Origin of the sequence: Streptomyces sp. NPDC088252, from assembly GCF_044740965.1 — a bacterium.
In the GTDB taxonomy this organism is placed as follows: domain Bacteria; phylum Actinomycetota; class Actinomycetes; order Streptomycetales; family Streptomycetaceae; genus Streptomyces.
The window spans coordinates 619,170-675,622 of sequence record NZ_JBIURS010000001.1; the positions used below are offsets into that span (position 1 = coordinate 619,170).

At 71.0% G+C, this 56,453-nt stretch carries 50 protein-coding genes, 3 tRNA genes and 2 pseudogenes; 26 read left to right on the forward strand and 29 right to left on the reverse strand.

What is annotated here, in order from left to right; all coding sequences use genetic code 11:
- The first annotated feature begins 526 nt into the window (after positions 1-526).
- Both ACIOHC_RS02675 and ACIOHC_RS02680 read left to right on the forward strand, forming a co-directional pair.
- Positions 527-1,501 (forward strand): helix-turn-helix domain-containing protein, encoded by a 975-nt coding sequence (locus ACIOHC_RS02675; RefSeq protein ID WP_351075628.1) that lies wholly within the window; start codon positions 527-529, stop codon positions 1,499-1,501.
- A 102-nt stretch (positions 1,502-1,603) separates the two neighbouring features.
- Positions 1,604-2,017, forward strand: a complete 414-nt coding sequence (locus ACIOHC_RS02680) for a VOC family protein (protein WP_365688247.1) — start codon at positions 1,604-1,606, stop codon at positions 2,015-2,017.
- 23 nt (positions 2,018-2,040) lie between these two features.
- Here ACIOHC_RS02680 and ACIOHC_RS02685 read toward each other — a convergent pair whose 3' ends face one another.
- Positions 2,041-2,970 carry an oxidoreductase gene (locus tag ACIOHC_RS02685; protein WP_351075633.1) on the reverse strand — a complete coding sequence of 310 codons (930 nt, stop codon included), beginning with the start codon at positions 2,968-2,970 and terminating at the stop codon, positions 2,041-2,043.
- 172 nt (positions 2,971-3,142) lie between these two features.
- Between ACIOHC_RS02685 and ACIOHC_RS02690 the strand changes: the two genes are divergently transcribed.
- Positions 3,143-3,931: a TSUP family transporter gene (locus ACIOHC_RS02690; RefSeq protein WP_351075635.1), complete on the forward strand. Its 789-nt coding sequence runs from the start codon at positions 3,143-3,145 to the stop codon at positions 3,929-3,931.
- A gap of 24 nt (positions 3,932-3,955) precedes the next feature.
- Here the strand turns inward: ACIOHC_RS02690 and ACIOHC_RS02695 are convergent, their stop codons facing one another.
- The 3 genes from ACIOHC_RS02695 to ACIOHC_RS02705 form a co-directional block, all read right to left on the reverse strand.
- Positions 3,956-4,579 carry a class F sortase gene (locus ACIOHC_RS02695; protein WP_351075638.1) on the reverse strand — a complete coding sequence of 208 codons (624 nt, stop codon included), beginning with the start codon at positions 4,577-4,579 and terminating at the stop codon, positions 3,956-3,958.
- Positions 4,580-4,696: 117 nt separating this feature from the next.
- Entirely contained in the window at positions 4,697-5,386 is a 690-nt protein-coding gene (locus ACIOHC_RS02700; RefSeq protein WP_365688248.1) for a hypothetical protein, read from the reverse strand.
- Between the two features lie 438 nt (positions 5,387-5,824).
- Positions 5,825-6,625, reverse strand: coding sequence for an aminotransferase class IV family protein (locus tag ACIOHC_RS02705; RefSeq protein ID WP_401841075.1), 801 nt, complete (start codon positions 6,623-6,625; stop codon positions 5,825-5,827).
- Positions 6,626-6,713: 88 nt separating this feature from the next.
- Here ACIOHC_RS02705 and ACIOHC_RS02710 point away from each other — a divergent pair, with 88 nt between their 5' ends.
- Both ACIOHC_RS02710 and cutA read left to right on the forward strand, forming a co-directional pair.
- A complete protein-coding gene (locus tag ACIOHC_RS02710; protein WP_351075646.1) occupies positions 6,714-7,340 on the forward strand; it encodes an NAD(P)H-dependent oxidoreductase in 627 nt (208 codons plus the stop codon).
- Positions 7,341-7,427: 87 nt separating this feature from the next.
- A complete protein-coding gene (cutA, locus tag ACIOHC_RS02715; protein ID WP_351075648.1) occupies positions 7,428-7,766 on the forward strand; it encodes a divalent-cation tolerance protein CutA in 339 nt (112 codons plus the stop codon).
- Between the two features lie 194 nt (positions 7,767-7,960).
- Here cutA and ACIOHC_RS02720 read toward each other — a convergent pair whose 3' ends face one another.
- Positions 7,961-8,674 (reverse strand): ElyC/SanA/YdcF family protein, encoded by a 714-nt coding sequence (locus ACIOHC_RS02720; protein WP_351075650.1) that lies wholly within the window; start codon positions 8,672-8,674, stop codon positions 7,961-7,963.
- 329 nt (positions 8,675-9,003) lie between these two features.
- On the opposite strand from ACIOHC_RS02720, the gene ACIOHC_RS02725 reads away from it, so the two are divergent.
- From ACIOHC_RS02725 to ACIOHC_RS02740, 4 genes are all read left to right on the forward strand, one after another.
- Complete coding sequence (locus ACIOHC_RS02725) at positions 9,004-10,386, forward strand: deoxyguanosinetriphosphate triphosphohydrolase (protein WP_401841225.1); 1,383 nt, start codon at positions 9,004-9,006, stop codon at positions 10,384-10,386.
- A gap of 255 nt (positions 10,387-10,641) precedes the next feature.
- Complete coding sequence (locus ACIOHC_RS02730) at positions 10,642-11,901, forward strand: FAD-dependent oxidoreductase (protein WP_351075652.1); 1,260 nt, start codon at positions 10,642-10,644, stop codon at positions 11,899-11,901.
- Positions 11,902-12,084: 183 nt separating this feature from the next.
- Complete coding sequence (dnaG, locus tag ACIOHC_RS02735) at positions 12,085-13,980, forward strand: DNA primase (protein WP_351075655.1); 1,896 nt, start codon at positions 12,085-12,087, stop codon at positions 13,978-13,980.
- A 289-nt stretch (positions 13,981-14,269) separates the two neighbouring features.
- Complete coding sequence (locus tag ACIOHC_RS02740; protein WP_351075658.1) at positions 14,270-15,364, forward strand: RNA polymerase sigma factor; 1,095 nt, start codon at positions 14,270-14,272, stop codon at positions 15,362-15,364.
- A gap of 204 nt (positions 15,365-15,568) precedes the next feature.
- On the opposite strand, the gene ACIOHC_RS02745 is transcribed toward ACIOHC_RS02740, so the two are convergent.
- The 4 genes from ACIOHC_RS02745 to ACIOHC_RS02760 form a co-directional block, all read right to left on the reverse strand.
- Positions 15,569-17,500, reverse strand: coding sequence for an ABC transporter ATP-binding protein (locus tag ACIOHC_RS02745; RefSeq protein WP_351075660.1), 1,932 nt, complete (start codon positions 17,498-17,500; stop codon positions 15,569-15,571).
- Entirely contained in the window at positions 17,500-19,233 is a 1,734-nt protein-coding gene (locus ACIOHC_RS02750; protein WP_351075662.1) for an ABC transporter ATP-binding protein, read from the reverse strand. The genes ACIOHC_RS02745 and ACIOHC_RS02750 overlap by 1 nt, the downstream gene beginning before the upstream one ends.
- Positions 19,234-19,402: 169 nt before the next feature.
- Positions 19,403-20,848: an FGGY family carbohydrate kinase gene (locus tag ACIOHC_RS02755; protein ID WP_351075664.1), complete on the reverse strand. Its 1,446-nt coding sequence runs from the start codon at positions 20,846-20,848 to the stop codon at positions 19,403-19,405.
- A gap of 127 nt (positions 20,849-20,975) precedes the next feature.
- Positions 20,976-21,275, reverse strand: coding sequence for a YtxH domain-containing protein (locus ACIOHC_RS02760; protein WP_351075666.1), 300 nt, complete (start codon positions 21,273-21,275; stop codon positions 20,976-20,978).
- A 193-nt stretch (positions 21,276-21,468) separates the two neighbouring features.
- Between ACIOHC_RS02760 and ACIOHC_RS02765 the strand changes: the two genes are divergently transcribed.
- The 6 genes from ACIOHC_RS02765 (at position 21,469) to ACIOHC_RS02790 (ending at position 25,974) form a co-directional block, all read left to right on the forward strand.
- Positions 21,469-21,541: transfer RNA gene (locus ACIOHC_RS02765), tRNA-Asn, on the forward strand.
- A gap of 5 nt (positions 21,542-21,546) precedes the next feature.
- Positions 21,547-21,619 (forward strand) — tRNA-Asn (locus ACIOHC_RS02770).
- A gap of 233 nt (positions 21,620-21,852) precedes the next feature.
- Positions 21,853-21,926 (forward strand) — tRNA-Ile (locus tag ACIOHC_RS02775).
- 458 nt (positions 21,927-22,384) lie between these two features.
- Positions 22,385-22,582, forward strand: a complete 198-nt coding sequence (locus ACIOHC_RS02780; RefSeq protein WP_351075668.1) for a hypothetical protein — start codon at positions 22,385-22,387, stop codon at positions 22,580-22,582.
- A gap of 127 nt (positions 22,583-22,709) precedes the next feature.
- Complete coding sequence (locus tag ACIOHC_RS02785; protein ID WP_389635565.1) at positions 22,710-24,593, forward strand: ABC transporter ATP-binding protein; 1,884 nt, start codon at positions 22,710-22,712, stop codon at positions 24,591-24,593.
- A gap of 106 nt (positions 24,594-24,699) precedes the next feature.
- A complete protein-coding gene (locus ACIOHC_RS02790) occupies positions 24,700-25,974 on the forward strand; it encodes an MFS transporter (protein ID WP_351075673.1) in 1,275 nt (424 codons plus the stop codon).
- Positions 25,975-25,977: 3 nt separating this feature from the next.
- On the opposite strand, the gene ACIOHC_RS02795 is transcribed toward ACIOHC_RS02790, so the two are convergent.
- The 3 genes and pseudogenes from ACIOHC_RS02795 to ACIOHC_RS02805 form a co-directional block, all read right to left on the reverse strand.
- Positions 25,978-27,339 carry a carboxyl transferase domain-containing protein gene (locus tag ACIOHC_RS02795; protein WP_351075676.1) on the reverse strand — a complete coding sequence of 454 codons (1,362 nt, stop codon included), beginning with the start codon at positions 27,337-27,339 and terminating at the stop codon, positions 25,978-25,980.
- Positions 27,332-28,798, reverse strand: coding sequence for an acyl-CoA synthetase (locus tag ACIOHC_RS02800; RefSeq protein WP_389635960.1), 1,467 nt, complete (start codon positions 28,796-28,798; stop codon positions 27,332-27,334). Before ACIOHC_RS02800 ends, ACIOHC_RS02795 begins: the two co-directional genes overlap by 8 nt.
- Positions 28,799-28,979: 181 nt before the next feature.
- A pseudogene (locus tag ACIOHC_RS02805) lies at positions 28,980-29,398 on the reverse strand (MFS transporter); the annotation flags it as partial.
- Between the two features lie 7 nt (positions 29,399-29,405).
- Between ACIOHC_RS02805 and ACIOHC_RS02810 the strand changes: the two are divergent.
- On the forward strand, positions 29,406-29,837 hold the full coding sequence (locus tag ACIOHC_RS02810; protein WP_351075681.1) for an Lrp/AsnC family transcriptional regulator: 432 nt from the start codon (positions 29,406-29,408) through the stop codon (positions 29,835-29,837).
- Here ACIOHC_RS02810 and ACIOHC_RS02815 read toward each other — a convergent pair.
- The 3 genes from ACIOHC_RS02815 to ACIOHC_RS02825 all read right to left on the reverse strand — a co-directional run bounded on the left by ACIOHC_RS02815 (position 29,815) and on the right by ACIOHC_RS02825 (position 33,199).
- Positions 29,815-31,425 (reverse strand): GAF domain-containing protein, encoded by a 1,611-nt coding sequence (locus tag ACIOHC_RS02815; RefSeq protein WP_365688258.1) that lies wholly within the window; start codon positions 31,423-31,425, stop codon positions 29,815-29,817. The genes ACIOHC_RS02810 and ACIOHC_RS02815 overlap by 23 nt on opposite strands.
- A 21-nt stretch (positions 31,426-31,446) precedes the next feature.
- Positions 31,447-32,484, reverse strand: coding sequence for a rod shape-determining protein (locus tag ACIOHC_RS02820; RefSeq protein WP_401841084.1), 1,038 nt, complete (start codon positions 32,482-32,484; stop codon positions 31,447-31,449).
- A 148-nt stretch (positions 32,485-32,632) separates the two neighbouring features.
- Entirely contained in the window at positions 32,633-33,199 is a 567-nt protein-coding gene (locus tag ACIOHC_RS02825; protein WP_351075689.1) for a hypothetical protein, read from the reverse strand.
- Between the two features lie 78 nt (positions 33,200-33,277).
- Between ACIOHC_RS02825 and ACIOHC_RS02830 the strand changes: the two genes are divergently transcribed.
- On the forward strand, positions 33,278-34,114 hold the full coding sequence (locus tag ACIOHC_RS02830; protein WP_401841087.1) for a hypothetical protein: 837 nt from the start codon (positions 33,278-33,280) through the stop codon (positions 34,112-34,114).
- Between the two features lie 69 nt (positions 34,115-34,183).
- On the opposite strand, the gene ACIOHC_RS02835 is transcribed toward ACIOHC_RS02830, so the two are convergent.
- Positions 34,184-34,627 (reverse strand): MarR family transcriptional regulator, encoded by a 444-nt coding sequence (locus tag ACIOHC_RS02835; RefSeq protein ID WP_365688263.1) that lies wholly within the window; start codon positions 34,625-34,627, stop codon positions 34,184-34,186.
- Between the two features lie 148 nt (positions 34,628-34,775).
- Here ACIOHC_RS02835 and ACIOHC_RS02840 point away from each other — a divergent pair, with 148 nt between their 5' ends.
- The 4 genes and pseudogenes from ACIOHC_RS02840 (at position 34,776) to ACIOHC_RS02855 (ending at position 37,831) form a co-directional block, all read left to right on the forward strand.
- Entirely contained in the window at positions 34,776-35,795 is a 1,020-nt protein-coding gene (locus ACIOHC_RS02840; protein ID WP_351075692.1) for an NADP-dependent oxidoreductase, read from the forward strand.
- A gap of 90 nt (positions 35,796-35,885) precedes the next feature.
- Entirely contained in the window at positions 35,886-36,314 is a 429-nt protein-coding gene (locus tag ACIOHC_RS02845) for an organic hydroperoxide resistance protein (protein WP_351075695.1), read from the forward strand.
- A gap of 107 nt (positions 36,315-36,421) precedes the next feature.
- Positions 36,422-37,207, forward strand: coding sequence for an EI24 domain-containing protein (locus tag ACIOHC_RS02850; protein ID WP_351075699.1), 786 nt, complete (start codon positions 36,422-36,424; stop codon positions 37,205-37,207).
- Positions 37,208-37,221: 14 nt separating this feature from the next.
- Positions 37,222-37,831, forward strand: a pseudogene (locus tag ACIOHC_RS02855) (LysE family transporter).
- A 21-nt stretch (positions 37,832-37,852) separates the two neighbouring features.
- On the opposite strand, the gene ACIOHC_RS02860 reads toward ACIOHC_RS02855, so the two are convergent.
- Positions 37,853-39,805 carry a flavin monoamine oxidase family protein gene (locus tag ACIOHC_RS02860; RefSeq protein ID WP_401841091.1) on the reverse strand — a complete coding sequence of 651 codons (1,953 nt, stop codon included), beginning with the start codon at positions 39,803-39,805 and terminating at the stop codon, positions 37,853-37,855.
- Positions 39,806-39,924: 119 nt separating this feature from the next.
- The gene (locus ACIOHC_RS02865; RefSeq protein ID WP_351075705.1) at positions 39,925-40,521 is read right to left on the reverse strand and encodes a TetR/AcrR family transcriptional regulator; all 597 of its coding nucleotides are present in this window, start codon (positions 40,519-40,521) and stop codon (positions 39,925-39,927) included.
- A gap of 153 nt (positions 40,522-40,674) precedes the next feature.
- Here ACIOHC_RS02865 and ACIOHC_RS02870 point away from each other — a divergent pair, with 153 nt between their 5' ends.
- A complete protein-coding gene (locus tag ACIOHC_RS02870; protein WP_351075708.1) occupies positions 40,675-43,146 on the forward strand; it encodes a glycoside hydrolase family 3 C-terminal domain-containing protein in 2,472 nt (823 codons plus the stop codon).
- Positions 43,147-43,214: 68 nt separating this feature from the next.
- Here ACIOHC_RS02870 and ACIOHC_RS02875 read toward each other — a convergent pair whose 3' ends face one another.
- On the reverse strand, positions 43,215-44,207 hold the full coding sequence (locus tag ACIOHC_RS02875; protein WP_401841094.1) for an aldose epimerase family protein: 993 nt from the start codon (positions 44,205-44,207) through the stop codon (positions 43,215-43,217).
- Between the two features lie 11 nt (positions 44,208-44,218).
- A complete protein-coding gene (locus ACIOHC_RS02880) occupies positions 44,219-45,136 on the reverse strand; it encodes an SGNH/GDSL hydrolase family protein (RefSeq protein WP_351075714.1) in 918 nt (305 codons plus the stop codon).
- Positions 45,137-45,487: 351 nt separating this feature from the next.
- Between ACIOHC_RS02880 and ACIOHC_RS02885 the strand changes: the two genes are divergently transcribed.
- Entirely contained in the window at positions 45,488-45,982 is a 495-nt protein-coding gene (locus ACIOHC_RS02885; protein WP_351075717.1) for a DUF3145 domain-containing protein, read from the forward strand.
- A 139-nt stretch (positions 45,983-46,121) separates the two neighbouring features.
- Here the strand turns inward: ACIOHC_RS02885 and fabF are convergent, their stop codons facing one another.
- From fabF to ACIOHC_RS02910, 5 genes are all read right to left on the reverse strand, one after another.
- Positions 46,122-47,384: a beta-ketoacyl-ACP synthase II gene (gene fabF / locus ACIOHC_RS02890; protein ID WP_401841097.1), complete on the reverse strand. Its 1,263-nt coding sequence runs from the start codon at positions 47,382-47,384 to the stop codon at positions 46,122-46,124.
- 76 nt (positions 47,385-47,460) lie between these two features.
- Positions 47,461-47,709, reverse strand: coding sequence for an acyl carrier protein (locus ACIOHC_RS02895; RefSeq protein WP_351075721.1), 249 nt, complete (start codon positions 47,707-47,709; stop codon positions 47,461-47,463).
- Between the two features lie 65 nt (positions 47,710-47,774).
- Complete coding sequence (locus tag ACIOHC_RS02900; protein WP_401841099.1) at positions 47,775-48,806, reverse strand: ketoacyl-ACP synthase III; 1,032 nt, start codon at positions 48,804-48,806, stop codon at positions 47,775-47,777.
- 13 nt (positions 48,807-48,819) lie between these two features.
- Complete coding sequence (locus tag ACIOHC_RS02905) at positions 48,820-49,734, reverse strand: ACP S-malonyltransferase (protein WP_401841101.1); 915 nt, start codon at positions 49,732-49,734, stop codon at positions 48,820-48,822.
- Between the two features lie 89 nt (positions 49,735-49,823).
- The gene (locus ACIOHC_RS02910; RefSeq protein ID WP_351075729.1) at positions 49,824-51,023 is read right to left on the reverse strand and encodes a helix-turn-helix domain-containing protein; all 1,200 of its coding nucleotides are present in this window, start codon (positions 51,021-51,023) and stop codon (positions 49,824-49,826) included.
- A 145-nt stretch (positions 51,024-51,168) separates the two neighbouring features.
- Between ACIOHC_RS02910 and ACIOHC_RS02915 the strand changes: the two genes are divergently transcribed.
- Positions 51,169-51,825 carry a pirin family protein gene (locus ACIOHC_RS02915; protein ID WP_351075731.1) on the forward strand — a complete coding sequence of 219 codons (657 nt, stop codon included), beginning with the start codon at positions 51,169-51,171 and terminating at the stop codon, positions 51,823-51,825.
- Between the two features lie 107 nt (positions 51,826-51,932).
- Positions 51,933-52,577 carry a dihydrofolate reductase family protein gene (locus tag ACIOHC_RS02920; protein WP_351075734.1) on the forward strand — a complete coding sequence of 215 codons (645 nt, stop codon included), beginning with the start codon at positions 51,933-51,935 and terminating at the stop codon, positions 52,575-52,577.
- Positions 52,578-52,714: 137 nt separating this feature from the next.
- Here the strand turns inward: ACIOHC_RS02920 and ACIOHC_RS02925 are convergent, their stop codons facing one another.
- Positions 52,715-53,305: a GNAT family N-acetyltransferase gene (locus ACIOHC_RS02925; RefSeq protein ID WP_351075737.1), complete on the reverse strand. Its 591-nt coding sequence runs from the start codon at positions 53,303-53,305 to the stop codon at positions 52,715-52,717.
- 128 nt (positions 53,306-53,433) lie between these two features.
- Here ACIOHC_RS02925 and ACIOHC_RS02930 point away from each other — a divergent pair, with 128 nt between their 5' ends.
- Positions 53,434-53,943 (forward strand): signal peptidase II, encoded by a 510-nt coding sequence (locus ACIOHC_RS02930; protein ID WP_351075740.1) that lies wholly within the window; start codon positions 53,434-53,436, stop codon positions 53,941-53,943.
- A 150-nt stretch (positions 53,944-54,093) separates the two neighbouring features.
- Here the strand turns inward: ACIOHC_RS02930 and lgt are convergent, their stop codons facing one another.
- The 3 genes from lgt to ACIOHC_RS02945 are packed head-to-tail and all read right to left on the reverse strand — an operon-like array spanning position 54,094 to position 56,200.
- Positions 54,094-54,999, reverse strand: coding sequence for a prolipoprotein diacylglyceryl transferase (lgt, locus tag ACIOHC_RS02935; RefSeq protein WP_401841106.1), 906 nt, complete (start codon positions 54,997-54,999; stop codon positions 54,094-54,096).
- A complete protein-coding gene (locus tag ACIOHC_RS02940) occupies positions 54,996-55,679 on the reverse strand; it encodes a hypothetical protein (RefSeq protein WP_401841108.1) in 684 nt (227 codons plus the stop codon). Before ACIOHC_RS02940 ends, lgt begins: the two co-directional genes overlap by 4 nt.
- Entirely contained in the window at positions 55,676-56,200 is a 525-nt protein-coding gene (locus tag ACIOHC_RS02945) for a TetR/AcrR family transcriptional regulator (RefSeq protein ID WP_401841228.1), read from the reverse strand. Before ACIOHC_RS02945 ends, ACIOHC_RS02940 begins: the two co-directional genes overlap by 4 nt.
- Positions 56,201-56,453 lie beyond the last annotated feature (253 nt).

The following is a 56,453-nucleotide window of genomic DNA, read 5'->3' on the forward strand; positions in this document are numbered from 1 at the left end:
GCACGCCACGCGCGGGCCCGGGGGCCGGGGCCCCGGGGGCCCCCGGTCGCCCACCTCCACCACCCCCCCGCCGGGGGGGGCCCCCCCCCCCCGGGGGGGGGGCCCCCCCGGGGGGGGGGCCCCCCCGCCTCGTTTTGTTCTGGGGAAAAGCGTTGTTCGGCGTTGTGCCTTTTCTTCGCCCTCCCGTGCAGTTCAATACGCAAAGTTCGTTCAATACGCAAAGACATGGGTCGGTATCGGACCGGGGTGCGGTCCATGGATCCCCATCCACGGACCGCACCCGGCTTACCCCCGCCGGGCACGGAGCCGCACCGTCGCCGACCGCCGCCGAACGAGCAAAACCCCCCACGGCCTTCACTCGCTCTTCCGGTGGCTCCGGATTCGCACCCGGCGTCGTACAGCTTTTCGGGTGATGGCACCCGCGGGCGAGGCGTTTCACCTCTGGCCGAAACCCCGTGGTGACGTGCTGTTATGGGTCGCATACCCTGGGGTGGGGGTAATTGCAGGTGCAACAGGTGGGGGTTCGGTGCTGCGTATCCACATGTCCGGGGTGGACCTTTCCAAGGTGCGGATGGCCACCCGGCCGGATGCGCTGTGGGAAACCATTCTGAGTTTCCACCGGCTGAGGGACCGGCGCGGTTCCAAGGTGTTCGGGGAATGGCGTAAGGAAACCCGGCCCCGGTTGGATGGTGAAGTACACCCGTTGGCCGCCGTGATTCCACCGCGCGGCTATTTCCCTGACTTTCTGACGCCTTCTCAGGAAACCGCCGAGCCGTACGGCATCGACGCCGGAATGGCGGCGCTGCGCGACACCCCGCCCCGGCGGATCCGCGCCGAACTCGCCCTCCTGAGTGCCGAACGGCGCGAGGCGGGCCGCGTCCCCCACCGGCGCGTCGGGTCGCTCGACCGGCTCATCGGCGCCCTGCGCAGCTACCACCGTGCCGCGATCGAACCGTACTGGCCACACATCCAGGCCAGCGTCGAGGCCGACCGTGCCGTGCGCGGTCGCGCACTCCTGGACGGCGGGGCGGAAGAACTGCTCGCCTCCCTCCCGCCCACGATCCGCTGGCGGGCCCCCGTGCTGGAGGCCGACTACCCCGTCGACCGCGAACTCCACCTCGACGGCCGGGGGCTGCTGCTCCAGCCGTCCTTCTTCTGCCGGGTCACCCCGGTCGTCCTCCGCGACCCGCGGCTCCCACCGGTCCTGGTCTACCCGGTCACCCACTCGCGCGCCCCGGTCTTCGCGGAACCGGGGCCCTGGCTCGGCCGGCTCCTCGGCCATACCCGCTCCACGGTCCTGAGCGCCATCGGCAACGGCTGCACGACCAGCGAACTCGCCCGCCGCGCCGGAGTCTCCCTCGCCTCGGCGAGCCAGCACGCCTGCGTGCTGCGCGAGGCCGGCCTGATCCACACGCTGCGGCACGGCAGCTCGGTCCTGCATACGCTGACCCCGCTGGGCGGATCGCTGCTCCGGGGCGGCGCGCCGCTCGCCATGTCCTGAATCCGGGGGCGGAAAATTTCTTCGTCGGCACCGATGAGTTCCGTGCCGCCCCGTCGTCCACCTGTCGTAAATCGTTCGAACACCAGAGAGAACGGAACGGCCATGCCTCAGATGATCTTCGTGAACCTGCCGGTCAAGAACCTCGAGACGACCAAGGCCTTCTTCGGCAAGCTCGGCTTCTCGTGCAACCCGCAGTTCAGCGACGAGAACACCGCGTGTCTCGTCATCAGCGACACCATCTTCGCCATGCTCCTCACCGAACCCCGCTTCAAGGAGTTCACCAAGAAGGAGATCGCCGACTCCTCGAAGTCCACCGAGGTGATCCTCGCGCTGAGCGCGGAGAGCCGCGAGAAGGTGGACGAGCTGGTCGACACCGCCCTGGCCTCCGGAGGATCGCCCGCCAACGAGGCGATCGACTTCGGTCACATGTACGGCCGTTCCTTCCAGGACCCGGACCACCACATCTGGGAGGTCATGTGGATGGACCCCGCGGCCGTCGAGGGACAGCAGGCCTGAGGTCGACGGCGGGTGGCCCGGTCTCAGGACTCGAGGCCCGGATACGTCACCCCCGTGAGCTGCTCGGACGCCACCCAGAGCCGCTCGCTCGCCACATCGTCGAGCGTCCAGCCCGCTCGCCACGACGGGGCGGGCGCACCGCGCCAGCCCAGCAGCCTCGGCCCGGTGAACGAGTCGGGGCGCACGCCGGGCGCGGTGGCCGCGTACAGGGTGGGCAGCGCTCCGGACGACGCAGGCTGGGCGATGATCCGGTTGCCGAGCTCGAACACCCGTTCCGCCGCCTTGCGCCTCTCCATCCGGACGCCCGCCGTCTGCAGATTGGTCGCCGCGTATCCGGGGTGCGCCGCAGCGGCCACCACCCCGGAACCGGCCGCCGAAAGCCGCCGTGCCAGCTCGTGGACGAAGAGCAGATTGGCGGTCTTCGAACGGCCGTAGGCGATCCAGCGGCGGTAGTTCCGCTCGCTGTTGAGGTCCCCGATATCGATGTCGGACAGGGCGTGCATCCCGCTGGAGACGCTCACCACACGCGCCCCCGGGGTGTCGAGGAGCTTCGGCAGCAGCAGCCCGGTGAGGGCGAAGTGCCCGAGATGGTTGACGCCGAACTGCCTCTCGAAGCCGTCGGCCGTCCTCCCGTACGGCAGCGCCATCACGCCCGCGTTGTTGATCAGCAGATCGATCCGGCCGGGCGCGCGGACCGCGGCGAACTCGCGTACGGAATCCAGATCGGCCAGATCGAGCGGTACGAACTCCACGTCGGCGCCGGTCACGGCCGTCCGGATCCGGGACTCGGCCTCCTTGCCGCGCGTCTCGTCACGGCAGGCGAGCAGCACGCGCGCGCCGCACCGGGCCAGCTCCCGTGCCGTGATCAGCCCGATCCCGCTGTTGGCTCCGGTGACCACGGCGGTACGGCCGCTCTGGTCGGGGATGTCGCTCGCGTTCCAGCCCTGGCTCATGGACCCCAGCGTACGACCGGGGCGCGCGGGGAGAACGGGCCGGTCGGGTCCCGAACGCGGGCCCCGTTGCGACGAGGGGGGAGGCCCGGCAACCTCAGAGTTGGCTCAACTTTCCCGCGATCCGGCCAAAGCGGTTGGACGGGGCACCTACCTCGTCCTTAGGGTCGCGATCATGCCCGACATAGCACTCACCACACTGGTTGTCCTCTGCCTCGCCGCAGCCGCGGCGGGCTGGATCGACGCGGTGGTCGGCGGCGGCGGACTGCTCCTGCTGCCCGCTCTGCTGCTGGGCCTGCCGCACGTCCCGGCCGCGCACGTCCTCGGCACGAACAAGGCGGTCGCGATCGTCGGTACGTCGGGCGCCGCCGTGACGTACGTGCGCAAGGCGCCGGTGAAGGTCGGGACGGCCCTGCGGATCGGGCTCGCGGCGCTGGCCGGATCGATGACCGGCGCGTTCTTCGCGGCCGGGATCAGCAGCGCGGTGCTGCGCCCCGTGATCATGGTGGTGCTGCTGGCGGTCGCGGCGTTCGTGATGCTGAGGCCCTCGTTCGGCACGGCGACGGACGAGGGGGGCCGGCGCGAGGTCACCCGGGCCCGCACCGTGACCGCGATCGTGCTGGTCGGCGGCGGCATCGGGCTCTACGACGGGCTGTTCGGCCCCGGTACCGGCACGTTTCTGGTGCTCGCGCTGACCGCGGTGCTCCATCTCGACCTGGTGACGGCGTCCGCCACCGCCAAGATCGTCAACGTGTGCACCAATGGTGGGGCGCTGGCGATGTTCGCCTACCAGGGCAGTGTGCTCTGGCAACTGGCCGCGCTGATGGCGGTGTTCAACCTGGCCGGCGGACTGATCGGGGCGCGGATGGCGCTCAGGAAGGGCAGCGGGTTCGTCCGCGGGGTCCTGCTGGTCGTGGTGTTCTCGCTGGTCGCGAAGCTGGCCTTCGACCAGTGGACGGCATGAGCGACCGGCCCCGGAAGGCAGGGGTCACCGCACCTCGGTGAGGTGCGCGTACGCCACCACATTGCCCTCGTAACCCGTCGTCTTCGAGAAACCGCCGCCGCAGGTGATCAGTCGCAGCGAGGCGTAGGGCGAGGCTCCGTACACGCGTTCGTCGGGGAAGTTCCGGCTCTGGTAGACCTCGATCGCGTCGAGTGAGAAGACGGCGGTACGCCCGTCCTGCCGGACCACCTCGACCCTGCTGCCCTTCTGCAGGGCGCCCAGGTCGTAGAAGACCGATCGCCCCCGCGCGTTGTCGACATGACCGGCGACGATCGCGCTGCCCTTGGAGCCGGGCGGAGTGCCGCCCCCGTACCAGCCGACGACATTGCGGTTTCCGGCCGGCGGTACGTCGAGACTGCCGTCGGCACCGAGCCCCAGCCGCATCATCGGGGCGTCCACCCGGATGCTCGGGATGCGCAGGCGCACGGGCACCGACGGCCCCAGCGGTTCGGCGACCGGGGACCCAGGCTGCGGCCCCGGGCCGCCGGCGAAGGCCTGCGCGGAGGTCGGCTGGGGCGGGATCGGCCGGGCGTCGGCGCCGTGGCGGATCAGCCAGACACCGGCCAGGGCCGCGATGACCAGCAGCCAGCTCTCGGCCTTCTGGGACACGGTCGTCCTCCGGGTGACGGGGTGGAAACGGTACGGGTTCGGGAACGGTCCCGTCCCGGTGGCCGCGCGGCCACCGGGACGGATTCCAGGCGGTACGGAGGCGTGAATCCGTCCCCGTCAGCCGGCTTCCTGCGTGCCGCTCGCCCGGCGACGCAGGAGCCAGGCTCCGCCGACGACGGTCGCGGCGAGTACGCCGGCGCCCGCCGTGATCTGGGAGGTGTCGGGCCGGACACTGCCGCCGACACCTGTTCTGACGCGCCCGCTGGGGGCGTTGGGCACGGACGAATCGCCCTGTCCGGACGAGCTGTCGCGTCCGGAGGAATCCCGTCCCGCGCTGGCGCGTCCGGAGTTGTCGCGTCCGGAGTCGTCCCGTCCTGATGACGAGTCGTTGCGCCCGGACGAACTGTCGTTTCCTGACGACGAGTTGTTGCGTCCCGACGAACTGTCGTGCCGGCCCGAGCCCCCGTCCTCGGACTGGTTGCGATCCCCGCTCCCACGCTCGTTCGAGCCCTCCCTGGAGGGGGTTCTGAGCCCGGAGAAGGCGTTGAGTCCGCCGGCGGAGTCGAGGAGCGAGGGGACGTTGAGGCCGAAGGGGGAGTTGAGCCCGGATCCGGACGAGTTGTTCGCTCCGTCCCCGTCGCGGCCGTGCCCCTCCTGGTCGCCGTTGGCCCGCGGCGCGCCCGCCGCGCTGATCCGCGGGGTGCCGGTATCGGCGGCGTACGCGGGCGGCCCCGCGGAGAAGAGGCCGAGCGTGGCTATGGTGACCGCGGAAGCGGCGATACCGGTCACTGGGCGAGCAGGACGCATGGGGGTTCCTCCGGCAACTGCGCGAGTAGGTGTGTCCTGACTCCGAGCTAACGGGCGGCCCGCCCTCCACGCCTGTTGACACCAAGTCAGCTTTCACCCGAACGGCCCGGCGCGGCATCCTTGCCAAGCGGTATGTGTGCAGGTCACGGCGGTGATCGAAGTGCGGATGACCGGTCCTTTACCGACCGGTGCCGATCGGGTGACGCCCTCCGGGAGGAAAGTGGCGCACATCACACGCATGACTTTGCGAGTGTCGGGCACACGTCTGACACCCCCCACGGGACGGTGCACCGGGCCGCTCCCGGCCGCCGCCCTCACCGGACCCACCCCCCCCTGGGTCCGGTGAGGGCGTTCCGCGTCGGGAGTCCGGGGCGCTGCGTCCGGGCCGACGCGACTGCGGACCGGCCGACGGCGGGCGGATGTGTGAGCCGGCAGGTGTCAGATCGTGTCCCACGGCGTGCCGTCGTAGGCCTGCCCGATCCGCTTCATCAGCTCCTCGTCCACCGTGAGCGCGATGTCGTCGATCCGGCGGACCGGCGCGATGCCCTGCGAGTTGGTGAGGAACGCCGACCGGAAGGCCCCGATCCCGTCCAGTGCCACCCGGCGACGTACGGACTCCACCCCCACACCGGGCAGCTCCTGTTCCAGCAGTGCCATGGTGATGCCGCGCAGGCAGGGAGCTTCCGGCCAGACGACCGAAGTGCCGTCCCAGAAGCCGATGTTGGTGATCGCCCCCTCCGTCACCGCACCGTCCGGCGCGGTCAGCAGGGCCTCGTCGAAACCGGCTCGGGCGGCGAGCGCCGCGTAGTACGTCTGGCCGAACTCGCCGGGACGCTTGATGTGCGGCACGGTCCGGGCGTAGGGGACGGACATCAGGTCGTGCGGTTCGGCGGACTTCCGGGCCGGCCCGCGCACCGTGACCATGACGGTGGTCTCCGCGTCGCCCGGCGGCAGGTAGCCGTACACCCGGGTCGAGGCGTCCCGTACCCCCGCACCGTCCAGTGCGTGCCGGATCAGCTCGCGCACGCGCTCCCCGTCCAGGGCGCGCTCGAACAGCTCCCGGTTGGCGGAGTCCAGCCGGGCCAGATGCAGGGCGAGGCCGCGCACCTTTCCGTCCCTGACCTGCATGGCCGTGAAATGGCCGTAGTTGAGGAAGGCGGGAATCCGCAGATCCGCCTCGGTGGCCGGGTGCCCGTTGAACTCCGCGTACGGGAAGGGTGCGGGAGGGGGAGTCGTCATGCGGTCCACGGTATGCCGCGGGGCGCGACGGCGGACGTCGATGGACGCGGCTTGACCTCAACCATGGTTGACATACGAGCCTCTCCGCATGGACCTCACCACAGCACCCTCATCCGTTGCGGCCTCCACCGCCTCCACCGCGCCCCTGAAGGTCGCGGTCATTCTCGCCAGCAATCGTGAAGGACGGTTCGCCCCCGTCGTCTCCGACTGGTTCCTCTCGCACGCCACCCGTCGGCCCGGCATCGAGACCGACCTGATCGACGTCGCGGAGCTCGACCTCCCGATCGCCCTCTCCTACCGTCCCGACGCCGACGCGCGGGCGCGACTGGCCGCCGTGTCCTCCAGGCTGGCGGCGGCCGACGCCTACGTCGTCATCACCCCCGAGTACAACCACTCGTACCCGGCCCCGCTGAAGAACCTCATCGACTGGCACCACGCCGAGTGGCAGGCCAAGCCCGTGGCCTTCGTCTCGTACGGCGGAGTCTCCGGCGGTCTGCGCGCGGTCGAGCACCTGAGGCAGGTCTTCGCGGAACTGCACGGCGTCGGCATCCGCGAAACCGTGTCGTTCCACAACGCGGGCGCCCTGTTCGACGAGGAGGGCAGGCCCAAGGACCCCTCGGGCTGCGACGCGGCGGCCCGGACGCTGCTCGACCAGCTCGACTGGTGGGGGCGCGCGCTGTGTGACGCCAAGGCCGTCCGTCCGTACGGCGTCTGACCGCCGGACACTGCGCCGCGCCGTTGTCCCCCCGACAATCGACGAGGGGTGCGAGGACACCCGTAACCGACAAAGAGGAGCCCGAAGGTGACGACGCCGGCATGGCTGACCGTACTGACCACGACGGACAGCGAGGAGAAGGCCCATGCGCTGGCGCAGGGCGCGGTGGAGGCGCGGCTCGCCGCCTGTGTACAGATCTCCGCGCCCGTCACCTCGGTCTACCGCTGGCAGAACGCCATCGAGACCACCGAGGAGTGGCAGCTGCTGCTCAAGACGACGGCGGAGCGGTACGACGAACTGGAGGCCCATCTCCTGGCGGCGCACGACTACGGGACACCGGAGGTCGTCGCGGTCCCGGTGGTACGGGGCAGCGCCCGCTACCTCGACTGGGTCTCCTCCGAGACCACCTCGGACGCCCCTCTCTAGCGTGCTGCGGCCGGAAAGGTGTGCCGGGAAGCTCGCGGCGTCCGGTGCGGTGCGTCGCAAGGCGGAGGAACGCCCTCGTGCTGGACGCGCACTCGGGTATGCGACAACGCGGCGAGGTGCCGTGACGGGCCTCGCGAGCCGGTGAACGTTTCCGGTCACAGCACGAGAGTGGACGGTCGCGCCGGGCCGTCCCCCTACCGCTCGTCCGCGGCCAGGGCCTCCCCGATGCCGGGCTCCTTCGGGCCCAGGAAGTGCGGGTCGCGCTTGAACGTGGATTCCAGCACCGCCTTCCCCGCCGCGAACATCTCCCGTGTTCCGCCGTAGTACCAGGTCGCATCGTGTACGGCGTCGACGCCGACGCCGTACGCGTCGATCCCGGCGCTCCGGCACAGCGCGATCGCACGCCGGATGTGGAACCCCTGGCTCACCAGTACGGCGCGGTCGACCCCGAAGATCTTCTTGGCGCGGACGCACGAGTCCCAGGTGTCGAACCCGGCGAAGTCGCTCACGATGCGCCTGTCCGGCACGCCGTGCGCCTTCAGATACGTACGCATGGCGTCGGGCTCGTCGTACTCCTTCCGGCTGTTGTCACCGGTCACGAGCACGACCTTCACCTTTCCGTCCCGGTACAGCTCGGCGGCGGTGTTCAGCCGGTTCGCCAGATACGGCGACGGCTTGCCGTGCCAGAGCCCGGCTCCGAACACCACGGCGACCTGCTGCGCGGGCGCGTCCGCGGTCGTTCTGACCCGGGCGTCGGCGACGGAGTACAACCAGGTCGCGGGCGTCAGCGCCGCCACACAGGCGACCATCACCCCCTGTACGAGGCGCCGCTGCCCGCGCCGCGTCCGCGGCCACCGCGGCCGGAGCCGCCCGAGCCGCGCCGCCCGTCCCGGCTGCTTCTCCTCCATGGGTGCCCCCCTGCTCGTGCCGTGTGGTCCCACATGATCGGACGACCGACGAGGAGAAAGGGTTCTCCATCTCCCGGTTTCATTTATTTCGTTACGGCCTGATCCACTTGCCATCGCGCACCAGGCCGTTACCGTTTCCGATCCGAGCCGCGGACACGCCGGGGATCGACCGGCTCCTCGGCGGCGCGGCCCGGTCCCCACCCCGGGGCCGGTCCGCCGGATGATGACCGAAGCCGCGACGGCCGAGTGGTTCCCGCCGGGCCGCCCGGCGCGCATCCGCCTGAGCCGCGCAGTCAGCCAGGACGTTTAATGTCGAACCCATGGACGGCATGGACGGCACGCAGGACGCACAAGGCGCAGACGACACACAGTGCACACAGGACATGGACTGCGCGCATGGCACACAGTGCGCGCACGGCACACAGGACCACGGTTCGGCCCCCTACCGCGCGGCCGACGCCGAACGCTGGGACACCGAGCCGGACAAGCGGCCCGGCCGTACCGCGTTCCAGCGCGACCGCGCCCGTGTGCTGCACTCCGCCGCACTGCGTCGGCTCGCGGGCAAGACCCAGGTCGTCACCCCCGGTACCCGCAGCCACGCCTGGGACGCCAGCCCGCGGACCCGGCTCACCCACTCCCTGGAATGCGCCCAGGTCGGCCGCGAACTCGGGGCGGCGCTCGGCTGCGACCCCGATCTGGTCGAGACGGCCTGCCTGGCCCACGACCTCGGCCACCCGCCGTTCGGGCACAACGGGGAGCAGGCGCTCAACGACTTCGCGTCGGACTGCGGGGGCTTCGAGGGCAACGCGCAGTCGCTGCGCCTGCTGACCCGGCTCGAACCGAAGCGTTTCGTCCCCGACACCCGGACCGGTGAGCTGGTCAGCGTCGGACTCAATCTGACCCGTGCCGCCCTGGACGCCGCCACCAAGTACCCGTGGCCGCGCGGCGGTCACCCCTTCGACGCGGGCTCCCCGAAATTCGGGGTGTACGAGGACGACCTGCCCGTCTTCGAGTGGGCCCGCAGGGGTGCCCCGAAGGACCGCAAGTGCTTCGAGGCCCAGGTCATGGACTGGTCCGACGACGTCGCGTACTCGGTGCACGACTTCGAGGACGGGCTGCACGCCGGGCACATCGATCCCAACTGCCTCTACTCCGAGCCCGAGCGGAACGCGATCTGGGCGGTCGCCATCGGACGCTACGTCCCGGCGGACACCGATCCCGAGGAGCTGGCCGACGCCCTCGACCGGCTCATCGGCCAGGAGTGGTGGCCGGACAACTACGACGGTTCGGCGGTCGCCCAGGCCCGGCTGAAGGACGCGACGAGCCAGCTGATCGGGCGGTTCTGCCTGGCGGCCGAGAGCGCCACCCGGCAGGCTCACGGGACGGGCCGGCTCGGCCGGTACGCGGCCGAGCTCGTCGTGCCCCGCGAGGCACGCAACGAGTGCGCCGTGCTCAAGGCGGTCGCCGACCGCTACGTCATGCAGCGCGCCGAACAGGAGGCCATCCGCGCCGATCAGCGGATCGTCATCGCGGAACTGGCCGCCGCGCTGACCGCACGCGCCCCGGAGGGACTGGAACCGCAGTTCCGGGCGCTGTTCGACGCCGCCGACGACGACCGGGCCCGCAAGCGGGTCCTCGTCGACCAGATCGCCGCCCTGACCGACGCCTCGGCACGCTCCCTGCACGCCTCGCTCACCGGAGCCCGCCGCTGACCGGCCGAAGCCCCGCCCCGGCGGACGGCCCGGCCCCCTCGGCACCGTCGGGCGTCCCCGCGCTCGGGGGCACCCGGCGCGGGAGGCCCGTTTCCACCGCCGCGCGGCTTCGTCCACGACCCCGTCCGCGAGCCGCGCGGACTTGCCTGTGACCACTGGGTGTGACCTGATCGGTGTACACCCTCTTTCGCCATCACGCTGCGTGCGGGACGCTCGCAGTCGGGCCCCGCGCAGCAAGCACCGAGGAGGCAACAAGTGGTCGACGCACATCGGACGTTCGTCATCGTCGGCGGAGGACTGGCAGGAGCCAAGGCGGCCGAGACGCTCCGGACGGAGGGTTTCAGCGGCCGGGTGATCCTCCTCGGCGATGAACGCGATCATCCGTACGAACGGCCGCCGCTCTCCAAGGGCTATCTGTGCGGCAAGGAGGAGCGGGACAGCGTCTTCGTCCACGAGACCGCCTGGTACGCGGGCGCCGACATCGAGCTCCACCTGGGCCAGCCCGTCACCGCCCTCGACCGGCATGCCCGCTCCGTACAGCTCGGCGACGGCACCGTGGTCCACTACGACAAACTGCTGCTCGCCACCGGGGCCGAGCCGCGCCGCCTGCCCATTCCGGGTACGGACCTGGCCGGTGTCCACCATCTGCGCCGACTGGCCCACGCCGACCGGCTGCGCAACGTACTGACCACCCTCGGCCGCGACAACGGCCATCTCGTGATCGCCGGGGCGGGCTGGATCGGCCTGGAGGTCGCGGCGGCGGCGCGCGGGTACGGCGCCGAGGTCACCGTCGTCGATCCGGAGACGACCCCGTTGCATCATGTCCTCGGCCCCGAGCTCGGCCAGATCTTCACCGATCTGCACACCGACCACGGGGTGCGCTTCCACTTCGGCGTCCGCCTCACCGAGATCATCGGCCAGGACGGCCTGGTCCTCGCGGTCCGCACCGACGACGGCGAGGAGCACCCCGCCCACGACGTGCTCGCGGCGATCGGTGCCGCCCCCCGTACCGCACTGGCCGAAGCCGCGGGGCTCGCCATGGCCGCGCGCAAGGACGGCGGAGGCATCGCCGTCGACGCCTCCCTGCGCACCTCCGACCCGCACATCTTCGCGGCCGGTGACGTCGCCAATGTGGCCCATCCACTGCTTGGCATCCGGCTGCGCGTGGACCACTGGGCGAACGCGCTGCACAGCGGCCCGGCGGCGGCCCTCGCCATGCTCGGCAAGGAGGTCGGCTACGACCGGGTGCCGTACTTCTTCTCCGACCAGTACGACCTCGGTCTCGAATACTCGGGCTGGGCGCCTCCGGGCAGCTACGACCAGGTGGTCATCCGCGGCGACGCGGGAAAGCGCGAGTTCATCGCCTTCTGGCTGAAGGACCGCCGAGTGCTGGCCGGGATGAACGTCAACGTGTGGGACGTCACCGAGGACGTGCAGCAGCTGATCCGGTCCGCCCGGCAGATCGATCCGGACGCGCTGGCGGACCCGTCGGTACCCCTGGCCGCCCTGAGCTGACCCCCGGAACCGGGCCGGACCGCGCCGGGCGGGCCGGGACCGGACGACGCCCGGCCGCCTGGTCGGTGGTCCCGGACAGGAGCGTCCGGCCGTACCGCACGCGGCGGGCGGCCTCGCCCCCGGGTTCCCCGGATCACATCGGCACGCGGCACGGCTGTCGTACCCCACCCGTAGACTTCACCCGTGGCAGGCAGGATCAATGACGACGACGTGAAGGCGGTGCGGGACGCGGTCCCGATCGACGCCGTCGTTTCCGAGTATCTCCAGCTGCGCAACGCGGGCGGTGGCAACCTCAAGGGGCTCTGCCCCTTCCACGACGAGAAGTCCCCCTCCTTCCAGGTCAGCCCGAGCAAGGGTCTCTTCCACTGCTTCGGCTGCCAGGAGGGCGGTGACACGATCGCCTTCGTGATGAAGATCGACCATCTCTCGTTCTCCGAGACGGTCGAGCGGCTCGCCGCCAAGGCGGGGATCACCCTGCGCTACGAGGAGGGCGGGTACAACCCCTCCCACCAGCGCGGTGAGCGCATCCGGCTGGTCGAGGCACACAAGGTGGCCGCCCAGTTCTATGTCGAACAGCTGGACAGCCCCGAGGCGGAGATCGGCCGCAAGTTCCTCGCCGAGCGCGGCTTCGACCAGGCGGCGGCCGCCCATTTCGGTGTCGGCTACAGCCCGGCGGGCTGGGACCACCTCACCCGCTATCTGCGCGGCAAGGGGTTCAGCGACAAGGAGCTGATCACCTCCGGCCTCTCCCAGGACGGCAGGCGCGGTCCGATCGACCGCTTCCGCGGCCGGCTGATGTGGCCGATCAGCGACACCTCCGGCGATGTCGTCGGCTTCGGCGCCCGCAAGCTGCGCGACGACGACAACGGACCGAAGTACCTCAACACCCCCGAGACCGCGATCTACAAGAAGTCCCAGGTGCTGTACGGCATCGACCTGGCGAAGAAGGACATCGCGAAGGCCAGCAGGGCCGTGGTCGTCGAGGGTTACACCGACGTCATGGCCTGCCATCTCGCCGGGATCACCACCGCCATCGCCACCTGCGGCACCGCCTTCGGCGGCGACCACATCAAGATCCTGCGCCGCCTCCTGATGGACAACGGCAGCGCCCGGGTGATCTTCACCTTCGACGGTGACGCGGCCGGGCAGAAAGCTGCCCTGCGCGCCTTCGAGGACGACCAGAAGTTCGCCGCCGAGACGTACATCGCGATCGCCCCGGACAACATGGACCCGTGCGATCTGCGCCTGGTCAAGGGCGACGAGGCCGTTCGCGACCTGGTCGAACCCCGTACCCCGCTCTTCGAGTTCGCGCTCCGCCAGATCGTCGGCCGGTACGACCTGGAGACCCCGGCGGGCCGCGGTGCCGCGCTCGACGAGGCGGCGCCCGTCGTCGCCCGGATCAAGAACAGCTCCTCGCAGCACGAGGTGGCCGTCCAGCTGGCCGGCATGCTCGGCATCCTGGACACCCAGTTCGTGGTCAAGCGCGTCGGCCAGCTCGCCCGCTGGGCCCGCGAGCGGGGCGCCGCGCAGGCCCCGCCCCGCGGCGGTCCCCGGCACGAGCAGGTCCAGGCGCCGACCGCCCCCTCCGGCCCCGCCCTCAACCTCCGCAGCCCCGCCCACCGCACCGAGCGCGAGCTGCTCAAGCTCGCCCTGCAGAAGCCCGCGCTCGTCTCTCCGGCCTTCGACGCCTACGGGGTCGACGAGTTCACCGCCCCGCCGTACGCCAGGGTCCGGCAGTGCATCGCGGAGGCGGGCGGCGCCGAGATGGGCGTCCCCGAGACCCGCGAGTACCTGGTCCAGGTCCTGGACGCGGCCCCCGACGACACGGTGCGCAACCTGGTCACCGAGCTGGCCGTCGAGGTCTTCCACGGCAAGAGCATCGACGAGACCTACGCGGGCATGCAGCTCGTCCAGGTCCGGCTGCGCGCCGTCGACCGCCGGATCAACGACGTCCAGGGCAGCCTCGCCCGCCTCGGCAGCAATGTGGCCCCCGACCAGCTGGCCGCCGCGCAGAACGAGGTCTGGGTCCTCCAGCAGTACGCCGAGTCGCTGCGCAACAACGGCGCCGACGCGCTCTGAGCCGGGGTCCGGGCGAGGCTTCGGCGGCGCCGCGGTGACGGCGCACCCGGCGCGTTCGGCCGTCGCTGCGTCATCCGTCGCCGGGCGGGCTCGAAACTCCCGCCCCTCCCCGTCCGCGTAACCGCCCGGTCACGGACCGGACTCAGAAAGTCCCCGCACGCCCCTCGTGGCAGCGAGGCGTCTTCCCCCACACTGGGGGCGGCGCCTGAGTCATCGGAGCGCGGCCGGTCCACCGGACCGTGGTCCGCCATCCCCGCGATCCGGCAGCGATCACCTGGAGGTCGCCCCCGTGCAGACCCGGACCCTGACCGAAACCGAGCATGTCTCGGCCATCCCCGCGCAGAACCGGGCCGTGCGTCATCCGGAGGCCGCGGTGGAGCCGCAGAAACCGTCCGACCCACCCGAGGCACTCATGGAGGAGCCACCGGAGGCGCCCGACCCCCCGGAGCCGCGCGGCCGACCGGAGACGGCCGGTCCGTCCTCCGATCTCTTCCGCCAGTACCTGCGGGAGATCGGCCGGATCCCGCTGCTCACCGCCGCCGACGAGGTGGAGCTCGCCCGCCGGGTCGAGGCGGGTCTCTTCGCCGAGGAGCGGCTCGCGAGCACTCCGGACCCGGACAGCCGACTGGCCGTCGACCTGGACCGATTGGTGGTCATGGGGCGGATGGCGAAGCGCCGGCTCATCGAGGCCAACCTCCGCCTCGTCGTCTCCGTCGCCAAACGCTATGTCGGCCGCGGGCTGACCATGCTCGATCTCGTCCAGGAAGGAAACCTCGGACTCATCAGGGCGGTCGAGAAGTTCGACTACGCCCGGGGGTACAAGTTCTCGACGTACGCGACCTGGTGGATCCGTCAGGCCATGTCCCGCGCTCTCGCCGACCAGGCGCGGACCATACGGGTCCCGGTCCATGTCGTCGAACTCATCAACCGTGTCGTACGGGTCCAGCGCCGGATGCTCCAGGAGCGCGGCTACGAGCCGACGCCCGAGGAGGTCGCCGACCAGCTCGACCTCACCGCGGAGCGGGTCGGTGAGGTCCTGCGGCTCGCCCAGGAACCCGTCTCGCTGCACGCCCCGGTCGGCGAGGAGGAGGACGTCGCGCTCGGCGATCTGATCGAGGACGGCGATGCCGCGTCCCCGGTCGAGTCCGCCGCGTTCCTGCTGCTGCGCGAACATCTGGAAGCGGTGCTCTCCACCCTCAACGAGCGTGAGCGCAAAGTGGTCCAGCTGCGCTACGGGCTGGCCGACGGGCGGCCCCGCACGCTTGAGGAGATCGGCAGGATCTTCGGCGTGACACGCGAACGCATCCGCCAGATCGAGTCCAAGACTCTCAACAAGCTGCGGGACCACGCCTTCGCCGACCAGCTGCGCGGCTACCTCGACTGACCGGGCTCCGTGGACGGACCGGCCGGCTCCGTGGAGCCGCCGCCCGGGAGCGGACGGTCCGTCACCCGCCGTCACCCGAAGGGCGTCGTGGCGGCCACCGCCCCTACCGGCCCCCGGCGACCGACGGGTTCGCGGACGGCCCCGGACGAAAGGGGCCCGCACCGCCGACCGGCGGTACGGGCCCCGTCACCTGCCGCGCTCGCGTCAGTCGACCTCGGCGACCGCCTGCGCGAACTGCGCCGAATACAGCCGGGCGTACGCGCCCTCGGCATCCAGCAGCTCGTCGTGCGTGCCCTGTTCGACGATCGAGCCGTTCTCCATCACCAGGATGACGTCGGCGTCCCGGATGGTGGAGAGCCGGTGCGCGATCACAAAGCTCGTACGGCCGTGTGCCAGGCGCGCCATCGCCTTCTGGATCAGCACCTCGGTACGGGTGTCGACGGAGCTCGTCGCCTCGTCGAGCACGAGTATCACCGGGTCGGACAGGAACGCCCGCGCGATGGTGATGAGCTGCTTCTCGCCCGCGCTGACACCGGAGCCCTCGTCGTCGATCACCGTGTCGTAACCGTCCGGCAGGGTACGGATGAAGCGGTCGGCGTGGGCCGCCTTCGCCGCCTCCTCGATCTCCTCCCGGCTGACCTCGCGCGAAGCGCCGTACGCGATGTTCTCCGCGATGGACCCGCCGAACAGCCAGGTGTCCTGGAGGACCATGCCGATCCCCGCGCGCAGTTCGTCGCGCGACATGTTCGTCACGTCGACCCCGTCGAGGGTGATCCGGCCGCCCGTCACCTCGTAGAACCGCATCAGCAGATTGACGAGCGTGGTCTTGCCGGCGCCGGTCGGGCCGACGATCGCGACCGTGTGACCCGGCTCGACGTTCAGCGACAGGTTCTCGATGAGCGGCTTCTCCGGGTCGTAACGGAACGACACCTTCTCCAGCGAGACGCTGCCCCGCAGCTCCTCGGGGCGCTCGCCCGTGCCGGGAGCGGGGTCGGCTCCCTGCTCCTCGGCGTCCAGCAGTTCGAAGATCCGCTCGGCCGAGGCGACACCCGACTGCACCAGGTTCGCCATCGAGGCGACCTGGGTCAGCGGCATCGAGAACTGCCGCGAGTACTGGATGAACGCCTGCACATCTCCGATCGACAGTGATCCCGAAGCGACCCGCAGACCACCGACGACGGCGATCAGGACATAGTTCAGGTTGGAGACGAACATCATCAGCGGCTGCATGATCCCGCTGTTGAACTGCGCCTTGAAGCCCGCCTCGTACAGCGCCTCGTTCTGCTCGGCGAAGTCCTTCGCGGACTCCTCCTGCCTGCCGAAGACCTTCACCAGGGTGTGCCCGGTGTACATCTCCTCGATATGGGCGTTGAGCTTGCCCGTCACCTTCCACTGCTGCACGAACTGCGGCTGCGACCGCTTGCCGACCTTCGCGGCCACGACGACCGACAGCGGCACCGTCACCAGCGCGACCAGCGCCAGCAGTGGCGAGACCCAGAACATCACGATCAGCACGCCGACGATGGTGAGCAGGGAGTTGATGAGCTGACCCATCGTCTGCTGCATCGTCTGGGAGATGTTGTCGATGTCGTTCGTCGCCCGGCTGAGCACCTCGCCGCGCTTGGCCTGGTCGAAGTAGGACAGCGGCAGCCGCGAGAGCTTCGTCTGGATGTCCTCACGCAGCTGGAACACGACCCGGTTGATGATCCGGATCGACAGCCTGGTGGCCACCAGCATGAGCAGCCCCGCACCGACATAGACCGCCAGCGCCACCAGCAGGACGTCTCCCACCGCGCCGAAGTCGATGCCGTGACCGGGGACGAAGTCCACCCCGGAAAGCATGTCGGCGAGGCCGCTGTTGGTCTTGCGCAGGCCCTCCACGGCCTGCTCCTTCGTCGTGCCGTCGGGCATCCGCCGGCCGACGACCCCGGCGAACACCAGGTCGGTCGCCCTGCCGAGGATCTTCGGCCCGACCACCGACAGCCCGACGCTCAGCACGCAGGCCGCGAGCATCGCGTACAGCGAGGTCCTCTCCGTGGCGAAGCGCTTCAGCAGCCGCTTCGAGGACCCCTTGAAGTCCATGGACCGGTCGGTCGGAGCCCCGCCCGCCATCATGCGTCCGCCAGGCCCGGCCATTACGCGGCCTCCGCTTCCGTCAGCTGGGAGAGCACGATCTCCCGATATGTTTCATTGCCGTCCATCAGCTCGTGATGGGTGCCGGAGCCGACGACCCGGCCCTCGTCCAGCACCAGGATGCGGTCGGCGTCACGGATGGTGGACACCCGCTGGGCCACGATCACCACGGTCGCCTCGGCCGTCTCCCGCGAGAGAGCCCCGCGCAGCGCGGCATCGGTCGCGTAGTCGAGCGCGGAGAACGAGTCGTCGAAGAGATAGATCTCCGGCCGCTGCACCAGCGTCCTGGCGATCGACAGACGCTGGCGCTGCCCGCCGGAGACATTGGTGCCGCCCTGCGCGATCGGCGCGTGCAGGCCGTGCTCCAGCTCCTCGACGAACTCCTTGGCCTGCGCGACCTCCAGCGCGTGCCACAGCTCCTCGTCGGTGGCGTCCGGGTTTCCGTACCGAAGATTCGTCGCCACCGTCCCGGAGAACAGATACGGCTTCTGCGGAACGAGACTCACGGTCTTCGCCAGCAGCGCCGGGTCCAGAGTCCGTACGTCCGTGCCGTCGACCAGCACCTGACCGTCCGTCACGTCGAACAGGCGCGGTACGAGCCCGAGCAGTGTCGACTTCCCGCTGCCCGTCGACCCGATGATCGCGGTGGTCTCGCCGGGACGGGCCACCAGATCCACCGACCGCAGGACCGGCTCCTCGGCGCCCGGGTAGCGGAAGTCCGCGCCGCGGACCTCCAGATGGCCGTGGGCGCGCAGTTCGCGGACCGGCTCGACGGGCGGAACCACGCTCGACTCGGTCTCCAGGACCTCCTGGACGCGCTCGGCGCAGACCTCGGCGCGCGGCACCATCATGAACATGAAGGTGGCCATCATGACCGACATGACGATCTGCATCAGGTAGGCGAGGAACGCGGTCAGCGCGCCGATCTCCATGCCGCCGCTGTCGATGCGGTGGGCGCCGAACCAGACCACGGCGATCGACGACACGTTCACGACCGTCATCACGGTGGGGAACATCAGCGCCATCAGCCGGCCGGTGGACAGCGCCACATCGGTCAGCTCGTTGTTGGCGCCGCGGAAGCGTTCCTCCTCGTAGCGGTCGCGGACGAACGCGCGGATGACCCGGTTGCCGGTGATCTGCTCGCGCAGCACCCGGTTCACGGTGTCGACCCGCTCCTGCATGGTGCGGAACAGCGGCCGCATCCGCTTGACGATCAGGCTCACCGCGATGCCGAGCACCGGCACCACCGCGAGCAGCACCGCCGACAGCTGGACGTCCTGGCCGAGCGCCATGATGATGCCGCCGACACACATGATCGGCGCCGACACCATCAGTGTGAACGTCATCAGCACCAGCATCTGGATCTGCTGGACGTCATTGGTCGTCCGCGTGATCAGCGAGGGAGCGCCGAACCGTCCGACCTCACGCGCCGAGAACGACTGCACCCGGTCGAAGACCGACGCCCGGACATCACGGCCGAGGGCGGAGGCGGTGCGGGCGCCGTAGTAGACGGCCCCGATGTTGCAGAGGACCTGGGCGATGCTGACGGCGATCATGATGCCGCCGAACTCGAGGATGTACCCCGTGTCCCCCTTGACGACACCGTTGTCGATGATGTCGGCGTTCAGGGTGGGCAGATAGAGGGTGGCGCAGGTCTGCAGGAGTTGGAGGAGGACCAGCAGCAGGATGGGTTTCTTGTACGGACCGAGATAGGCCCGCAGTAGTTTTATGAGCACGCGTGTCTCTCGGAGTCGGCAGAGGTCGGGAGTCGACCCATTTTCCGGCACCGCGCGCTGCGACCGCGAACGTTTTTATTCAAGACCGAGTAAAAAAACAGACCGAGTACATGTGCTGCGGAGCGGCCTCCGTCAGGCGTACCCGGTCCGGTCACCCGGGGTGTGCGGATCAGGGCGCGGAGTCGAACGCCCCCGGATGGATCTGGTCCCGTGTCGCCACGTACTGCTGGCGCACCGCCTGCCCGACCGCCAGCTCCTCGCCCGGCTCCAGGACCTGCGCCGCGGCTCCCTGCCAGGCCGGGGGGGTGTGCGGATCGGCCGTCCCCTGCGAGACCCCCAGCGCCCACGCCGCCTGCCGGGCCGCGCCCAGCGCCGCGTACTCGGCGGGCTGCGGCACGACCACCTGCGTGCCGAACAGTGCGGGCGCGAGCCCCTGCACGGCGGGCAGCTCGGCCGCCGCCCCCAGCAGGAACACCCGTCGCACCTCCGCGCCGCGTCCGCGCAGTACATCGAGCGCGTCGGCCAGCGAGCACAGCATCCCCTCGAACGCCGCCCGCGCCAGATGTTCCGGCTTCATGGACTCGCGCCGCAGCCCGCACAGCGTCCCGGCCGCGTGCGGCAGGTGCGGGGTGCGCTCGCCCTCCAGATACGGCAGGAGTACGAGCCCGGAGGCGCCCGGAGTCGACTTCAGTGCCAGCGCGGACAGCTCCTCCAGCCCCTCCGCGCCCAGCATCTCGGCGGTCCCGCGCAGCGCGCGCACGGCGTTCGACGTGTGCACCACCGGCAGATGCATTCCGGTCGCGTCCGCGAACGAGGTGATCGTTCCGTTCGGATCGGAGAGCGCCTCGTGGTGCACCGCCATGACCGAACCCGAAGCGCCCAGCGACACCACCGCGTCGCCGACCCCGACGCCCAGCCCGAAAGCCGCCGCCATCGTCTCGCCGGTCCCCGCGGAGATCAGCAGCCCCTCGGGCGTCGTCCCGGCCGTGTCGGAGGGGCCGAGCACCTCGGGCAGCGCGACCTGGTGGCCGAGCGCGAGCTCCACCAGGTCGGGCCGGTAGGCGCCGTTGCCCGCCGACCAGTAACCGGTGCCGGACGCGGCACCCCGGTCGGTGGTCCGCCGGACCGGCCGCCCCAGCAGCTGCCACACCAGCCAGTCGTGCGGCTGCAGCACCGAGGCCACGCGCCGGGCCGCCTCCGGCTCGGTCCGCGCCAGCCAGCGCAGCTTCGACACCGGCTGCGCGGCCTGCGGCACCGCGCCGACCGCCTCGGCCCAGGGCTGCCGCCCGCCGAGCGCGTCGATCAGGTCGGCGGCGGCGACCTGGGCCCGCTTGTCGTTGCCCAGCAGTGCCGGACGCACGAGATTGCCCTGGTGGTCGAGTGGTACCAGACCGTGCTGCTGTGCGGAGACGCCGATGGCCTGCACGCCTTCGAGCAGCCCGTCGCCGGCGGCCTCGCCCAGCGAGAGCAGCCATGCCTGCGGGTCGACCTCGGTGGCCTTGGCCTCGACGGGGTGTGCGGCGTACCCCCGGCGCAGCACGGCGCCCGTGTCCGTATCGCAGACCACGATGTGCGTGAAGGCGGAAGAACTGTCCAAGCCGGCGACTATGCCCATGCCCAAGATTCTGCCGCACCGCCGGAGCTTTTCCGTACCGGTGGTGCGGCAGTGGGCGGACGGGTCCGGCGTCCGGGCGGGGCATCCTGCCGGAGCCCGTGGGCCCGGCAGGATGCCGGAAGAGGTCCTATGTGTTGCTGGTGCCCCAGTCGTCCTCGCCGTTCCGGCCGCGGTCCCGCAGGGAGCGCATCCGGTCGGTCACCGAGGCGGGCACCTTCTCGCCGACCTTGTCGCTCACCGCGCGGTACGCCTTGCCGGCCAGGTCACGGCTGCTCCGTGCCGCGGACTCGGCGGTGTTGCGCACGGCCGGATTCTGGGCGAACTGACGTGCGGACTTCTTCATCTGCTCGTAGCGCTCGCGCCCGGCCCGCGTGCCGATCACGTATCCGAGAGCCAGTCCGGCGATGAACGTGAGCCGGTACCGCATGGCTGCCACCCTTCCTTGCTCAGTGCGACGCTCAGTCTGACGTGTGCTGCCCGCCTACCCGCGGGCACCGGGGATCACCCCCGGGCGATACCGATTGGCAAAGCACCCCCCTGCTTGCGCTAATGTATGTGTCGCAGCGAACGCGCGCCGCCCGGCTGAGCCAGGCAGGTAGGGTTCGGTGCAAACGCAGCAATCCCCTGTAGCTCAATTGGCAGAGCAGCCGGCTGTTAACCGGCAGGTTACTGGTTCGAGTCCAGTCGGGGGAGCGCGATCCCCTGTAGCTCAATTGGCAGAGCATTCGGCTGTTAACCGGAGGGTTACTGGTTCGAGTCCAGTCGGGGGAGCGGAACGGAAGAGGACCCTGCGGGGTCCTTTTTCGCGTGCCTGAGGCTGCCCGTCTCCGTGGTGCGGGTGGGGTTCACGTGACTCTTTCGCGTGTACTTCACGCCATCCGGAACCGGGCAGAGGGTGATGCGGTCTTCATGGACAGGTGAAGCCGACCATCCGCAGCGAGAGATCGTATGACCGGCTATGCTGCGGCAGACGGCGCGCACACTTGTACGCGCCACGCCGAAAAGGGGCGGTAGCTCAGCCGGTTAGAGCAGCGGACTCATAATCCGTCGGCCGTGGGTTCGAGTCCCACCCGCCCCACTGCCGCTGATCCGGCAGAAACGTTATGACCTGCGCGTACGCAGGGGATCGGGCCCTCATGGATTCCATGGGGGCCCTCACCATAGCCCTGGAGCGGGATCAAGTGGTCGCGCCGCGTCCCGGCGGGTCGTCAGCCCGGCCCCTCGTGCCGTCAGGACATGTGCGGGCGGCCTCGATTGTGTGCGACGGGCATGGCCGCAAGGCGTCGCCGCGACCCCGTCGTCCGCATCCGTCGCACGGCCCGTCACCTGCAACCGTCACGCGAGGGATCCGTCCGGCTTCTGCCGAGATATCCGTAGAGTCACTCATGGGAACACTCTGAAGGTTTGCGGTATTTCGTGAGTTTTATCCGAATTACGGCTTCTACGAGTTGTTGGTCGTAGGGGGTCGTCGTAGTGTCGGAAGTGCCGCAGCAGGAACAAGGAGCGGCACAGCGACATCCTCCAAAGGAGGCGAAGATGAAGGTTCGCAACATCTTCGACCACGGTGGCAGGGGCCGCGGCGGACGCGGCGGACGTGGCGGACGCGGCGACTTCGGACGCGGCGGACGTGGCGGACGCGGCGACTTCGGACGCGGCGACTTCGGACGCGGCGGACGCGGCGGACGCGGTGGCGGCTACGGCGGCTACGGCGGCTACGGCGGGGGCTACTACTGACCCGACACCCCTGACTCCATCCCCAAAATGGGGCCGACCCGTGCCCGGGCGCGGGTCGGCCCCGCAGTTTGGGGTCCACGCCTATGGAGATGGTCCATAGTCCGAGCACCTCTGTGACGTGACGCCCATGCGCCTGCGCAGCTCGCTCCCGGGCCCAGTGCCCCCCGAGGAGACTTCTCAGGAGTCGGTGACGGACGTACCGATCCGCACCGACCCCATCAGCGTTCTGGTGGCGTTCCGGCGCTTCTGGCCCCTGACCAGGGGTGACCGGCGCTGGCTCGTCCTCATCCTCCTGTGTGCCGTCCTGGCGGCCATCGCCGAGACCATCACGGTTCTGCTCTTTGCCGAACTCACCGACTCCGCCCTGCAGAAGGGCTCGGTCAGCGCCTTCTGGAAACCCGCCGGTCAGTGGCTCGCCGTGGCGGTCATCGGCGCGGTGGTGGGGTATCTGGGCCACTCGGTCGCGGCCTGGGTCGCCGAACGGTTCGTGCTGCGCCTGCGGGCCCGTGTCTTCGGCCATCTCCAGACGCTCCCGCCGCACTTCTACCAACGCAATCGCCGGGGTGACCTGGTGGAGCGGCTGACGGGTGACGTGGAGGCCATCGAGGCGCTCGTGGTCTCCGGCATCGTCGGGGCGGCCTCGGCCCTGTTCAGCACGCTCTTCTACGCCGCCGCCGCTCTGTGGCTGCGCTGGGATCTGGCTCTCGCCACCTTCGTGATGGTGCCGCTCTTCTGGTTCACGACCCGTCGATTCGCCGGCCCGCTGCGCGCGGTCTCCCGGCGGGGCCGCGCGGCGGACGGTGCCATCACGGCCGTGGTCGAGGAGACCCTGGTCAACGTCGTCATGACGCAGGCGTACAACCGGCAGCAGGACGAGGAGGCGCGGCTCCTCAGCAAGGCGCGTATCCGGCTGAAGACGGCGGTGAAGGCCGTCCGCCTCACCGAGTTCTACGAGCAACTGGTCGAAGTCCTCGAAACGTTGTGCGTCCTGACCATCATCGGCCTGGGGGCGTGGGAGATCGCCGCAGGACGGATGACCCTCGGGCAGCTCCTGGCCTTCGCCGCCTTCATCGGCTACCTCTATCCGCCGATCCGCTCCCTGGGCCAGCTCGGTCTGACGGCCACCGCCGCGACCGCGGGAGCCGAACGGCTGCTGGAGATCCTCGACGCCCGGCCCGCCGTCACCGATCCGGCCGCCTCCGTGCCCGCCCCGCCCCGCGGTCGCGCGCTCGGCGAGGTGGAGGTGAGGGAGGTCCTCTTCCACTACCCCGACAGCACCGAACCGGTGCTCCGGGACGTCTCGTTCACCGCGAGCCCGGGGGAGTTGCTGGTCATCACCGGTCCCAGCGGCGCGGGTAAGTCCACCCTGGCGGCTCTGCTGCTGAGGTTCTACGACCCGGACTCCGGCAGCATCCGGCTGGACGGTGTGCCGGTGGACAGGCTGCCGCTGACCCACCTGCGCCGCAACATCACGCTGCTGCCCCAGGACACACTCGTCCTGCACGACACCATCGAGGAGAACATCGGTTGCGGGCGTACCGATGTGAGCCATCGTGACGTCGTGGAGGCCGCGAAGGCGGCCGACGCCCACGAGTTCATCCGCACTTTGCCGGAGGGATATGACACAGTCATCTCCACAGGCACCTCCCGGCTGTCCGGGGGCCAGCTGCAGCGCATCGCGATCGCCCGCGCCATGTTGCGCGACGCACCCGTCCTCCTCCTCGACGAACCCACCACCGGACTGGACAGACTGGCCGCGCAGCGGATCGTCGCCCCGCTGCGCCGTCTCGCCGAAGGGCGCACCACCATCGTCATCACACACGATCTGGCTCTCGCCGCGGACGCCGACCGCATCCTGGTGCTGGACGAGGGACGCCTGGTGGAGTCGGGCACGCACACCCAACTTCTGGGCCGGAAGGGGCTGTACGCCACTCTGTTCGAGCGCCGTGCCCAACCTGCGAACGGCACGGTGTACCAGCCCGTCCGCCCGACGGGGATCCACTGGCGGTAGCCGGAGCGGCCCGTACCGCGTGGGCGGCCGCATCTCCTGACGGGAAGGACGGCCCGGGACGGCCGGTACCCGATGGTGGCCGGACCGCCGGTCGTTACCATCCGCTGTGACCGAAACAGCCGAGACAGCCGAAGAACCCCTGCGCCGCGCACGCATACTCGCCGACCTGACGCCCCTGCGGACCTCCGCCGACTACCGGCGGCTCTGGTTCGGGAACACGGTCTCCTGGATCGGGCAGGGGATGACGGCGCTCGCCGTGTCGCTCCAGGTCTACGACATCACCGGGTCCGCCTTCTCGGTGGGGCTCATCGGGTTCTGTTCGTTCCTGCCGATGGTCGTCTTCGGGCTGTACGGCGGTGCGGTCGCCGACACCATCGACCGGCGCAAGCTGGGGCTGGCCAGCTCCGCGGGGTCGTTCGTGCTCTCCGTCGCGCTGGTCGCCGCCACCGTCGCCGGGGTGGAACAGGTGGGGCTGCTGTACGCGGTCGTCGCCCTGCAGGCGGCCTGCTTCGCGCTCAACGCACCGGCCCGCAGCTCGATGATCGCCCGGCTGCTGCCGGCCGAGCAGCTGCCCGCCGCCAACGCGCTCACCTCCATGACCAGCACCACCGGAACACTGGTCGGACCGATGCTCGGCGGGCTCGTCGTCGGCTGGTGGGGGTACCGGGCCGCGTACACCGTCGACGCCATCACTTTCACCGCCTCGCTGTACGCGATGTGGCGGCTGCCCTCGATGCTCCCGCAGCGCGAGGAGGGCGCGGGCGACAAGCGGGCGTCCGTCGCGGACGGGCTGCGGTTCCTGGCGGCCAGGCCCAATCTGCGGATGACCTACCTCACCGACCTGTGTGCCATGGTGCTGGCCCATCCCCGGGCGCTGTTCCCCGTGGTCGCCGTCGTCTGGTTCGGCGGGGACGCGAAGACCACCGGGCTGCTGGTCGCCGCTCCGGCGCTGGGGGCGCTGCTCGGCGGGGTCTTCTCCGGCTGGCTGGGACGCGTCCGCCGCCACGGACTCGCCGTGCTCGTCGCCGTCGCCTGCTGGGGCACCGCCATCGCGGTCTTCGGTCTGACCCGCCAGCTCTGGCTCGGGCTGATCCTCCTGGCGCTCGCCGGATGCGCGGACAACACCTCGATGGTCTTCCGGAACACCATGCTCCAGGCGGCCGTTCCGGACGAGATGCGAGGACGGCTGCAGGGCGTGTTCATCGTCGTCGTGGCGGGCGGACCGAGGCTCGGGGACTTCGTGGCCGGATCGGTCGCCGATCTGACCACGCCCGGCATGGCGGTGACCGGCGGCGGGATCGCGTGTGTCGTCGCCGTGTCACTGCTGGGGCTGCGGTGGCGCGGGTTCGCGCGGTACGACGCGAAGAACCCGCAGCCCTGAGGCTCAGCCCCGCGACGGCCGGGGGGCCAGGACGCTCCGGGCGATGCCCAGTTCCACCAGGTCCTGGGGGCGAAGGCGCAGTTGGTCGGCGGTGGCACGCACCTCGTCCGGATCACGCTTCAGGATCGCCGCCGCCAGTTCCGGGGCGATGACCGAGAAATAGCTGTCCCGGGTGGCATGGGTGTTCCCCGGTGACGCGAGCGCCAGCGCGCCGCCCGAACCGCCCTCGCCGATCACCAGGGTCGTGATCGGGACCCCGGCCCCGGCGATCGCCGCGAAGGCGTCCGCGATGGCCGCGCCCGCGCCCGCCCGTTCCGCTTCGGCGTCGTTCGCCGCGCCCGGGGTGTCGATCAGGGTGAGCACGGGAACGCCGAGCCGGTCGGCCAGCCGGATCACCCGGGCCGCCGTGCGGTAACCCGCCGGACGGGTCGCGGTGCCGCACTGGGCGACGTACGCGATCGTCCGCCCGTCGCGCCGCCCGAAACCGCAGCGCAGCCCCGGATCCGTACCACCGCAGCGATCGCCGCTGAGCGGCAGCAACTGGTCGAAGTACGCGTCCAGATACGCCTCGGCGCGGGGCCGGGAGGGGGAGCGGGCCTGCCGGACCGCGTCCCAGCCGGTCACCGGGAGGCCCGTGGCGCAGAGGGCGTCCGGCACGGGAGCGGGCTCGGGGGCCCGGGAACCGTCGGCGTGGAGCGCCCGCAGCCAGCCGGCCACCGTCCGCGGGAGCTCCGCCCGGGGGACGACCGCGTCGATCTGGCCCGCGGCCAGCTGACCCTCGGCGGTGTAGGCGTGCGGATCCGCGTCCACGGGCCGCACCCGCGAGCCGGCGAACCCGACCTGGGCGCCCGGCAGCGCCAGGATCACATCGGCACCGGCCCCCAGCGTGGCCCAGCCGCCGCCCGTCGTCGGGTCGCGCAGGACCGCGAGCTGCGCGGGACCGGCCGCCCGCAGCCGTGCCGAGGCGCGGGCCACGCGGTGCAGCTGGGTCAGGGCGACCATGCCCTCCTGCATCCGGCTGCCGCCCGTCGCGATCAGCGAGACCAGCGGAAGCCCCGAGGTCCGGGCGGCCTCGTAGGCGGCCTCCAGCCGGTCCCCGGTGGACCGGCCCAGCGAGCCGCCCAGGAAACCGAACTCGAACGAGACCAGGACACAGCGCATGCCGTCCACGGAGGCCAGGCCGTGGACCACCGACTCCACCTCGCCGGTACGGGCGGCGGCGCGGGCCAGGGAGTCCGCGTACCCGGCCCAGGAGAGGGGGCCGTCCCCGGCGCTGTCGGGGCCGGGGGCGGCGGATGCGGTGAACTCCTCGAACTCGGTGGTGACGGCCGCGATCGCCGCCCGCGCCGTCAGCCGCTCAGACACCGAGCGACCGCTTCATGATCTTGCCCAGGTCGTTGCGGGGCAGCGCCTCCAGACAGCGGACCGTACGCGGGCGCTTGTGCGGGGCCAGCTGGGCGGCCACATGGTCCGCGAGTTCGTCCTCGGCCGGGGGCGCGGCGGGGTCGGCCGGCACCACCCAGGCGACGATCCGCTCGCCCAGATCCGGATCCGGCTCGCCGGTGACGGCGACCTCGCGGACGCCCGGGTGATCGAGGAGCGCGTTCTCGATCTCACCGGCGCCGATCTTGTACCCGCCGCTCTTGATCAGATCGGTGGCCTTGCGGCCGACGATCCGTACGTAGCCGTCGGGGTCACGGGTGGCCATGTCTCCCGTACGGAACCAGCCGTCCCCGGTGAGCGCGGCGGCCGTGGCCTCGGGGCGGTTGAGATAGCCGGTGAAGAGGTTCGAGCCGCGCACCTGGATCTCGCCGATGGCGTCGGGGTCGGGGTAGGTGAGGACGGTGCCGTCCTCCTCGACCAGACGGAGCTCCACGCCGCGCAGGGGCGCGCCGACCGTGCCGGGGCGCGGCTCGCCGTCGGCCCGGACGCCGGTGTTCATCAGGGTCTCCGTCATGCCGTAGCGCTCGATGACCCGGCGGCCCGTCGCCGCCGCGATCCGCTCGTGGTCGTGTACCGGCAGCGCGGCCGACCCGGACACCAGCAGCCGGGCCCCGGCCAGTGCCTTGGCCAGCCCGGCCGTGCCGGGGCCGGAAGCGTCGAGGGCCTCGGCCAGCCGGTGGTACATGGTCGGTACGCCGAAGAGCATCGTGCCGCCGGACGACAGTTCCCGGGCCACCCCGTCGGTGGAGAACCCGCCCAGGTGCCGCACCGATCCGCCACGGCGCAGCGGCCCGAGCACGCCCAGGATCAGACCGTGCACATGGAACAGCGGCAGGGCGTGGACGAGCACGTCGTCGCCGGTCCACTGCCAGGCGTCCTCCAGCGCGTCCAGCGACGCGGCGATGGCCCGGCGCGGCAGGACCGCCCCCTTGGGCGGGCCCGTGGTGCCGGAGGTGTAGACGATCAGCGCGGGGGACTCGGGGGAGGGCTCGGGCAGCGCGGCGCCCTCCTGGCCGTCCGGGGCGGTGTCGACGTCGATGCGGTCCAGGGCGGCCAGCGCGGGCGGGAGCACGTCCCCCGCCCCGGCCAGCACCACGCCCGGTTCGCTGTCGGCCACGATGTGCCCGAGCTCACGCGTCCCCGTCCTCGGGTTCAGCGGCACCGCCGGCACCCCGGCCCGCAGCGCCGCCACGACGGCGACCACGGTCCCGGGCGTGGGAGTGGCCCAGACGGCGACCCGGCCGACGCCGGTCAGACGGGCGGCGAGCGCGGCGGAGGCGTCGGCCAGCCGGGCGTACGTCATGGAGTGTTCACCGAACCGGATGGCCTCCCGGACGGAAGCGTCGGCCGGTACGCACAGGAGAGGAGTCACCCACCGCACCCTAACGGCCTCGCCCACGATGGGCACTGGTGTCGCGGTGTCCGGGACCTCCGCCCCCGGCGTCGTCGTCAGTCGCCGACGCTCCGCGTCGACTCCCTCCTCCGCCTTGGATTCGAAGGCCCCGGACGCCGTTCCTTCTTCCACTGCCCATCGTGGGCGAGGTCGTCATGGTCTGCCCCCACCCCCGTTCCGCGGGCGGGAACCACGAGTTGACCAGCGGGACGCCGATCGCGAACGTCGTACCGCCCAGGCCCAGCAGAAAGCCCACGACGAGCATCGCGCCGTAGGAGTCCTTCGCCGGGATCAGCAGCAGCACGGGCACGACGGTCAGCGCCGAGACCAGCGGGAACATCAGCCGCGCACCATATTTGTCGGTGAGCGCGCCCACCGGGATCCGGCCCACGAACCGACCAGCACCGGAATCGCGACCAGCAGCGACTGCTCGAACGAGGTCAGCCCCAGCCGCTCCTTGTACTCCGCGGACATGGGCGCGATCAGGTCCCAGGCCCGGAAGGTCAGTCCGAAACCGATCGTGGCCGTCACGAGATCGCGACTCCGGACGCGACGTGCGAAGCCATGAATCGGACAAAGCTGCGACAATCGCGGTATGGACCGGCTGGACAGGGAAATCCTCGGCATCCTGCAGGAGGATGCCCGGATCTCGTACCGCGATCTGGGTGTGCGGGTGGGACTCAGCGCGAACGCCGCGGCCGACCGGGTGCGGCGGCTGCGGCGCGACGGGGTCATCCGCGGCTTCACCGTGATCATCGATCCGGCCGCCGACACCCGTACGGGCCTGGTCGTCTTCATCGATGTGACACTGCGGATCGACACGACGAACGAGGTGTTCGAACGGTCGGTGCTCGCCCTGCCCGGCATCACCGAGGTGATCCATGTGACCGGCGGCCACGACTATCTCGTGCGGGCCACCGTCGCCGACACCGCGGCCCTGGACGGACTGCTGCGCAGGTTGAAGCGGGAAGCCGGAGTCGCCCACTCCAACACCCGCATCGCGCTCAGAGCGGCGCCTGCCAGATGACGGTCGACGAGCGCGAGCCGCCCTCGTCGCGGCCGTCGTCGGCCACGGCCAGCCGTACCGCGGGCCGCCCGTCCGGCAGCAGCGTCGTCGCGTCCACCTCCACCTCGATGGCCGACACCCCCGCCCGCCGGTGCGCGGCGGCGAGCGCGCCGCGCAGCGCGGCGAGGAGCTGCCGGTCCACGGGCTCCCGGACCAAGGCGTCGACCGCCCCGTTGAAGTGCACCGAGGGCTGGAAGCCGAGGACGGCCGCGGCGCCCCCGGTCTCCCGCAGCACCAGCCCGCGGAAGGTGGCGGGGGACTCGGCGGGCGGCTGCTGGAGGGCGAAGATCGCCGTCCGTACTTCCTGAATGGTCGAGTCCAGCTCGTCGACGGCCCTGCCGAGCAGCTCGTCGGTCTCCGGGGCGGTGACCCTGCGGCGGGTCGACTCCAGCATCATCTCGGTCGCGAACAGCCGCTGGACGACCAGGTCGTGCAGATCCCGGGCGATCCGGTCCCGGTCCTCGTACACCGCGAGCTGTTCCCGGTTGTGCTGGGCGTCCGCCAGGACCAGGGCGAGCGCGGCCTGCGAGGCGAACTGCGAGGCCAGCTGCCGGTCCACGGCCGTGTACGGGCGGGCGCCGCGCCGCCGGGGCAGGGCGAGAGTGCCGATCAGCCGCCCACCGCTCTGCAGCGGCAGCATCATGCTGGGGCCGAACCGCGACCGCACATGCGTCGTCATCCGGGGGTCGGTCGCCGAGTCCTCGATGAAGACCGGCTCCCCGCCGAGCAGTTGGACCAGAACGGCGGAGCCGGGCTCGATGGTCGTACCGACGATCCCGGCCGGGTCGTCGAGCGTGGACGCGGTGACGATCTCCATCCCGCCCTCCTTGTTCGGCTGGAGGATCACCCCGGCACTGGCGTCGGCGAGCGTTCTGGCCGCTTCGGCGACGGTCATCAGCGCGTCGGCCGCGTTCCCGCCCGTCAGCAGGGTGGTGGTGACGGCGGCCGCCCCCTCGATCCAGCGCTCCCGCTGCCGGGCCGCCTCGTACAGCCGGGCGTTGCCGATCGCGATTCCGGCCTGCGAGGCCAGCACCCGTAGCAGCGCCATGTCCGTGTCGGTGAAGCGGCCGGTGCGTTTCTCGGTGAGGTAGAGATTCCCGAAGACCTGGCTCTGCACCCGGATCGGCGCCCCGAGGAAGGAGTGCGCGGGCGGATGGCCGGGCGGCACCCCGCAGGATCGCGGGTCGGCGGACAGGTCGTCGCAGCGCAGCGGCTGCCCCTCGTCGATGAGGACGCCGAGCATCCCCGTGTGTCCGTCCGGGAGGCGGCCGATGCGCCGGCGCCCCGCGTCGTCGAGGCCGGAGGTGAACAGCTCGCTGATGGTGCCGAGTCCGGGATCGAGCACGCCGAGCGCGCCGTACCGGGCGCCGGTCAGCGCGGTGGCGGTGTCCACGAGCTGCTGGAGAGTGGCGCGCAGTTCGAGAGCGGTGCCGACGCTCAGCACCGCTTCCAGGAGCACCGGCAGCCGGGGCGACGGCGCGGTGCCGGACGGGGCGGTTGTTCCCTCGTCCGAGGGCCCCGCGGCCGTGTTCGCCGCGTCTTCGGTCATGCGCCGCACCCCCCGAGGTGTTCAGCAGGCGAGCGGGTCGAGGACCAGCGGCTGGATCTGACCGTCCAGCATGGCGCCGAGTCCCAGCACGGAGCACACGTCGGGCCGCTCCGCGATGTGCACGGGCACGCCCGTGGCCTCCCGCAGCCTCTGATCGAGACCGGGCAGCAGTGCGCTGCCGCCGACCATCATGATTCCGCAGTCGGCGATGTCGGCGACCAGGTCGGGCGGGCAGTCCCGCAGGATCTTGCCGAGACCGTCGAGCACCGCGGTCAGCGGCGCGTGGATGGCCTGTCGCACGGCAGCGGTGTCGACACGCACCGAGCGGGCCAGGCCGGTCGCCACGTCACGGCCGTGGATCTCGGTCGTGGTGGGCCCGCGCGCGGCCAGGCCGCTTCCGCTGAGCGCCACTTGCAGCGGGCGTACGGACTGGCTCGGCAGCATCAGATCGTGGTGCTGGCGCAGATGCTGGATCACCGCGTGGTCGATGGCGTCGCCGCCGATCGGGATGCGTGCGGCGGTCACGATCGAGCCGAGGGAGAGCACGGCGATCTGGGTGGTCGCCGCCCCGCACACCATGATCATGGAGGCGGTCGGCTGCTCGACGGGGAGCCCGCAGCCGACGGCCGCCGCGATCAGTGTGTCGACCAGCTCGACCCGCCGGGCACCCAGCCCGACCAGGGTCTCGACGGTGGCCCGCTGGGCGAGCGGATCGCTGTCGTGCGGGGTGCAGGCGGCGGCCCGCAGCCGGGGCTTGCGGCGCAGTTGGCGGCGGAGCTTCTCGCCGAGCAGTTGGCGCAGCATGCGCTGGGCCATCTCGATGTCGATGACCGTTCCGCCGGTCACCGGGCGGACCACCCGGATGTAGTCGGGGGTGCGGCCCGTCATCTGTTCGGCGAGTTCACCGACGGCGATGAGGGAGCCGGTGCGGGTGTTCACGGCGGCGGCGCTCGGTTCGTCGACGACGAGTCCGGGCCCCTTGACATACACGCGGGTCCGGGCGGCCCCGAGGTCGACGGCGACATGGCAACGGCGCAATTGCTCAAGGCTGACGGTCACGGCGGGTTCTCCCGGGAGCGCGGATGGGGGTACCGGCGGCAGCCGGCCCTCCTGGCATCGTGCGCCGTTCGGAGTCATCGCGCGCGTCGGGGTGAGCCGTAGGGGGGACGGGGCTGACGGGGTGACAGCGGAGCGGCGTACGCGGAGGTCAGCCGGGCAGCAGTCGCTGGAACAGCCCCCAGGTGAATTCCGCGACATGGCATTCACCCGTTCCGGGCGCGGTGATCGCGAGTGCCCACCGGGTCGGCGCGCCGCCCTCCATCGGGCGGGCCGGTGCGAAGGCCCGTGCGACCTCGTCCACCGTGGCCGACCAGGGACGCAGATCCTCGACCGCGCGCAGTTCGGGACCCGCCCTCCCCGGCGTCCGGACGAGCCATTCGTTCCATACCGCCCCGCCCGGCGCGACCATCACCTCGAAGCGCAGATCCGGCCAGAGCGGCACCGGCCACAGCAGCGCGTCGCACTCCAGGTCGCCGATCGTGCGGTGCGTGGACGATTCGGGCTCGCCGAGCACCGAACGGTAGCGGCGCAGGGCGCCCCGTCCGCGGGGCGCCCGCACCATGGCCTGCCAGCGGCGGTTGGCCTCGCGCATCTCGGCGAGCGAGGCGCTCAGCTCCTGCCGGGCGTCGGCGACGAGATCCGGTTGATGGTCGGCCATCCGGCGCAGCAGGACGAGCTGGAACTCACGAGGGCCGAAAGGCGGGTTCGCGGTCACGGAATCAACAGTTCCACACAGAACCCTCACACGAGCGGCTTTCTAGGTTGTCCTTTTGGCATCTAATCTGCGGGCGCCATGGATTATTGCCACCCGTGTCAGCGGCATCTCAACGGTGCCCTGGCCTGTGCCGGATGCGGAACCCCCGTCGAGGCGCTGAGCCCGTACGTCACGCCCGCGTTCTCCGGTCACGAGCCGGACGCGGTGCACGAGACGTCCGCACCGCTCCGTCCCGGCGGCCGACGCCGCCGGGGGCACGGTGCCGACCGGCCCGCGCGCGCCACCCACGGATCCCGCGGGGCGGACCGACGGGGCGGGGGAGAGGTGCCCGACGCCCGGGAGGGGCGCGGCCGGCGCGCGCATCGTCGCCGCGGCCGGACGGCTTTGTTCGCCGTCCTCGGCGTGGTGCTCGCCGCCGGGGTGCTGAGCCTGGCCCAGCTGGCCATCGAGCCGAACGGCGACGACCGCGCCTCGGACTACGTACGCGAATCGACCGAGGTCACGTCCGAACCGGCCCCGAACCCTTCGGCGAGCGACGCGCCCGAGCGGCCCGGTCCGGTCGACGGTCCCTCCATGCTCCCGGTGACCGATTCGCATCCCGCCGACGCCACGGGTGCGGGCGCGGGCACGGCGACCGGCGACGCCCGCCCCGAGGGCTCCGGCGCCGAGCCCGGCCCGGCCTCCGCCGCACCCCCGGGTGCCACGGACGATCCGTCGCCCGACCCCGACCCCGACCCCGGCGCCGACGAGGAAACACCCGCCGACCCGGCGGACCCCGACCGACCCGGCGGTGGTCCGACCCGGCCGGCACCGGCGACGTCGGCCGGCCCCGGCCCCCGCCCCACCCCCACCCCCACCCCCACCCCGGCACCGACCCGGTCCGAGACGTGCTGGTTCCTCTTCTTCTGTTCGTGAGCGGTCCGTACCGGTCCGTCCGGTCGCGTGGCTGGAGGCCGCGCCATGTCCCCAGCCGCCGGACGGGCCTCAGCCGCCGGACGGGCCCGACTCGCCCAGCATCCGCCGCAGCAGGTCCCGCAGTACGGTCCGGTCCTCGTCCGACAGCTCGGCCAGGGGCTCTCGGGCGAAGGTGAGCGAATCGCGCAGTTGCTGCGCCGTGCGGGCACCCTTCTCCGTCGGGGCGGCCAGCTTCACCCGCCGGTCGGCCGGATCCGGCCTGCGCTCGACCAGTCCGCGCGACTCCAGCCGGTCGACGATCCCGGTGACGTTCGACGGCTCGCACTTCAGCTTCTTGGCGATCCTGCGCATGGGCATCGGCTCCAGGGAGAGCAGCCCCAGGACGCGCGCCTGGGCGCCGGTGAGCGAGTGGGCCGCAGCGGCCTCGTCGTACTCCTCGTAGTAGCGCGCCACGACGGTGCCGATGAGTTCGACGACTTCGAGGGTCAGAGGGTCTGTCCGGGGGGTGGCCATGACACCCAGGATAACCATTTACTTGACAATATGAAATATTGAGGAGCATGGTTGTTTCACATCGTGAAGCATTATTGGTTTCCCGGTCGGCCCCGGCAGGCCGGCGAAGCCCCCCCACCCCGTGAGGCATTGAGGAGACCCCGAGCCCATGTCTGCAGCACTTCCCACGTCCGGCCGCGAATGGCATCTGGTCGCCCGCCCCCACGGCTGGCCGAAGGCCGAGGACTTCGCGCTGCGTGAGGCCCCGGTCACCGCCCCCGGCGAGGGGCGCGTCCTGGTCCGCAATCTGCACTTCTCGGTCGACCCCTACATGAGGGGAAGGATGAACGACGTGAAGTCGTACGTTCCGCCCTTCGAGCTCGACCGCCCCATGGACGGCGGCGCGGTCGGTGAGGTCATCGCCTCGAACGCGGAGGGCATCGCGGTCGGCGACCACGTCCTGCACGGCCTCGGCTGGCGCGAGTACGCCGAGGTCCCGGCCGGGCGCGCCGTGAAGGTCGATCCGTCGCTCGCCCCGCTCTCCGCCTATCTCGGCGTGCTCGGCATGACCGGACTCACCGCCTACGCGGGGCTGTTCGAGGTCGCCTCGTTCAAGGAGGGCGACGCCGTCTTCGTCTCCGGCGCGGCCGGTGCGGTCGGCAGCCAGGTGGGCCAGATGGCGAAACTCAAGGGCGCCTCGCGGGTCATCGGCTCGGCCGGTTCCGACGAGAAGGTCAAGCTCCTCGTGGAGGAGTACGGCTTCGACGCGGCCTTCAACTACAAGAACGGCCCGGTCGCCGAGCAGCTGCGCGCAGCCGCCCCCGACGGCATCGACGTCTACTTCGACAATGTCGGTGGCGAGCACCTCGAAGCGGCGATCTCCTCGCTCAATGTGCACGGCCGCGTCACCGTCTGCGGAATGATCGCCCAGTACAACGCCACCGGGCCGACCCCCGGCCCACGCAACCTCGCCCTGGTCATCGGCAAGCGGCTGCGCATCCAGGGCATGCTCGTCGGCGATCACGCCGCGCTCCAGCCGCAGTTCGTCCAGGAGGTCGCCGGCTGGCTGGCCTCGGGCGAGCTGAAGTACCGCGAGACCTTCGTCGAGGGCATCGAGAACGGCTTCGACGCCTTCCTCGGTCTGCTGCGCGGCGAGAACACCGGGAAGATGATCGTTTCCCTCGCCTGACAGCCGCTCCGGCGCAGGCGTTAGGCTCATCCACAGGCCGTCGCGATCGTGGGCGCGAGTCGCGGCGCACAGCAGAAGGATATTTCCGACATGGCTCTTCAGGACATCACCGTTGCCTACACCGCCGTCGCCACCGCCGAGAACGGCCGTGACGGCCGCGTCTCGTCCGACGACGGCAACCTCGATGTCATCGTCAACCCGCCCAAGGCCATGGGTGGCAGCGGCGCAGGCACCAACCCGGAGCAGCTCTTCGCGGCCGGTTACAGCGCCTGCTTCCAGGGCGCCCTCGGGGTCGTGGCCCGTCAGGAGAAGGCCGACATCTCCGGCTCCACGGTGACCGCCGCGGTCTCCATCGGCAAGACCGCCGAGGGCGGTTTCGGCCTGGAGGTCGCGATCAGCGCCACCATCCCGAACGTCGACGCCGCCACCGCGCAGTCGCTCGTCGAGAAGGCCCACCAAGTGTGCCCGTACTCGAATGCCACGCGCGGCAACATCAAGGTCGAGCTGTCGGTCGCCTGACCGCTCACCGCCGACCGAGGGCCGCACCCCGCCGGGGTGCGGCCCTCGGCCATGCACCGGCCGCACCGTGACGGGAGCGGCCCCCGGCCCCCCAGTACGCTGACGCCATGCGTGATCTAGGGGCGGGCTTCGGCTACTTGATAAAGGGACAGCGCTGGGTGGGCCGGCACGGCCGCTGGTTCGGCTTCGGGCTGCTGCCCGGCCTCATCACCCTCGTGCTGTACGTGGCGGCGCTCGTCGGCCTCGGCCACGGCGCCGACGACCTGGTGTCCTGGGCGACGCCCTTCGCCGACGACTGGTCCGCGCCCTGGGCCGGTCTGCTCCGCACCACCCTGACCGTGCTGGTCCTCGCCCTCGGGCTCTTCCTCGCGGTGATCACGTTCACCGCGGTGACGCTGCTGGTCGGCCAGCCCTTCTACGAGTCGCTGTCCGAGCAGGTCGACCGTACGGAGGGCGGCGAGGTCCCCGAGTCCGGGCTGTCGCTCTGGCGCGAGCTGTGGATATCCGCCCGCGACAGCATCCGCATCCTGGTGCGGGTGGGGCTGTACTCGGCGCTGCTCTTCGCCCTCGGGTTCATTCCGGTCGTCGGCCAGACCGTCGTCCCGGTGATCGGCTTCTGCGTCACCGGCTACTTCCTCTCCGAGGAGCTCACCGCCGTCGCCCTCCAGCGCCGCGGCGTGGTCCTGAAGGACCGCCTCGACCTGCTGCGCGGGCGCCGCATGCTGACCCTCGGCTTCGGCGTACCGCTGGGGCTCGCCTTCCTGGTCCCGTTCGTGGCCGTCTTCCTGATGCCGGGCGCCGTCGCCGGGGCCACGCTGCTGGCCCGGGACCTGGTCGCGGCCGACGAGGACGAGGGCGCGGCCCCCGCCCCGTACACCCTCGACAAGGGCTGAGGGGATCCGTCCCCATGGCCGAGATCGTCGCCGTCGCCGTCATCACGGTCCTCGCCGTCATCAGTCCGGGCGCGGACTTCGCGACGGTCGTCCGCAACAGCTGCCTGTACGGCCGTACGACGGGACTGCTGGGGGCCGTCGGAGTCGCCGCGGGTGTGCTCGTCCACGTCACGTACACGATGCTCGGCGTCGGGCTGCTGATCGCCTCGTCCACCGCCCTGTTTCACCGCGATGAAGCTGGTCGGCGCGGCCTATCTCGTCCACATCGGGGTACGGACCTTCCTCGCCCGCGACGATCTCGGAATCGACCTGGACTCGAAGCCGCGGTTGACCCGGCTCGCGGCCCTGCGCACCGGATTCCTCACCAACGCACTGAACCCCAAGACCACGCTCTTCGTCGTGTCGACCTTCACCCAGGTCGTCGGGCCCACGACCGGCCTGTGGGAGCAGGCCGGTTACGGGTTGTTCATGTCCGTCGCGCATCTCGGCTGGTTCGGCCTGGTCGCGCTGTTCTTCTCGAACGCGCGGCTGCGCGCCGCGGTGCTGCGGTGGCAGAAGGCCCTCAACCGGGGCATCGGAACGGTGCTCGTCGGACTGGGCGTCACCCTGGGCCTGGCCCGCTGAGCGACGCCCGCCCGACCGGGTTCAGCTGGTGTGCACCTCCAGCGCGGACCGGACCGCGGACTCCAACGCCCCTTCGATCCAGGCCGGTTTGACCGAGGTGTGGCAGCCGGCGAAGTGCAGCGGCCCCTCGACCGACCGCACGTCGGCGAACAGCTCGGTGTGCTGGCCCGGCAGCAGGACCGACGCCTCGCCGTACGCGTACGGATCGCGCATCCACGACTGGGTGGCGCCGACGCCGGTGTAGAAGACCTCGACGCGCTGCCCGTACACGTCCTGCACCCCGCCCAGGGCGTGCGGATAGCGCTCGTCGTCGTCCAGCGAGTCCCACTTCAACGCGTCGTCGGCCCAGCTGTACGAGGCGAGGACCACGCCGCCCGCGCTCTTCTCGACCGGGTGGGACGGCTGGAACATGAAGCGGTTGGGGTTGTCGGTGACCGATCCGCCGCCGATGACGTGCGCCGCCTCGGGCTGGTTGCGGGCGTCGGCGCGGTACGCCGCGTAGTGCACGCGCTGGTTGGGCGGGAGGTGCCCGGGGGGTACGGAGGGGTGGGCGCCCAGCAGCGAGCCGTCGGCCGGTGCCTTGCCCCGACGGTAGGCGTCGTACAGGCCGGGCCTGATCCTCTCCAGCTCGGTCTTCCAGTCCTTCTCCTCGAACTCCCACCAGCGGCGGCTGAATTCGAGCAGCACCTTGGTCGCCGCGTCGTAGTGGATCTCGGTGATCGCGCGCCGCTTGCCGTACGAGAGCGCGGGAGCGACCGGGATGTGGCGCAGTCCGGAGAACGGCACGGTGATGATCGCCCGGTCGCCGGTGAACGTCTCGCGCACGAGCGGCTTGCCGTCGCGTCCCTCGGACACCGTCTCGACCCGGACGCCGCCCGCGCCGTGGCTGATCCTGGTGGCCCGGCGGTCCAGCCGCACGATGTCCTTGACCCGCTCGTACATCGCGTCGGCGAGCGTGGCCGTGCCGCCCGGCAGTTCGAAGAACGCTGTGTCCGGGCTGATCAGCGAGGCACCGATGAAACTGTGCACAAAGGCGAGATGGAGCCGGGAGGTGAGGTTCTCGACCGTGCCGATGAGGTCGATGGTCCGCTCGTCGAGTTTGGCGGCCTCGGTCAGGAAGCGGTACATCGACCAGTGTCCGTACCGCTGGATCACCCTCGCCCAGCCCTTGACGAGCTCGCTGCCCTCCTTGCCCTCGAACTCCTGGCGCACGGGGGCGAAGGCCTCGCGCACGATCGTCGCGGCGGTCTTGTTCTCGAACTCCGCGGGGACGCCGAACGAGCGGTTGATCGCCTGCGGCTTCGCCGCGTAGTCGGCCTTGCGCATCCGCACGCCGTTGACGTGGATCCAGGTGCGGTTGACGGGCCGGCCCTCGGCGTCGACATCGACCAGGTAGAAGCGGCGGCGCTTCAGGTCGAAGCCGTCGATGAGTCCGGTGACCAGCGGGTGGCTGTCGGGGATCCGCATGGCACCGGCTTCTGCGTACTGGTGCGGGTCCGCGAACGGCGCTTTCGCGTTCTCGTGGCCGCCCTTGCGGAAGGTCTTGATCCGGCCGCCGACGCGGTTGCCGTTGGCCTCGATCACGGTGACGGTGTGCCCGGCGCTGCGGAGCAGATGGGCGGCGGTGAGCCCGGCCGGGCCCGCGCCGACGACCAGCACCTTCTTGGGGGCCTTGCGGCTGCGCGGCAGGCCCTTGGACAGCAGGATGTCGCGGTAGTGGGGGACCAGCGGCTGGTCCTGTTCGTCGCGTACGAGGATGGCGCGGGCGATGGTCAGGCAGGCCGCCCAGTCCGATCCGGCGGCCGCCGGTGCGAGCGCGGTGCCGGATGCGGCGGCGCCGACGGCAGCGGGGGGGGCGGCACTTGCGGTGCCGACGGCGGTCGAGGCAAGGGCGGCGGCACCGGCGGCGGCGCCCGTGAGCACGGTGCGTCGGGAGGGCGGGCCGGAGGGAGGTCCGGCGGTCTCGGAAGTCATGCGCCCCACCCTGGGGCGCTCCGGACGGCGTCCTGTGCCCGGACGCGCGTAGATCACCCGGAAATCACCCGGAGGTGACGTTCATCGATCTTGCCGTACCGGAATCGTCGAAGGCCGTGTCATGCTGGGGGGTTCTCCGGATCGTGCGGTTGCGGCGAGCCCAGCAACGTCAGGAAATCCTGGAACGCCACGGACATGTCGACCGAGTCCGGGTCCAGCAGCCACTGGTACTGAAGCCCGTCCATCACCGCCACCAGCAGCGGCGCCGCGCGCTCCGGCGTCAGGCCGCCCGGCAGCCGCTCGCCGTACTCCGCGCGCAGCGTCGTCGCCATGCTCGCCCGGACCTGGGTGTAGCGGTGGGTGAAGAACTCCCGCGCGGGGTGACCCTCCGTCACGCTCTCGCCGAGCAGTGCCGAGAACGTCTGGACGATGCCGGGTCGCATCGCGTTGTACTCGACGAGCGAGGCCAGCAGATCGGTCCGCCATCTGCCGTCGCTCCGGGTCCCGCCGCCGGTGTCCCACTGGTCGCGCTGCTCCAGCACGGCGACGAGCAGCGCCTCCTTGGTGGGGAAGTAGTGCAGGAGGCCCTGCTGGCTGAGGCCGACCCGCTCGGCGACGGCGCTCAGCGAGGCGCCCCGGTAGCCGCGCTCGGCGATCACTTCGAGAGCGGCGCGGAGAATCTCCGCCCGCCGCTCCGCGCTTCTGGCCCGCGCCATCGCCCCGGCCCCTTTCGGTGCTCCATCGGTCCCGCACCGAGGACCGTACGCCATCCCGGTAAATCACAGACTGATAACGAAGCCTACTGCTTTACCGGTCATGCGGTCACTATGGAGACATTCAGTGCAGGACACCGACGAGGAGGTACGGCCGTGGCAGGCGCGTCCACCCCCACCCACCCCGATGCGGCCCGCGACGCCGCGGTCGAAGCGGCACTGTCCGCACTCGGGCTCGACGACAAGACGCGGCTGCTGGCCGGGCAGGACATGTGGTCGCTGCCCGCGCTGCCCGCCGTCGGACTGCGCTCCCTGGTGATGTCCGACGGGCCGATCGGCGTCCGCGGGGTCGCCTGGAACGCCGACGACCCCTCCGTCGCGCTGCCCTCACCCACCGCGCTCGCCGCGACCTGGGACCCGGACCTGGCCCGCCGGGCCGGCCGGCTGCTGGCGCAGGAGGCCCGCCGCAAGGGAGTGCACGTACTCCTCGCCCCGACCGTGAACCTCCACCGTTCCCCGCTCGGCGGGCGCCATTTCGAGACGTACAGCGAGGACCCGTACCTCACCGGCGAGATCGGCACCGGTTATGTGCGGGGTGTGCAGGACGGCGGTGTCGGAACCACCGTCAAGCACTTCGTCGCCAACGATGCCGAGACCGAACGCTTCACCGTCGACAACCTCGTGGCCCCGCGCACCCTGCGCGAGATCTACCTCGCCCCGTTCGAACGCATCGTCAAGAACGCCCACCCCTGGGGCATCATGGCCGCCTACAACCGGGTCAACGGCTCCACCATGACCGAGCACCGCTATCTGCAGAACGCGGTGCTGCGCGGCGAATGGGGCTTCGACGGCTACATCGTCTCCGACTGGCTGGCCGCCCGCTCCACCGTCGCCGCCGCGAACGGCGGCCTCGACGTCGCCATGCCGGGCCCGAAGACCGTCTACGGCAAGGCGCTCGCCGACGCCGTGCGCGCCGGTGAGGTCGAGGAGTCCGTCGTCGACGGGGCCGTACGGAACGTGCTGCGGCTGGCCGCCCGCGTCGGCGTCCTGGACGGCGCCCCGCCCGCCGTCGACGAGGCGGCGCACCCCGCGACCGTCGACGGCGACGCGCTGGCCCGCGAGATCGCCCGCCGCTCCTTCGTCCTCGTGCGCAACGAACGCGCCGCGCTCCCCGTCGACCCGGCCGCCGTGCGCAAGGTCGCGCTCAGCGGGGCGCTCGCCCGGGACGCCCGGGTCCTCGGCGGCGGCTCCGCCCAGGTCTTCCCGCACCACATCGTCTCGCCGTTGGACGGCCTCACCGCCGCCCTCCCCGAGGACGTGCTCGACTACCGGGTCGGCGCCGACCCGAACAACGAACTCGCCCCCGCCGAGCAGGGCTTCGAGCTGAGGGCCGTCTGCCACGACGCCTCCGGCACCGTCATCGGCTCGGCCCCGCTGCGTGGCGGCACCCTCCAATGGACCGGCACCGACTTCCCCTCGGGCGTGACCCCCGAGACGCTGCACAGCGTCGAGATCACCGGCACCTTCGTCCCGCGCGACGACGGCGAGCACGTCTTCGGCACCCGCGGCACCGGAGCGCTCACCCTCACCGTCGCGGGCGAGACCCTGTACGACGAGGTGCACCGGGTCACCGGGTCCACCGACCCCGGCGAGGCGTTCTTCGGCAACCCCCTGGAGCGCGGCCGGATCATCCTCACCGCGGGCGAACCCGTCGAGGTGTCGCTGCGGCAGATCCCCGACACCCTGGGCGAGGACGCGCCGATCTCCGGCGTCTCGTTCGCCTTGTGCCACCTCGGGCCGCGCCGCGACCCCGGCGAACTGATTGCCGAGGCGGTCGAGGCGGCCCGTGGCGCGGACACCGCGATCGTCGTCGTCGGCACGACCGAACGCGTGGAGTCGGAAGGCTTCGACCGCACCGACCTCAGGCTCCCCGGCCACCAGGACGACCTGGTCAGGGCCGTCGCCGCCGTCAACCCGAACACCGTAGTGATCGTCAACTCCGGTTCCCCGGTGGAGCTTCCGTGGCGCGAGGAGGTCTCCGCCGTCCTGCTCAGCTGGTTCCCCGGCCAGGAGGCCGGCCACGCGCTGGCCGACGTCCTGCTCGGCGCCGAGGAGCCCGGCGGCCGCCTCCCCACCACGTGGCCGGTCGCGCTCGCCGACGTCCCGGTCTCCAACACCACGCCCACCGACGGCGAACTCCGCTACGAGGAGGGAGTCTTCGTCGGCTACCGGGCCTGGGAGAAGGCAGGTACCGCGCCCGCGTACCCCTTCGGCCACGGACTCGGCTACACCACCTGGGAGTACGAGAGCCTGACGGCCGGCCCCGACTCCGCCACCGTCCGCCTCCGCAACACCGGTACCCGGCCGGGCGCCGAGACCGTCCAGCTCTACCTGGCCCCCCGGGACGACACCGCCGAACGCCCGGTCCGCTGGCTGGCCGGTTTCGCGCGGGTCGAGGCGGCGCCCGGCGAGAGCGTCGAAGCGGTGATCGCACTGGAGCGGCGCGCGTACGAGATCTGGGACGAGACGGCGTACGACTGGACTCTCGTCCCCGGCACGTACGAGGTGCAGGCGGCCCGTTCGCTCGGTGACGTACGTCTGACGGCGGCCGTGGAGGCCAAGGAGTAGCGGGGCCACGGAAGAACGGGAGGGCCCCGCTCAGCGGCATCCGACGCCGCCGCGAGGCCCTTCCCCGCTCAGCGCACCGCGAATCCGTACACCGTCGTCGAGACGTACTCCTCGCCCGGCCGCAGCACCGTGCTCGGGAACCCGGGCCGGTTCGGGGAGTCCGGGAAGTGCTGGGTCTCCAGCGCGATCCCGGCGCACGGGCCGAACGGCCGGCCGTCGAAGTGGTCCGCCGTGTACAGCTGCATGCCCGGTTCCGTCGTGGTGACGGTCAGGACCCGCCCCGACGCCGCGTCGTACAGCTCGGCCGCGGGCCCGGCCCCGTCCAGTACGAAGTTGTGGTCGTAGCCCGCCCCCACCGGCTTCGGCTCACGGAAGTCGAACCGGGTCCCGTCCACCGGCAGGAACTCGCCCGTCGGCAGCGACTCGGCGTCCGCCGGAGTGATCCGCCCGGCCGCGATCCGCAGCACCTGCCCGAGCGCGCTGCCGCTGTCGGCGCCCGCGAGATTCCAGTACGTGTGATTCGTCAGGTTCAGCACCGTCGGGGCGTCCGTCGTCGCCCGGTACGCGATCCGCAGCGCCCCGCCCTCGTCCAGCGCGTACGTCGCCGACACCGACAGACGCCCCGGGAAGCCCTCCTCGCCGTCCTCGGAGACCAGGGACAGCTCGACGCCGTCGGCCACTCCACGCGCCCGCCACACGCGCTTGTCGAAGCCCCTGGCCCCGCCGTGCACATGGTTGCGCCCCTCGTTCCGCGTCAACCGGTGCGTGTGCCCGTCCAGCTCGAAACAGGCACCGCCGATCCGGTTCGCGTACCGCCCGACCAGCGCCCCGAAGTAGGGGCCGGAGAACGTCTCGTACCCGGCCAGGTCCGGCAGCCCGAGCGCGACATCCGCCCGCGCCCCGTCCCGGTCCGGCACCTCGACCGACTGCACGATGCCGCCGTACGTCAGGACGCGCACCCGCGTACCGTCCCGCTCCAGCGTCCAGCGGTGCACGACGGCACCGTCCGCGAGGGTGCCGAACTCTTCCGTACGCAGCACTGTGTTCGAACCCGTGTCCATGATCACGGAGCCTACGCGGGCGGCCGGGCCGCGGTGACATTGCGGTAGGCGATCTCCGCCAGCCGCGCCTGTCCGTTGCGCCCCGGATGGAACCAGTCCCACTGGCTGAGCTGCTTGCCGGTGAACCGGTAGTCGTAGACCGCACCGCCGTCGTAACGGCAGCGCAGATCCTTCGCGCAGACCTCCCGCAGCACCCCGTTGTACGCCACGACCCGCTCCTGCACCGAGGCGCGCCGGGCCACGGCCTGCGCGCCCATGTCGTCCGCGTCGCCCAGCATCGACTGACAGATCCCCAGCTTCCAGATCTGCTTGCCCAGCGCGTTGCCGCGCCCCGTCTGCCAGAGCCGCATGAGATCCGGCACGCTCGACACGTACACCTGCGCCTTCGGTGCCCCGGCCCGCAACTGACGCATCGCCGCCTCGAAGGACGACCGGAAATCCGCCACCGGCGTCATGATCCGTGCCGAGTCCCGGCAGGCGTCATTGGCGCCGATCATCACCGTCACCAGATCCGGCTTCTCCTTCGCCGCCAGCGCCATCTGCTCCGGCAGCTGAGCGATCCTGGCCCCCGTCGCGGCGTGGTTCCAGCTGCGCGCGGCGGCCCCCGACTCACCGAGCAGCCGCACGGCGAGGCTGCGCACCTCACTGTCCGTGCCGGTCGCCCAGGACACCTCGGGGCAGTCGGCCAGCACCGAACAGGCGTCGAAGCCGCGGGTGATGGAGTCGCCGACGGCGGCCACCGACCCCGGACTGCGGTCCCAGACCGGACCGGGCCTGGCGGACGGGTGCCGCTGCCCGGAGGCCGACCCCTTCGTCGTCCCGTCCCGGTCGGCGTCGCAGCCGGTCAGTACGGCGACGCCGAGCAGCGAGACCAACGCCAGGACAGCGGTCGCGATGCGCGAACGGTGACGGGCGGAACGATCCTGCATCCCTTGGTTCCCCTCGTTTATGCCCCCGGCAATCCCTTGCGGCACCAGGTGTGAGGCCCGGGTGCCCCGCAGGGTGAAAGCTCAGCGAATGAAGTGCCCAGGACCGACCGTACGTCACACCTCGACCGCCGCCGCGCGGTAGCTTTTCCTCGTCGAACCAGCGGTGCACACCCTCGCCCGGCTCCACTCGGGTGGCTTTCTGTAAATCACATCACGTCACGTACTGCCCCTTTTCAGGAGATTCACCCCGATGCTGTTTACTGATGACAACCTCGGGAGCCGGCCGAGAAGCGACGGTACGGGCGCGAGGCCGCTGGGGAAGGCGAACTTCGTCCCACACTGGAGGTCCCGGTGACGACACGTGGAGTTCTGTACGTTCACTCCGCACCGCGCGCGCTCTGCCCCCATGTCGAATGGGCGGTGGCGGGCGTCCTCGGTGTGCGCGTCCAGCTCGACTGGATCAGACAGCCGGCCGCGCCCGGCACCTGGCGGTCCGAGTTCTCCTGGCAGGCCCGCCCCGGCACGGCGTCGAAACTGGCGTCCGCGCTGCGCGGCTGGGATCTGCTGCGCTTCGAGGTGACGGCGGAGCCGAGCCCCACCACGGAGGGCGAGCGCTACAGCTCCACGCCCGAACTGGGCATCTTTCACGCCGTCACCGGCATGCACGGCGACATCCTGGTGCCCGAGGACCGGCTGCGGGCCGCGCTGGCGCGCTCCGTCCGGGGCGAGACCGACCTGGAGGCCGAGATCGCCAAGCTGCTCGGCAAGCCGTGGGACGACGAACTGGAGCCCTTCCGTCACGCGGGCGAGGGCGCACCCGTGCGGTGGCTCCACCAGGTGGTGTGAGGGCGCGGAATTCAGCCGCTCCGGCGATCGAGGAGCGGGGGTCCGGGGGCGCAGCCCCCGAAGCGCCCCGTGCAACGGACGAAACCCGTCTCCCCGGCTGGGGAGACGGGTTTCGGTGTACCGGGGCGCGGACCGCAGGTCAGACGCTGCGGAACGCCAGGACCACGTTGTGCCCGCCGAATCCGAACGAGTTGTTGATCGCGGCGATCGGCCCCTCCGGCAGCGGTCGAGGCGTGTCGCGCACGACGTCCGCCTCCACCTCCGCGTCGAGGTGTTCCACGTTGATCGTCGGCGGAGCCATCCGGTGGTGCAGCGCCAGGACCGTCGCGACGGTCTCGATGCCACCGGCGCCACCGAGGAGATGACCGGTCATCGACTTCGTCGCGGAGATCGCGACATGGTCGAGGTCGTCGCCCAGAACCTTGCGCAGCGCCTTCAGCTCCGCGACGTCGCCCTGCGGCGTCGAGGTGGCGTGCGCGTTCAGGTGCACGACCTCGGACGGCTTGAGGTCCGTCTGGTCGAGCAGGTTCTGCAGCGCGGCGGCGATGCCGCGACCCGTCGGCTCGGGCTGCGCGATGTGGTGGGCGTCGGCGGACAGCCCCTGGCCCAGCACCTCGCAGTAGACCTTGGCGCCACGCGCGGCGGCGTGCTCCGCGGACTCCAGCACGACGACGCCGGCACCCTCGCCGAGCACGAAGCCGTCACGGCGGGTGTCGTACGGACGGGAGGCCTTCTCGGGCTCGTCGTTGTTCTTGGACATCGCCATCATGTTGGCGAACGCGGCGATCGGCAGCGGGTGGATCGCCGCCTCGGTGCCACCGGCGAGGACCACATCGGCGCGGCCGGTGCGGATCATCTCGACGGCGTACCCGATCGCCTCGGCGCCCGAGGCGCAGGCGGAGACCGGAGTGTGCACACCGGCCTGTGCGTTGACCTCCAGGCCGACGTTGGCGGCCGGGCCGTTGGGCATGAGCATGGGCACGGTGTGCGGGGAGACGCGGCGTACGCCCTTCTCCTTGAGCACGTCGTACTGGTCGAGCAGGGTGATCACGCCGCCGATACCGGAGGCGATGACCGAGCCCAGCCGCTCGGGCCGGATCGCGTCGTCCTCACCGGCCTTGCCGGTGAAACCGGCGTCCGCCCAGGCCTCGCGGGCCGCGATCAGCGCGAACTGCGCCGAGCGGTCCAGCTTGCGGGCGAGCGGACGGGGCAGGACGTCGCCCGGGTCGACCGCCGCGAGCGCGGCGATCTTGACGGGCAACTCGGCGAAACGTTCGCCCTCGAGAGGCTTGACGCCGGAACGACCGGCCATCAGACCTTCCCAGGTCGACGCCGAGTCGCCACCCAGCGGAGTGGTTGCGCCGATACCGGTGACGACCACGGTGCGATTGGTCGAGTTCACTGGAAAATCTTCTCCACGTGTAGAGGGTCGTGAATCAGCGGCGCCACCGCCGGGTGGCGACACAGAGCCGGCCTGATCAGGCCTGGTGCTTGAGGATGTACTCGGCAGCGTCGCCGACCGTCTTGAGGTTCTTGACGTCCTCGTCGGGGATCTTGACGTCGAAACGCTCCTCGGCGGCGACGACGACCTCGACCATGGACAGCGAGTCGACGTCCAGGTCGTCGGTGAAGGACTTGTCCAGCTGGACGTCCTCGACCGGGATGCCGGCGATCTCGTTGACGATCTCGGCGAGACCCTTGACGATCTCTTCCTGAGTGGCGGCCATGTTGGCGCTCCTTCGATGTTTATCTGCTGGGTTCTGGCGTCCGGGCCGAAAAAGGCCTGGTGTGCCTAGGGGAGGGTAACGACCGTCGCGGCGTAGACGAGACCCGCCCCGAAGCCGATGACGAGCGCGGTGTCGCCGCTCTTCGCCTGACCGGTCGCCAGGAGCCGCTCCATGGCGAGCGGAATCGAGGCGGCGGAGGTGTTGCCGGTGGTCTCCACGTCACGGGCGACCGTGACGCTCTCCGGCAGCTTCAGGGTCTTCACCATCGAGTCGATGATCCGCATGTTGGCCTGGTGCGGAATGAAGACGTCCAGGTCTTCCGGGGCGATCCCGGCCGCGTCCAGCGCCTGCTGGGCGACCTTCGCCATCTCGAAGACGGCCCAGCGGAAGACCGCCTGGCCCTCCTGCGTGATGGCCGGGAACTTGACGTTGCCCCGGGAGTCGAGCGGCAGCTGCGACACGTCGCCGGTGTGGAACTTGTCCCAGGACACGGTCTGCTTGATCGTGGCGGCCTTGTCGCCCTCGGAACCCCACACGGTCGGGCCGATCGCGGGCTCCTCGGACGGGCCGACCACGACGGCGCCGGCGCCGTCACCGAACAGGAAGGCCGTCGCCCGGTCCTCCAGGTCGGTCAGGTCCGACAGCCGCTCCACGCCGATGACCAGGACGTACTCCGCCGAGCCCTCGACGATCATGCCCTTGGCGAGGGTCAGTCCGTACCCGAAGCCGGCGCAGCCGGCCGAGATGTCGAACGCGGCGGCCTTGTCGGTGCCCAGCCTGTCGGCGATCTCGGTGGCGATGGCGGGAGTCTGCGCGAAGTGCGAGACGGTGGAGACGACCACTGCGCCGATCCGGTCCGGGCTTATCCCGGCGTCGGCGATGGCCTTGCCGGACGCCTCGATCGACATCGCGGCGACGGTCTCCTCGTCGTTCGCCCAGTGGCGGGTGGCGATGCCGGAGCGCGAGCGGATCCACTCGTCGGACGAGTCGATCGTTTCGAGGATCACCTCGTTGGGCACGACCCGGGTCGGGCGGTAGCCGCCGACACCCATGATGCGTGCGTACGGGGCGCCCTTGCTGGGCTTGATCTTCGACATGCTCTCGGGCTCCTTAGGCGCCTGCGTGCTCGATGACGAGCGCGCGGGCGGCGTCGAGGTCGTCGGGGGTCTTCAGCGCGAGCGTCTGCACACCGGGCAGCGCGCGCTTGGCGAGACCCGTGAGGGTGCCACCGGGGCACGCCTCGATGAGAGCCGTGACGCCCATTTCCTTGAAGGTCTCCATGCACAGGTCCCAGCGGACCGGGTTGGCCACCTGGCCGACCAGCCGGGAGATGACCTCGTCGCCGATGGCGACGGCCTTCCCGTCGGCGTTCGAGACGTACGTCACGGTCGGGTCGGCGATCTTCAGCGCCATCGCGGCCTCGCGCAGCCGGTCGACGGCGGGTGCCATGTGGTGCGTGTGGAAGGCACCGGCGACCTTGAGGGGCACCACGCGGCGCACGCCCTCGGGCATGTCCTCGATCAGCGCGGCGATCTGCGCGGCGGTACCGGCGGCGACGATCTGGCCGCCCCCGTTGACGTTCGCCGGGGTCAGGCCGAGCTTCTCCAGATGAGGGACCGTCACCTCGGGGTCGCCGCCCAGCAACGCGGCCATGCCGGTCTCGGTGACCGCGGCGGCGTCGGCCATGGCGAGCCCACGGGTACGGACGAGACGCAGCGCGGCCTCCTCGCCGATGACTACGGCGAGGGCGGCTGCGGTGATCTCGCCAACGCTGTGACCTGCGACGATGTCAGGCGATGCGTTGAGTGCGGCGGCGGACAGCAGACCGGCGGCGACCAGCAGCGGCTGCGCCACCGCGGTGTCACGGATCTCCTCCGCGTCGGCCTTGGTGCCGTAGTGGGCGAGGTCGAGCCCGATGGCGTCGGACCAGGCCGCGATGCGGTCGGTGGCACCGGGGAGGTCGAGCCAGGGAGTCAGGAAGCCGGGCGTCTGAGCGCCTTGGCCGGGAGCGACGAGTACGAGCACCCTCACACTCTCTCTTGTGAATGGTCCGGAACGCCCGTGGGGACAGGGACGAAGAACCGTATGGGGAATTGTTGATGTCCGACAAAAGTTTAGGACTGCGGATCCCTGGCGGCCAGGCGCCCCAGAATCAGGGCGATTCGCAGAGTAAACGCCGAGCGGACATCGGAGGGTGACCATCCGGTGACGTCTGTCACACGTCGGAGCCGGTAGCGCACGGTGTTGGGGTGGACGAAGAGCATCCTCGCCGCGCCTTCCAGGCTGCTCGCCTGTTCCAGATACACACTCAGTGTCTCCAGGAGCGCGGAACCCGCTTCTTCCAGCGGTCTGTAGATCTCCTCCACCAATTGGTCCCGTGCGGCGGGGTCTCCCGCCATCGCGCGCTCCGGCAGCAGATCGTCGGCCAGCACCGGCCGCGGGGCGTCCTGCCAGGCACCGCACGCCTTCAGCCCGGCGGCGGCGGCCTGCGCGGACCGGGTGGCCGCCAGCAGATCGGGCACCACCGGCCCGGCGACGACGGGGCCCGCCGCGTACGGGCCGATCAGCGCCTTCGCGACATGCAGCGGGTTGTCGCTGCCGCCCGCGATGACGACCAGCCGGTTGCCGAGCACCCCGGTCAGGACCTGGAGCTTCGCGTGCCGGGCGGCCCGGCGGATCGCCTCCACGGTCAGTTCGCTGTCGCCGTCCGGGGCCGTACCGAGCACCACGCAGACGTGTTCGGGCGAGTTCCAGCCGAGCGCCGCGGCACGCGACACGGCACCTTCGTCGGCCTCGCCGGACAGCACCGCGTTCACCACCAGCGATTCCAGCCGGGCGTCCCAGGCGCCGCGGGCCTCGGCGGCCTGCGCGTACACCTGGGCGGTCGCGAACGCGATCTCCCGCGCGTAGACCAGCAGTGCCTCCCGCAGCACCGACTCGTCGCCGGGCGCGGCGACCTCCTCGATCGCGGCCTCCATGACCTCGATCGTCGTACGCACCATCTCGACGGTCTGCCGCAGCGTGATCGCCCGGGTCAGCTCGCGCGGAGCCGTGCCGAACACATCGGTGGAGATGGCCTGCGGGGTCTCCGGATGCCGGAACCACTCGGTGAACGCCGCGATCCCGGCCTGGGCCACCAGGCCGATCCAGGAACGGTTCTCCGGCGGCATCGCCCGGTACCACGGCAGCGTCTCGTCCATGCGGGCGATCGCGTTGGCGGCCAGGCGGCCGGAGGACTGCTCCAGCCGTTTCAGGGTCGCGGCATGCAGGTGGGCGTCGTTCGCAGCGGGCTGCTCAGGATCGGGTCGGGGCACGAACACAAGACTGCCTCATCGGACCACGTGGACGGAGAGCCGGGGCTGTCGCGGGTCGTACTGCCGGGTAGCGGACGGGGGCCGTGGAGGGGCGCGGGCCCGCGGGGACGGTCCCGGGCAGCCCGCGCCGGGCTACCGTGGACGGGTGATATCCGTTCAGCGTTCCGACGACCGTTTCACGGGCGGGGACGAGGCCGCCGGCATCGAGTCCCTGCACGCCTTCTCCTTCGGCGGCTTCTACGATCCGGACAACCTCCGCTTCGGCGCGATGCTGGCCTGCAACGAGGAGCGGCTCGCCCCCGGCGCGGGCTTCGACGAACACCCGCACAGCCACACGGAGATCGTCACCTGGGTCGTCGAGGGCGAGCTGACCCACCGCGATTCGACCGGCCACGCCACGGTCGTACGGGCCGGGGACCTCCAGCACCTCAGCGCCGCAGCGGGCGTCCGTCACGTCGAGCGCAACGACGGCGACGGTCCGCTGACGTTCCTTCAGATGTGGCTGGCCCCGCTCGAACCGGGTGGCGAGCCCGAGTACACGATCGTTCCCGGCATCGCCGACTCCACCCCGTACGCCCTCCCGGCGGCCGGCGCGATGCTGAACGTACGCAGACTGGCCGCGGGGGAACGCACGGCGGTGCCGGACGCGGCGCGGGCGTACGTCCACGTGGTGGCGGGGCGTGCGGGGATCGGCGACGAGGAGCTGGGACCGGGCGACGCGGCGCGGATCACGGGGGAACAGGGACTGGAACTGGTGGCGGCCGACGCGGCCGAGGTGCTGATCTGGGAACTGTCGGCCTGAGTCGGCGGGACCGCGGGCAGCCCGAATCCGGATCGGTCGCGGTGCGGCGATGAGTTCTGCCGGCCCGAAGAGTCTGATCACTGTTACCGACAACGCAGGAGGAACGCGTGGCCCAGCTGCTGAGAGTCCAGAATTTCAATGTTTCCAGTGACGGAATCGGGGCCGGTGAGGACCAGAGCTTCGAGAGACCGTTCGGCCATGTCGATCCGGAGAGGCTGTTCTCCTGGGCCGGCGCCACGGCGAGCTGGCCCATGCGCACCGACCCCGGGGGGAGCCGGGGCCTCGACGACTACTTCACGCGGGACTACGCACGCAACATCGGCGCCGAGATCATGGGCCGCAACAAGTTCGGGCCCCAGCGCGGGCCCTGGCAGGACCATGAGTGGCGCGGCTGGTGGGGGGACGAGCCCCCGTTCCGCACTCCGGTGTTCGTCATGACCCACCACAAGCGTCCTTCGTTCACGCTCTCCGACACCACGTTTCACTTCGTCGACGACGACCCTGCCACGGTCCTTGAGCAGGCGCGGGAAGCGGCACAGGGCAAGGACGTCCGACTCGGCGGCGGAGCGACCACCATCCGGCAGTTCCTCGACGCCGACCTCGTCGACACCCTGCATGTGGCGGTCTCGCCGGTGAAGCTCGGATCCGGGGTACGGCTCTGGGAATCGCCCGATGAGCTGCTCGACCGGTACCACCTGGAGATCGTGCCCAGCCCGAGCGGCGTGACGCACCACCTGTTCTGGCGGAGGTGACACGAGGCCGCGCCCGGCGTCGCCGGGCGCGGCCGACGCCGGCATTCCGGTGAAATGACCGCGTGGTTGCGGGCGGGACGCCGACACGGGCCGCGGTACTCGTCCGCGACCACCGCACAACCCTCGACAGCGAAGCGCTACCGGTCCGTGTCCCGGCGCCACATCGACCACATCGGCGGCCCGGACCGGAACGACATCTCCTGCTGCACCGCGAAGCCGTGCCGCCGGTAGAAGGTCAGGTTGCGGCGGTTGCTCGACTCCAGGAACACCGGCCGCCCGTCCGCGTCCGCCTGCTCCAGCAGCCCGCCCAGCACCTGCGATCCGCGCCCCGTGCCACGCGCGTCCGCGTGGGTGCCGATGTACTCGACGTACCAGTGCGCGGGCTCGGCCGGGTGGCGGTGCTCCAGCGCGAGCAACCGCATTCCGGTCCGGGGCAGTTGGGCCCGGCCCGCCCGCAGGAGCGTGCCCGCGTTGCGCAGCAGATAGCTCACCGGCAGCTTCCACTTCCCGGGCTCCGCCCACACCGCCGCCACCGTGCGCTCCGGATCCGTCCACACCCGGCCCGCCGGGACCTGCTGTGCCAGATGCGCGGTGAACAGCAGCCGCAGCCTCCGGTCCCGGTCGTGCGGCATCAGCCAGGACCAGACGGGGTCCTCGGCGTAGGCACTGGCGAGTACGGAGGCGAGCGCCGGAACGTCGGAGACGGCGGCGCGGACTATGGCGGCCATGGCCGAAGAGAGTAGCGGTTCCCGGACAGTCCGACGGGGCTTCGTCCGGGAAAGCTGGAAGACGCCTCAGGAGGGGCCGATAGTCTCAGGGAATCCTGGTTCGGACATCGCTACGCACGGAGGCCCTGATGATGCGGTTGGAGCGGGGTTCAGGCCGGCTGTACGGCATGATGCTCATGCTGGCGGCGGTGGTCCTGCTCGTGGACCAGCTCACCAAGATGTGGGCGGTCTCCGCGCTGTCCGACAGCGAGCGCGTCGCCGTGATCCCCCCTCTGATCCACTTCCGACTGCTGTACAACCCTGGCGCCGCGTTCTCCATCGGCACCGGGGCGACATGGGTGTTCACCTTGGCGGCGGCAGCGGCAGTGGTCGGCATTCTCTACACCGCACGCCGACTGGCCTCTGCGGGCTGGGCGCTCGTGCTGGGCGCGCTGCTCGGCGGTGCGGTGTCCCACCTGGGCGACCGACTCCTCCGCGAGCCCGGGGTGGCCCGCGGGCATGTTGTGGACTTCATCGACTACGGCCCCTTCGTGGGTAACGTCGCCGACATCGCGCTCGCCTGCGGGTGCGTCGCGGTGGTGCTGCTCAGCCTGCGTGGTGTGGAGCTCGCCAAGGTGCCGGGCGAAGAATCCGCCTGACCCGGTACGGGCCCACGTGATCTCGGCATCTCCGACCACGTTCCGCGGCGCGGACTCGTCCATCAGGCAGAAGAGTTCGGCACCGGCCCGTACTCAGCACGGGGCCGCAGGCGAGCCGGGTGGCCCGGGGCCGTGGTGGCGCTGACGGTCTCACCTGTCATCGTGCGTCGCTCCTCCTGTCTTGACCGCGACGTCCAGGCGCGGCTCGCCGGCCCTCTCGTTGCGGCCCTCGTCCCTCGGTGGCGACACGTCCTCGATGCCAGGATGGCGGCGGGCCGATACGACGAGGCAGGCGATGGCGCCGAGGAAGACCACGACGGAGGTCCAGTTGTTCAGGCGCAGGCCGAGGAATGTGTGGGACTCGTCGATGCGCAGGTACTCGGTCCAGAACCGGCCGACCGTGTAGGCGGCGACGTACAGGGCGAAGGTCCTGCCGTGACCGAGCGCGAACCGGCGGGCCGCCCAGAGGACCAGTGCGGCGACGCCGATGTCCCAGAGGGACTCGTAGAGGAAGGTGGGGTGGTACGTCGCGATGTCGAGCGTGCCGGACGGACGGTGCGCGCGGTCGATCTCCAGGCCCCAGGGGAGCGTGGTGGGGCGGCCGTAGAGTTCCTGGTTGAACCAGTTGCCCCAGCGGCCGATCGCCTGCGCCAGGGCTGTGCCGGGGGCGACCGCGTCCGCGAAGGCGGGGAAGGGGATGCGGTGGCGACGGCAGCCGATCCACGCGCCGACCCCGCCCAGGGCGATGGCACCCCAGATACCGAGCCCGCCCTCCCAGACGTACAGCGCTCGGATCGGCTCGCCGCGTTCGCCGAAGTACGCGTCGGGGCTGGTGATCACGTGGTACAGCCGTCCGCCGGCGAGACCGAACGGCACTGCCCAGATGGTGACGTCCGCGATCACGCCCTGATCCCCGCCGCGCGCGACCCAGCGCCGGTTGCCGAGCCAGACGGCCACGAGCACGCCCAGGATGATGCAGAAGGCGTACGCCCTCAACGGAACCGGGCCAAGGTGAAGAACCCCGGTCGAGGGACTGGGAAGGTAGGAGAGATTCATGGTCGCTCCGTTTCACTCACTGCCCGACGAGGCCGGCGTCCGAGGGCTGCGCCGAGTGCGGAGATCCAGATCAGCAGCAAGGGCAGGGAGATGAATGCCATCGGGGTCAGGGCGGTGGACAGGAGCAGGTATCCGATGCCGGACGCGGTGATCGTGGCGGCGAGGATCCAGCCGACGACGACCTCCCAACGCCGCAACAGCGCGCCGTGCCGGGAGGCCGCGCAGGCAGCCGCGGCGAGCACGGCGAACGCGAACATCTTGACACCGTCCACACGCTGAACCACCTCGAACAGTGCGCCGGCCCTGCCCGGTGACGCTGGATCGGCTCCAGACACCGCGATCAGTTCCATGACGAGTTGCGCGCATGCGAGCGCCCCCGCGACTCTCCCGGCCCATCCGGCCGAGCGAGCCGCAGTGTTGTTGGTTCGGCGGGCCCGGTCGAGCAGTCCGGATCCGACGACAAGCAGGGCGGCAGCTGCCACACCGTGGACGAGCAGCGCCCGGACGACGACCTGGACCGGCCGGTCGGCGTACGCGGTCGCGATCCCGGCGTGTGTGTCACCGACTTCGGGCGTGGCTCCCCATGCGGCGGCGAGCCCGAGAATCCACGCTGCGGCGTGCACGTATCCGGCGGCGCGGACGGTGATGCCGGTAGCGGGCTCTTCGGCGATTGTGGTCATGCGATGTCCTCCCGGGTCCTGTCTCGGATTGCCTGGGCGAACGCATCGCAGCCGGTGCGCCATGCGGCGTCCAGGTCTGCGCCGGGCGGGAAGCGACCGTCGAGTTCGAGCACGACCATGCCGTGCGCGAATGCCCAGACCGAGCGCGCGACGTGAAGGTCGCCGTGCACCGCGTTGGCCAACGGCGTTGCCGCGCGGTCTTCGAGTCCTTCGGGAAGCGCGGCGCGGACGAGCGGCCGACCATGAGTGATGCGGTAGAGGTGCGGGCTGGCGAGAGCGTGACGTCGGTAGGCGCGGGCGAGCACGAGCAGGGGTGGTTCGACGCCGATCTCGGCTTCGGCGGCCTCCAGTTCCTCAGCCAGCTGGGTCATCCCCTGCACTTGGAGTCCGGCCTCGACAGCGGCCTTGTCAGGAAAGTGCTTGTACAAGGAAGGTGCCCGGATGCCGACACGCTCGGCGATGCGCCGCATCGACAACGCATCCGGACCTTCGGCGTCGAGCAGTTCCCGGGCGGCGGCCATGATCTGCTGCGCGCGGTCAGCCACGGCGCTCTTCCCCGGGAACCGTGATCGCCCCGGAGAGGAACGACGGCGCCTTCCATGCATCCTGGAAGGGCCGGGTCGGGACACTGCTGCACGGGGTGCTGCTGGCTGTGGCGGTGTTCACTGCAGCCCTCTCACGTTGCGACCGACGACACGGCTAACGATGTTAGCCGCGTGGCGCCAAACTATGGCTAACGACGTTAGCCGTCAAGCCTGGAGGGTGCCGAATTCC

Excerpts from the sequence above, each read along its gene's own strand:
- ACIOHC_RS02845 (WP_351075695.1), top strand. The coding sequence starts at position 35,886 with ATGGCTCTTCAGGACATCACCGTTGCCTACACCGCCGTCGCCACCGCC.
- ACIOHC_RS02930 (WP_351075740.1), top strand. The coding sequence starts at position 53,434 with ATGATGCGGTTGGAGCGGGGTTCAGGCCGGCTGTACGGCATGATGCTC.
- lgt (WP_401841106.1), bottom strand. The coding sequence starts at position 54,999 with ATGAATCTCTCCTACCTTCCCAGTCCCTCGACCGGGGTTCTTCACCTT.
- ACIOHC_RS02785 (WP_389635565.1), top strand. The coding sequence starts at position 22,710 with ATGCGCCTGCGCAGCTCGCTCCCGGGCCCAGTGCCCCCCGAGGAGACT.
- ACIOHC_RS02680 (WP_365688247.1), top strand. The coding sequence starts at position 1,604 with ATGCCTCAGATGATCTTCGTGAACCTGCCGGTCAAGAACCTCGAGACG.
- ACIOHC_RS02815 (WP_365688258.1), bottom strand. The coding sequence starts at position 31,425 with ATGACCGAAGACGCGGCGAACACGGCCGCGGGGCCCTCGGACGAGGGA.
- ACIOHC_RS02860 (WP_401841091.1), bottom strand. The coding sequence starts at position 39,805 with ATGACTTCCGAGACCGCCGGACCTCCCTCCGGCCCGCCCTCCCGACGC.
- ACIOHC_RS02710 (WP_351075646.1), top strand. The coding sequence starts at position 6,714 with ATGGACCTCACCACAGCACCCTCATCCGTTGCGGCCTCCACCGCCTCC.
- ACIOHC_RS02755 (WP_351075664.1), bottom strand. The coding sequence starts at position 20,848 with ATGGGCATAGTCGCCGGCTTGGACAGTTCTTCCGCCTTCACGCACATC.
- ACIOHC_RS02830 (WP_401841087.1), top strand. The coding sequence starts at position 33,278 with ATGGATTATTGCCACCCGTGTCAGCGGCATCTCAACGGTGCCCTGGCC.
- ACIOHC_RS02725 (WP_401841225.1), top strand. The coding sequence starts at position 9,004 with ATGGACGGCACGCAGGACGCACAAGGCGCAGACGACACACAGTGCACA.
- ACIOHC_RS02720 (WP_351075650.1), bottom strand. The coding sequence starts at position 8,674 with ATGGAGGAGAAGCAGCCGGGACGGGCGGCGCGGCTCGGGCGGCTCCGG.
- ACIOHC_RS02700 (WP_365688248.1), bottom strand. The coding sequence starts at position 5,386 with ATGCGTCCTGCTCGCCCAGTGACCGGTATCGCCGCTTCCGCGGTCACC.
- ACIOHC_RS02940 (WP_401841108.1), bottom strand. The coding sequence starts at position 55,679 with ATGACCACAATCGCCGAAGAGCCCGCTACCGGCATCACCGTCCGCGCC.
- ACIOHC_RS02880 (WP_351075714.1), bottom strand. The coding sequence starts at position 45,136 with ATGCAGGATCGTTCCGCCCGTCACCGTTCGCGCATCGCGACCGCTGTC.
- ACIOHC_RS02835 (WP_365688263.1), bottom strand. The coding sequence starts at position 34,627 with ATGGCCACCCCCCGGACAGACCCTCTGACCCTCGAAGTCGTCGAACTC.
- ACIOHC_RS02895 (WP_351075721.1), bottom strand. The coding sequence starts at position 47,709 with ATGGCCGCCACTCAGGAAGAGATCGTCAAGGGTCTCGCCGAGATCGTC.
- ACIOHC_RS02780 (WP_351075668.1), top strand. The coding sequence starts at position 22,385 with ATGAAGGTTCGCAACATCTTCGACCACGGTGGCAGGGGCCGCGGCGGA.
- ACIOHC_RS02875 (WP_401841094.1), bottom strand. The coding sequence starts at position 44,207 with ATGGACACGGGTTCGAACACAGTGCTGCGTACGGAAGAGTTCGGCACC.
- ACIOHC_RS02760 (WP_351075666.1), bottom strand. The coding sequence starts at position 21,275 with ATGCGGTACCGGCTCACGTTCATCGCCGGACTGGCTCTCGGATACGTG.
- ACIOHC_RS02745 (WP_351075660.1), bottom strand. The coding sequence starts at position 17,500 with ATGGCCGGGCCTGGCGGACGCATGATGGCGGGCGGGGCTCCGACCGAC.
- ACIOHC_RS02690 (WP_351075635.1), top strand. The coding sequence starts at position 3,143 with ATGCCCGACATAGCACTCACCACACTGGTTGTCCTCTGCCTCGCCGCA.
- ACIOHC_RS02685 (WP_351075633.1), bottom strand. The coding sequence starts at position 2,970 with ATGAGCCAGGGCTGGAACGCGAGCGACATCCCCGACCAGAGCGGCCGT.
- ACIOHC_RS02840 (WP_351075692.1), top strand. The coding sequence starts at position 34,776 with ATGTCTGCAGCACTTCCCACGTCCGGCCGCGAATGGCATCTGGTCGCC.
- ACIOHC_RS02900 (WP_401841099.1), bottom strand. The coding sequence starts at position 48,806 with ATGTCGAAGATCAAGCCCAGCAAGGGCGCCCCGTACGCACGCATCATG.
- ACIOHC_RS02810 (WP_351075681.1), top strand. The coding sequence starts at position 29,406 with ATGGACCGGCTGGACAGGGAAATCCTCGGCATCCTGCAGGAGGATGCC.
- ACIOHC_RS02865 (WP_351075705.1), bottom strand. The coding sequence starts at position 40,521 with ATGGCGCGGGCCAGAAGCGCGGAGCGGCGGGCGGAGATTCTCCGCGCC.
- ACIOHC_RS02705 (WP_401841075.1), bottom strand. The coding sequence starts at position 6,625 with ATGACGACTCCCCCTCCCGCACCCTTCCCGTACGCGGAGTTCAACGGG.
- ACIOHC_RS02945 (WP_401841228.1), bottom strand. The coding sequence starts at position 56,200 with ATGGCCGCCGCCCGGGAACTGCTCGACGCCGAAGGTCCGGATGCGTTG.
- ACIOHC_RS02925 (WP_351075737.1), bottom strand. The coding sequence starts at position 53,305 with ATGGCCGCCATAGTCCGCGCCGCCGTCTCCGACGTTCCGGCGCTCGCC.
- ACIOHC_RS02850 (WP_351075699.1), top strand. The coding sequence starts at position 36,422 with ATGCGTGATCTAGGGGCGGGCTTCGGCTACTTGATAAAGGGACAGCGC.